Source organism: Sphingomonas sp. Leaf4 (genome assembly GCF_920939515.1).
Lineage (GTDB): Bacteria > Pseudomonadota > Alphaproteobacteria > Sphingomonadales > Sphingomonadaceae > Sphingomonas.
This window is the reverse complement of record NZ_CAKLBB010000005.1, coordinates 227,151-284,270: the sequence shown is the minus strand read 5'-3', so window position 1 is coordinate 284,270 and position 57,120 is coordinate 227,151. Positions and strand designations below refer to the sequence as shown.

Here is a 57,120-nt window from a genome sequence, read left to right as displayed (position 1 = left end):
TCCGAAACTATGCTTCTGGATGGGCTGACCGGTGGTCGAGTTCATGATCGTCGTGACTATTGGCATGACCGGCCGATACCGACGCCGATCGATTCCCGTCCACCCCCGCATCGTCGGATTTGCGACGGACCGAGGGGCGGACGCCCCCGCGCATCCAGCCCGGGGACGCGCCAGCGGCGCTGGTCGCCGTCACTTCGGGAAATGAATGCCGCAAAGTTTATTGCCGTCGGGATCACGAACATATGCCAGTTCGATCCTACCCATCGAGGGCGTTTCGCGCGGGCCGGGAGGCGCTTCGATCGACGTCCCGCCATTGGCGACCGCGACGTCGTGGAACTGCTTCACCTGTTCGGGCGAGCTGCACTGGAACGCAACGGTGCCACCGTTTGCGGCGGTGGCGGGTTCGTCGTTGATCGGCTGGGTCACGATGAAAACGGTTCCTTCCAGACCGCGGTAGATCAAGCGGGTGTGTCCGCTGCCGGCGATGTTCAGCGTCGCTTCCTGCACCCCGAGGGTGCCGAGCACGGTGTCGTAAAAGCGCTTCGACCGGTCGATGTCATTGGACCCGATCATGGTGTGAAACAGCACGCATATTCTCCTACCCGGCGCGTCGGAACCGAACGCCACCTGCGCGCCAACCGTAGCGAAAACGATGGGGGCACACACCTGGTTTCATCAGGCCGTTGCCGGACCGGGCGAAGCCCCGCACCCCGGAAAAGTTGCGCCCGGCCAGCCGTGCCGGCAAGAAACCGATATGCGCATCAGCCGCTCCGATCTTGCCGACGCGAACTGTCGCCCGACGCCGCTCACATGGTCCGGGATAATGCCCTGACCGGCACAGCGTCGTTGCGGCACGGGCGGGGCAGGTGCATTCTGCCCGGCGTACCAATCGGTCCGAAATGTACCGCCTTTCACCAGAGCCACGGCGCGCAAGGCCGGTTGGCTTGACGGGAGCGAACGCGATTTTCCACCTCTTCTTCGCCGTACCATGCCTGTTCGTCCTTGCGCGCTGGCTATGGCCCCTGGCGCTGACGCCGGGCGTGAAGGCCTGCGTGGCTGTCGTGCTGCTGATCGCATCCCAATATCATCTGTGGAGCCGCTTTTCCTCAGGCTCGGTTTTCGCGCCCGAAATGCCGCGGGCGGTGGTGATCCTGTTCAACTGGGCCTTTGGCGCAGTCCTGCTGCTGGCGGTGTTCCAGATCGCGCTCGATCTCGGAACGCTGGCGGTAATGGCGGCGCGACGCTCGACGGTGATGGTGCCCGATGGCGTGCGGTATGCGATCGCGACGATCGCCGCATTGCTGGCGGCGTGGGGCGTCTGGAATGCGATCCGCGTGCCGCCGGTCAGGGATGTCGAGATCGTCGTCCCCGGCCTGTCGAGCGAGTTCGACGGCTACCGTCTGGTCCAGTTGACCGATCTCCACATCAGCCGGCTGTTCCCCGGCGGCTGGACGCGGGCGGTGGTCGACCGGGCCAATGCGGCGGGGGCGGACCTGATCGTCGTCACCGGGGATTTCATCGATGGTTCGGTCGCGATGCGCCGTTCCGACGTCGCGCCGCTGGCCGACCTCCGGGCGCCCGACGGCGTCTATGCGATCCCGGGCAATCACGAATATTTCTTCGATTATGGCGACTGGATGCGGCACCTGACGGGGCTGGGCATGCGGATGCTGCCCAACGCGCATACCGTCCTGCGGCGGGGCGACGCGCAACTGGTCCTTGCGGGCGTGACCGACCTTTCCGCGCCAGGCGTCGGTCAGGCCGGACCCGACCTCGATACCGCGCTGGCCGGCGCACCGGCGGGCGTTCCGGTACTGTTGCTCGACCATCAACCCAAGGAAGCACGCCGGGCCGCCGCGCGCGGTGTCGCCGTCCAGCTTTCGGGACATACCCATGGCGGCATGATCCGGGGCCTCGACCGGCTGGTCGCGCCGGCCAACAACGGCTTCGTTTCGGGCCGCTATGCGGTCGGCGGCATGACGCTGTACGTGAACAACGGCACCGCGTTGTGGCCGGGCTTCGCGCTTCGGCTCGGCGTGCCGTCCGAACTCACGCGCATCACGTTACGCACGGCACGGTGACGGAAGGCAAATCGCGATTCAATCTTCGGCGAGATGGGATATATATTTTTTGGCAGACGTAAGCGCGATGGATTTCGCACCGCTCCAAATATCCTGCCCCTCGAACGCGCCGAACATTCGATCGAAGCCATAGCGATCGATCTGTCTTGCCATGGCTGCGACGACCGAAGCCGGAAGCGGCAGCATGTTGGGATAGCTCCACATGAACGACAGCCTGTCGGCGCCGGGCGCTATCTGAAGAATGTCGCCGACGAACAAACTACCGTTATCTTTTTCCCAGTGCAGCACCGCACCGCCCGGGAAATGGCCGCCCAGGCGGATCAGCCGGATGGCCGGCATCATGTCGAAGCTGTCGCCTTCCCAGAACCGAACCGCGCCATGGTTTCGCATCAGCCATCGCCGGTCGTCGGCATGGAGAAAAATGGGCGCGCCAAAGGCGTCGGACCAGTCCTGCATGGTCGTGTAGTAATGCGGATGCGACAGGGCGATCGCACGGATGCCGCCCAGCGCTTCGACAAGGGTGCGGGTCGCCGCATCGAGGTTGGCAATGCAATCCCACAGGATGTTGCCGGCGGGTGTCATGATGAGGAACGCGCGCTGCCCGATCGCGAAGCGCGGCGTCGTCACGATGCTGAAGAGGTCTGGCGCGTGCTGACGCCAACTGTTCAGATGGCGGGCGGCGATTGCCTCGCGGGTAGTCCAGCGTTGTCCGGTCGGCGGCACATATTGCCGTTCGTCGTTGCAGATCGCGCAGCCACCGGGCGGGATCGCGCCCGAGGCATAGGAGGTCCCGCAGGTCGCGCAGACATGGATCATGGCCGATGCTCCGGTCACGCTACCCGTGACGTTGGTCGAAAAGCCGGTCCGGCAAGAAGTTCAGCAACCATGCCAGTCCGACCAGATCGATTGCAACGATCCCGCTCGCTGCCAGAAACGCGGTCGGAACCCCTTGCCCGGATCGATCGGCGATCATCGCGAAGTAGATCGTGGCCACCAGCGCGGTGCCGAGCGCGCCACCGATCTGCTGTACGGTCTTGAGCGTGGCACCGGCGACGCCGGCATGGTTGCGATCGACTCCGGCAAGCGTGATCGGGCCGAGCGGCCCGCTGAGCGTACCCATGCCGATGCCGGCGACCAGCAGCGCCGCACCGATCAAGCCCGGCGGCAGCACCAGCCAGATCGCGATCGCGGTCGCCAGACAGCCGGCGGCCATCACGAGCGCCCCGATCATCGGCACGCGCTTGCCGTGGCGGGGCAGCGCCTTGCGTCCGATCTGGCTGATGCCGGCCATCACGCCCAGACCGAAGGGGACGTGAAGCAGCGCGACGTCGATCGGCGCATAGCCCAGACCGCGTTGCAGCGTCAGGCTGAGGGTCAGCAGGAAGCCGGCGGATGCCATGGCGAAGGCTGCGGTCGTCGACAGGCCGATGCAAAACCGGGGTTCGGCGAAAAGCGACGGTTCGATCAACGCCGAACCGATCGTCGCCCGTCGCCGTCGCTCATAGCGCCAGAACGCCCACCACAGCCCGACACTGGCAACGCCCAGCGCAATGGTCCACCACGGCCATCCGGCAGCACGCCCTTCGATCAGCGGTAGCAGCGCCGTTCCGAGTGCGCCGAACAGCAGCAGCGATCCCGGCACGTCGGGGCGCAGCGCATGGCCCGACCGCCCCGAAGGCAGCAGCGTCAGACCGGCGACCAGCGCCAGCATTCCGAACGGCAGGTTGATGAGGAACACGCTGCGCCACCCGAGACCAAGCGGACTCCATTCGATCAGCAACCCGCCGAGGATCGGACCGCCGATCGCCGCCAGCCCGCCGATGACGCCGAAGGCCGCCAGCCGTCCGATGCGTTCGGTGGGCGTGTAGAGCAACTGAATCAACGCCACCCCCTGCGGGGCCATGATCGCCGCCGCCGCGCCCTGCGCCAGCCGCGCGGCGGACAGGGTGCCGCCGTCCGGCGCCATGCCGCAGGCAAGCGACGCCAGCGTGAAGCCGACCACCCCGATCACGAACATCCGCGCGTAGCCGAACAGATCGCCCAGCCGCCCGCCGACGACCAGCAGCACCGCGAACGTCAGGAAATAGCCCGACACCACCCACTGCATCACCCGGTCGGACACCGCCAGTCCGGACTGGATCGCGGGCAGCGCGGTGTTGACGATCGTCGAATCGACCACGTCCATCACGAACGCCACCAGGATCGTGGCGAACGCGAAGCTGCGTTGCCGGTTGCTCAACCCGTCCGAAACCGCCGTGATGGTCACCTGATCGATCCTTGCTTGACAGGGTTGCAGGTCATGGCGATACCACGTATCAGAATGCAAGTTCTAATTGAGCCGGATCACCGGTCGTGGATTGCGGGAGAGGGATCGGATGAACACCGAAACACAGGATACGAGCGCGCGTCGCCCCGGTATCGGGCAGGGGCTGACCGTCATCATCGCGGGGTTCCTGCCGATCCTTGCCATCGTGTCGCTGTTCCCGGCGGTGCCGTCGATCATCGACCATTTTTCGACCGAGCCGACCGCCGCATGGAAAGTGCCCGCGATGGTGTCGGCTCCGGGGCTGACCATCGCGATCTTCGCGCTGTTCGCCGGAATTCTGGTCGACCGCTTCGGGCGGCGCAAGCTGTTGCTGGGGGCGACGCTACTGTTCGGCGTGTTCGGGGCGGCGCCGTTCTTTCTGGATGACCTGAACGCGATCTATGCCTCGCGGCTGCTGCTGGGTGTCGCCGAGGCGGCGATCCTGACGACGATGAACACGCTGATTGGCGATTATTGGGACGAAAAGGGCCGCCGCAACTGGCTGACGCTCCAGGGGCTGGCGGGGCCGTTCCTCGCCAGCGGGGTGATCCTCGCCAGCGGCTTCCTGACCGGGCTGCGCTGGAACGGCATCTTCCTGATCTACCTGATCGCGTTCCCGACGTTCCTTGCCGCTGCGAAATTCCTGTACGAGCCGAGCAGCGACGCGACCGCGCGCAAGATGCTCGGCATCGGGGCCGAACCGGCGCGCAGCCCGTTTCCCGCCGCATCGGTTGCGGCGATCGGCGCGGTAACGCTGTTCGCCTCCGCGCTCTATTACGTCTTCATCATCAACGGCGGCATGGCGTTCCGCGAGGTGGGCATCCAGTCGTCGCAGGACCTCGGCAAGCTGACCTTCATCCCCAGCCTGTTCGTCATGGTCGGATCGGCGATCTTCTGGGCGACCGGCCGGGCGCGGCCGGTGGTGCAGCTCGGCATCTTCCTCGCGCTGATCGGTGGCGGGCTGGCGACGATCGGGCTGGCCCCCGACTGGCGCTGGATGGTCGCCGGGCTGGTCGTGCAGCAGACCGGGGCGGGCATGGCGGTGCCGACGCTGATCGCGTGGGCGCAGACCAGGCTGCCGTTCGAGCATCGCGGACGCGGCATGGGCGTATGGACCGCCTGCTTCTTCTTCGGGCAATTCTCCAGCCCGTTCCTGGTTTCGATGTTCCGCGTCCAGACGGGCGCGATGCAGGGCGCGTTCCTCATCATGGGCGTGGCCGGGATCGTCGGCGCTGTCGTCGCGGTCCTTATCGCGGCGAAGCGGCGCGACGGCGGGTCCCCCGCCGCCGCCGCGGTCGCCTGATCCTTCCTCACCGTTCGGGACCATCATCATGACGATCAAGCGGGGCGTTAGCCTCTACAGCTATCAGAACGAAACCTTCCTCGGCACGATGACGCTGGAGGACTGCATCCGCACCAGCGTCGAGCTGGGCGCGCCGGGGATCGAGATCATCGGCGAGCAGACCTTCTGGGGCTGGCCCGAAGTGGGCGTGGCCGACGAGAAGATCGCCGAGTGGCACCAGTTGATCGCAAAATATGACGCGGTGCCGGTCGCACATGATTTCATGCTCGACTACAAGCGGTACAAGGGCCGCGACATGCCGTTCGACGAGCAGGTCGCCAGCGTGAGGAAGGACATCGACTTCGGCGCGCGGCTGGGCATGAAATACGTCCGCGCGCTCGTGTCGATCGCGCCCGAAGTGCTGGTCGCCGCTGCGCCCCATGCCGAGGAAAAGGGGATCAAGATCCTGATCGAAGTGCATGCGCCGCTGCATTTCGACCATCCGTGGATCATCCGCCACGCCGAAGCCTTCGAGAAATCGGGCAGCGACGCGCTCGGCTTCCTGCCCGACATGGGCATGTTCCTGTTCCGGTTCCCGCCGGTGTGGAAGGAACGCTTCATCCGCAACGGCGTGCCGCAGCACATCGCCGACTATATCACCAAGGCGTATGACGACCGCGTGCTCAGCGAGTACGTCATCCTCAACGTGCGCGAGATGGGCGGCACGGGGCCCGCGATCGGCATGGCCGAGACGCTGCGCCACAATGCGGCGTTCGAGCCGAAGCGGATGCTCGATTACATGCACCGCATCCACCACATCCACGGCAAATTCTATCAGATGGACACCGATCTGGTCGAACCCGGCATCCCCTATGACAAGATCGTCGCGGTGCTCAAGCAGGGCGGGTACGACGGCTATATCTGCTCGGAATATGAGGGGAACCGCTGGATCGAGGACGCGCACACCGTCGATTCGGTCGAACAGGTCCGCCGCCATCAGGAAATGCTGAAAGCCCTGATCGACGGCCCCGCCACCACCGCTCTGGCTGCCTGAAGGGAACCGACATGTTCGACAACAAGATGATCGTGGACGACAGCCTCAAGGCGACCGGGGACGGTTTCAGCATCGAGGCGCGGCTGCCCTATTATCGGGGGCTGGGGCTTTCGATGATCGAGAATGTGGCGGTGACCATCGACGGCGATGCCGTGCCGCGCGAGGACGTGACGCTCACGCTGCGCGGCCGCACCTGGACGCTCGACGAGCTGGAGAGCGAATATGGCGATCGCTGGAATTTCGGTGAGAAGGCGGTGATCGGCGCCAGGCGCGCCGGCGGACTGGCGCCGGGCGAACATCGCATCGAACTCGCAGAGACGATGCGGATCTCGTACCTGCCGTTCGTGCCGACGACGAAGGATGCGAAGCTGCTTCGGTTGTCGGCATGATGGCCCCGCCTCGCATCGATCGCCGTTCGATGCTGGCGGGTGCCGCCGGCACGGCCTTGCTCGGCATGTCCGGGATGACCGTCGCGGCGGGTCCGCGAACCGTGGCCGGCTGGCGGCCGCTGTTCGATGGAAATGGTCTGGACGGCTGGACGTTCTATCAGGACGGCATCGGGGCCCGCGATACGCTGGGCGTCGTCGCCGTTGATGACGGTGTCCTGCATTTCCACGGCCGCGACTATCGCGGACCGGAGAAGGCCGCGTTCGGCCACATCGCGACGGTCGACCGCTGGTCCAACTATCATCTGCGTCTCGACTATCGATGGGGCACCGCGCGGTTCGCGCCGCGTGCCCTGCAACGCCGCAACAGCGGCATCCTGTATCATCTCGGCCCCGAACGCGACCGGCTGTTCCCCGACGGCGTCGAGTTCCAGGTCGAGGAGGGCGACGTCGGCGACGCCCTCATGATCAACAGCCGGGCCCTGGCCGGACCGGTGCTGGGCGGAACGCCGCTGTGGCCGACCTATTTCCCCGGGTTGCCGACAACCTATGAGCCGCCGGTCGTGGCGGGCGGCATCGCCCGCCAGTGGTTCCGCCATGCCGGATCCTATGAAACGCTGGATGGCTGGAATACGCTGGACCTCTACGCTTTTGGCGATCAGGCCGCGCATCTGGTCAACGGGCGCATCGTCATGACCCTGTTCGCCATGCGCGACCGGGGCAACGCGCCGCTGACCGGCGGCCGTATCGCGCTCGAATTCGAAGCCGCCGAAATCATGTATCGGAACGTGATGATCCGGCCGCTTTCGCCGGAGGATGTCGACCGTCTGAAGGCGGGCGGCGCCTGATCGATCGACCTGGCCCCCCGATCGCTGATCGGGGGGCGGACCGTTACCGGGTCGCGCGATGGATCGCCGGATAGCGCGCGATCACCGCCATCTGCGCGATCATGCACAGGATGATCGGCGCGTAATAGAGCCAGCGCAGCCCCGACACGACCTGCGCGCCACCCTTGCCCGGCACATAGCCGATGCTGGCCAGCCCGAACGCGATCAGCGCGCCGCCCAGTGCCATGCCGATCTTGGTCGACAGGCTGATGCCCGACGACAATAGCCCTTCGTTGCGCGTGCCGGTCAATTGTTCGTGATATTCGATCGCCTCGGCCGCCATCGCGAAGATCGCGGTCATCGTGATGCTGAGCAGCACCGATCCGATCAGATAGAGCGTCAGGAACGCGGCGGTGGACCCCTCCGTCAAAGGCAGCAGCGCGAACAGGGGCAGCGCGGCGAGGAGCGCGATCAGGTTGCCGCGACGCATGCCCATTCGCTTCAGATAGGGCGGGGCGATGATCGATCCGATCAGCAGCGTTCCCGACACGGCGGGCAGCAGGATCGAGATCATCCATGGCTTGCCCAGCACGTTGATCGCGAAGAACGGCGTGACCGCCAGCACCGCGCCGAACCGGACGAAATTGAGCAGCGCGAACAGGAACACCGTGTGCCACGCCCGGTTGGCGACCATCGCGCGCACCTGGGGCAACACCGCCTGGCGATGCGGCTGGTCGGGCGCATGGACCTGTTCGGGGCAGCGCAGCAGGTTGAGCGTGGTGAGCGTGGTGAGCAGGCCGAAGAGCGTGCCGACGATCAGAAACCCCCGTGCCTGATCGCCGCCGCCCAGCGCCCCGACCAGCGGCATCGTCGCGGCGGTGGCGACGATCACCGAGATCGCGGTGCCCGCCGCGCGCAGGCTGCCAAGCGTCAGCCGCTCGTTCGACCGGTTGGTCATCATCGGCAGCAGCGCGCCATAGGGGATGTTGACGACCGAAAAGAGGATGCCGAGCGCACCGAAGGTCAGGACCGCCCACAACAACCGGATGGTTTCGCTGCCGGGAGGCATCCAGAAGGTGGCAGCGCACAACAGTCCGAAGGGGACCGCGCCCCATTTGAACCATGGCCGCGCCCGCCCGCTGCGCCCGCGCGTCCGGTCGACCGCGATGCCGATGACCGGATCGATCGCGGCGTCGGCCAGCCGCGAGACGAGCAGCAGCGTGCCGACTGCGGCGGCGGGGAGCAGCGCGACATCGGTGTAGAAGAACAGCAGGAACGCCCCCACCATGTTCCACGACAATCCGAAGCCGAAGTCGCCAAGGCCATAGGCGAGCTTCGCCAACGCGGGAAGCGGCGGCGACGCGAGCGGGAGGTCGTCCCGCACCCCTTCCGGCATGTCAGCTACCCCGCGCGATGCGGGTGGCGGCGGGGGCGGGGGCGGGCGGCGCGCCCACGACGAACGGCCATGAAATACAGGCGGCAAGAGACATGGTTCCACTCCGGGCGGCACCGCACCCGGGCGGTGCCTGGCGGGATGTGCCCGCTAGCAAACTGGGATCAGAGCGAGCCTTCCTTCAGCATCGACACCGCCGTGGCGGCGGCACGCGCGGTCAGCGCCATATAGGTCAGCGACGGGTTCTGGCAGGCCGACGATGCCATCTGCGCGCCATCGGTGACGAACAGATTGGCGACGTCGTGCGACTGGCTCCACTTGTTCAGCACGCTGGTCCGGGGATCATGGCCCATCCGCGCGCCGCCCATTTCGTGGATCGCCGATCCGCCGGGGCTGGGCTGGTCGAGCCCCATGATGACATGGCCCCCGGCGGCGGTCAGCATCGCGGCGGCCTCCGCCTTGGCCTCCGCCAGCGCGGCGCGTTCCTCCTTGCCGTGTTCGAACGCGATGCGCAGCGCGGCCAGCCCGGCCGAGTCCCTTACGGTCGGGTCGAGCGTTATGCGGTTGGTCGCACGCGGCATCGAATCGGCGAAGGCGACCAGCACCATCCGCCATGGGCCCGGTTCGCGCAGCCCGTCCTTATAGTCCGCACCGATCCCCGCATCGCGCTTGCCGCGCGTCCAAGCCGCGCGGAACGCGCCCCCCTGATAGGAGAAGCCGCGCGTGTGGCCCTCGCCGTCGATCGTGTCGAGGTTGCGGAAGCGCGGAATGACCACCCCGGTCGGGCGGTTGCCGAAATAGGTATGTTCCTCGAACCCCGGCATGATCGCGATCCCTGCGACCGTCTGCGCATGGTCCATGATATGCGTGCCCAATATCCCGCTGGAATTGGCAAGGCCGGTCGGGTTGGCCCCGGTCGCCGAACGCAGCAGCACCCCGACGCTGTTGAACGATCCGGCGTTCAGGAACACGATCCGCGCGGTGGCGCGCTTGTGCGTGTTCCCCTTGGTATCGAGGAAGCGGACACCGGTCGCGCGCCCGCTGACCGGGTCATGCTCGATCGCTTCGACCACCGCATCGGTCATCAGCGTCAGGTTGCCGGTCTTCCGTGCGGCGGGCAGCGTCGAACTCTGGGTCGAGAAATAGGCGCCATAGGAACAGCCACGCGCGCAGATCGAGCGATACTGGCACGCCGCGCGCCCCTCGTCGGGCTTGGCGACGGTCAGGTTGGCGTTGCGCCCGATGGTCAGCCGCCGTCCGGTCCAGCGTTCGCCGATCACCGTGCGGACGTGTTCCTCGACGGGGTTGAGCGCCATCGGCGGCAGGAAGCGCCCGTCGGGCAACTGCGGCAACCCTTCGGCCATGCCCGCCACGCCGACGAACTCCTCGACCTTGTCATACCATGGCGCGATGTCGGCGTAGCGGATCGGCCAGTCGGTGCCGTGTCCGTCGCGGCGGTTGGCGTCGAAATCGTAATCCGACCAGCGATAGCATTGCCGCCCCCACGACAGCGACCGCCCGCCGAGGTTGTGGCTGCGCCACCAGTTGAACTCGGTCGCGCCCTCGGTAGTGTACGGGTTCTCGCGGTCGTTGACGAAGCGGTCCTGCGTGAATTCGGTGAAGTGCCGGTTCTTGCGCTGCACCGCATAATCGGTTTCGAACAGCGCGGCATCGCCCAGCCCGCGAAAGTCGAGATCCCACGGCGCCTTGGTTTCGTTGGTATAGCCGGTGCCGTGTTCGATCATCGGCCCGCGTTCGAGCATCAGGACCTTCAGCCCCGCCTCGGTCAGTTCCTTGGCGGCCCAGCCGCCGGTGATGCCCGATCCGATCACGATCGCATCGAAGGTTGCGTCGGCCATCAACTGAACTCCACCGCGGTCCAGTCGCTCGACCATGCGCTACTGCCGGGAACAAAGGGTAGATCGGGGTCGAACCTGCCGGGGACCAGCTCATATTGCAGCTCGCGCGACGCGCCGGTCTCGGAGGTGTAATAGGCGATGAGGATAAGCGCCTTGAGCTTCTTCCACGGCGATTCGGGGGCGGCGCGATCGGTTTCGGCGAACGCCGCCCGGTCGATCGCCTCGACCGCCGCCATGCGCCGCGCAGGGCCTTCGCGCAGGAAGTCGCCGCGGGCATTCGCGTCGAGCTGCCATTCCAGCCAGTCGAGATAGTCGAGCGTGCCGTCGCGGCGCAAATGGCGGGTGACGGTCACGGGCAATGCCGCGCCGGCTGCGGGGGCGCGGGTGCCGTCGAGGCCGTGCGCGAGCGCGAGGATCACGAAATCCTGCGCGCCGACGTCCCCGGCACCGGGGGTCATGGTGCGCGGGATCACCGCCTGTGCGGCCTCGCGCAACATGATGCGTTGGCGATCGCTGACCGTTTCGTCGGTATCGGTCATCCGCACCACGGCGACGGGCAACCCCACCACCAGCGCGAACAATGCGGCACCGCCCAGCGTGTCGCGCCGGGTCCAGCCTGTATCGGCCATGACGCTCCTCATCCTCATCCCTGCCGTCGTCGCGGCTTATTAGAACGACTGTTCTGATATAGCCTGACTGAGCCCACGGCAAGGGGAAAGAAAGCGGTGTCGTCGCGGGTCAGGCGGGCAGGGGCCGGGCCTTGGGCCTGGTCGACAGATAGGCCGCCAGCATGTCCGACAGGTCGCTTTTCAGCTCGTTCCAGTCGCCTTCGCCCGCAGCATCCAGCGACGATCCGAAGCCGAGGTAGCGCGCGATCGAGGCATAGAGGATGCGGAACCCGGCGTCGGCCGCATGGCGCGGATCGCCATGGCGGATCTCGTCCGCGCAGGTCAGCAGCGCGTCGATCACCGCCTCGCTGGTGCGGACATAACTGCGCTTGCCGATCGCGGCGATGACGGGATCGCCGCTGGCGCGCAGCATCAGCGGGCGCATCCGGTCGGCATAGCGGCGCAGCACCTCGGCAACCGACTGGACCAGGTCATGCACCACATCGATCAGCCCGCCACCGCGCGCCTGCGCCGCCGCGATCGCTTCGAGCATGTCGGTGTCGACCCGTTCCAGCACGCGCAACTGCACGACGTGGACCAGATCCTCCTTGCTGTCGAACCGGCAATAGATCGATCCGATCGATACCTTTCCGTGCTTGGCCACCTCGTTCAGCGTGAATTCGTCCGACCCGCGCTGGGTCATCAATTCCTCGGCGGTGGTCAGCATTCGTTCGAAGCTGGCCTTGCTGCGGCCCTGCTGTGGCACGCGCGCCTTGGCCATGATCGTTTCAATATCCATCGGCACCCCATTGACAGCCCCCGGAACGGAGGCATATCAGAATAGCAGTTCTAATTTTAGTTTAGGCCACTCGGCAACGAGCGGCAACCGCGTACCGGGACAACCGGCCGCGAAAAGGGAGAGGTCGAATGCGTTTCTCGGTGTTCCTCAATGCACGTTCGATGGCGCCGGAGCAGGACCGCGCGCTGATCCATGGGCTGACCGGCCATGCCGCTCGCGCCGCCGCGCTCGGCTTCGACGGGCTCTTCCTGCCCGATCATCACTTCAACGGCTACATGCCGATCGCCAGTGACAGCTATATGTTCGCGGCCTATCTGGCGGCGAAGCATCCGCACATGCATTTCGGCTTTTCGGTCACGTCGGTGCCGCTGCATCACCCGGTCCGGTTCGTCGAGCGGATCAACATTCTCGACCAGTTAACCGACGGCAAGCTGCTCGTCGGCGTCGGGTCGGGCACCACCCCTGAGGAAATGATCGGCTTCGGCGTCGATTACCGCGATGCCGGGCAGATTTCGGAACGCAACCTCGCGCTCGCCGAACAGCTCTGGGCCAAGACGGTCGACGATCCGGCGGTCGAGATCGACAACGGCCCGCACCAGGGCCGCGTCCTGCAACGCATCGCGCCCGCCGCCTATAGCGAGGGGCATGCGCGGCTGATGCCGGTCGCCATGAAGGAATCGAGCGCGCGCCGCGCCGCCGAGAATGCGTGGCCCGCGTTCATCCCCGCCTTCACCCCGCCGCAGATCGGCGGGACCGAACCGATGAAGCACGTCGCCAAATTCTTCGGCATCTATCGCGCGATGCTGGAGGAAGCGGGGCACAGCGCGGAAAAGATCGCGCGCGCGCTCGACTGGACGACGCACACCTATCAACTGGTCCATGTCGCCGACAGCGACGAACAGGCCCGCGACGAGATGATGACGATCCTGCGCGCCTATCAGGACGCGATCGAGCGCGAGGCGGCGTTCAACGCCCGGGCGGAATCGAACGACGCCAACAAGAAGACCGACCGCACGCCCAACGCGCTGACCGACGACTGGATCGGAACATGGTGCCTGTACGGATCGCCCGAGACGGTGGTCGAGCATCTCAGGCCCTATGCCGACCTCGGCATCGGCAACATCCTGTGCGGCACCACCACCGGCCCGCTGACCGACGAGCGGCTGCGGCTGGGCGACCAGACGCTGCGGCTGTTGTCCGAGAAGGTCATGCCCGCGTTCCGGAAGGGTTGAGCGATGGCCCGCCATATCATCGGGATCGGCGGCACGTTCCGCCCCCGCTCCTCCAGCGAGATGCTGGTGCGCGCGGTGCTGGCCGACTGCGCGGCGCTGGGGGCGCGGACGACCATGTTCGACGGTCCGGCGCTCGCCGCCCTGCCGCACTTTAACCCCGAACGCCCCGAGCGGACAGCGGAGCAGGCGGCGTTCGTCGCCGCGCTGCGCGATGCCGACGCGCTGGTGATCGGCACGCCCGGCTATCACGGCGGGGTGTCGGGGGTGGTCAAGAACGCGATCGATCTGCTGGAGGATCTGCGCGGTGACGAACGGGTGTATTTCGACGGGATGCCGGTCGGACTGATCGTGTCGGCGGCGGGATGGCAGGCGGGCGGCGTCACGCTCGCCGCGCTGCGCGGCATCGTCCACGCGATGCGCGGCTGGCCGACGCCGGCGGGCATCGCGATCAATTCGATCGCCCAGAAACCGTTCGGCGGCGACGGTGCGATCGCCGATCCGGGCATCGCCGGACAGATTGCGACGATGGCGCGACAGATCATGGCGTTCCGGCTGGAGCCGGTCGCATGAGCGACCTGACGCTGAACGAGGCGGCGAGCCTCACCGCCGGGGCGACGATGTGGCGCACGGTCGCGATCCCGCATGCTGGCGTCCCCTCGCTGCACCTGAGCGACGGGCCGATGGGCATCGCCAGCGGCCGGGTCGACGAACGCGACGTCGCGCGGCTGTCGCCCTGCGCCACGGCGCTGGGTGCCAGCTTCGACCCTGCGCTGATCGAACGAATGGGTGCGCTGGTGGGTGGCGAGGCGGTGCGCTGCGGCGTCGATATGGTGCTGGCCCCCAACGTCAACCTGGCGCGCAGCCCGCTCGCCGGGCGGGCGTTCGAATATTATTCGGAAGATCCGCTGCTCACCGGCCTCGCCGGGGCGGCATGGACGCGCGGATTGCAGTCGACCGGCACCGGCGCCTGCGTCAAGCATCTGGTGTGCAACGACAGCGAAACCGACCGCGACCGGATGAACGCGGTCGTCGACGAACGGACGCTGCGCGAAATCTACCTGCTGCCGTTCGAACTGTGCGCAGCAGCAGGCGCGGGGGCGATGCTGACCGCCTATAACCGGGTCAACGGGACATGGTGCGCCGAACACGATCATGTCTCGACGATCGTGAAGCAGGAATGGGGGTTCGACGGTCCGTTCATCAGCGACTGGTTCGGCACCCATTCGACGGCGGGCAGCCTGAACGGCGGGCTCGACCTCGAAATGCCGGGGCCGGCGCGGTTCGTCGGTGCCCATGCGGTCGGCGCGGTCGAGCGGGGCGAGGTTCCGGGCGACCGGGTCGCCGATGCGGCCGCGCGCGTCACCCGCGCCGCGCGCCGCTGGTCGGGTGCCAAGACCCCGCGTACCGAGGACGCCGACGCGCTGCTGGTCGAGGCGGCGGCGGCGGGCATGGTGCTGTTGCGCAACGATGGCGACCTGCTGCCGCTGGTCCCCGGTCGCCACGCCCGTATCGCGGTGATCGGCCCCAATGCCGCCTCTCCCTGCTATCAGGGCGGCACCTTCGCCAAGATCGCGCTGTCGCCCGACGCGATCCGCCCGATCGAGGCGATCGTCGCCCGCTATGGCGACCGGGCGGACATCGTCTACGAACCCGGCGTCGATCCGCAGCCGCGCCTGCCGTCGATGCCGGTCGCGCCGCTCCGGGGCAACGGGCGCGGCATGACTGTCGATTATTTCGCCGACAGCGACCTGACCGGCACACCGGTCTTCAGCGAGGTGCGCGATACCAACTCGCTGGTCTGGTTCGTGGGCGTCCATGACGAAGGGGTGTTCGATCGCCCCGCCGCCGTGCGCGCCAGCGGCTGGTTCACCGCCGACGCCGATGGCGCGCACCGCTTCTACGTCGGGGCGACCGGCGCGGTACGGTTGCGGATCGATGGCAAGGAGGTTTTCGACCGGACCGAGCGGATGGCCGCGTCGGACGTCATGGGATCGCTGAAACGCGGCGATGCCGACAGTGTCGAGGTCGCGCTGACCACCGGGCAGCGGGTGCTGGTCGAGGTCGAGTTCCGCTATGACGGCGCGCGCGTTCACGGGCTGTGGTACGGGGTGCGCGGTCCCGACAGCGCGGCGGCGATGCTTGCCCGCGCGGTCGATACCGCGCGCTCGGCCGACGCGGTCGTGCTGATGGTCGGCGAAACCTCCGATTCCAGCGTCGAGAGCAAGGACCGCGCCGACACCGCGCTCGTCGCCGAACAGGTCGCGCTGATCGACGCGGTCTGCGCTGCCAACCCGAATGTCGCGATCATCGCCAACATCGGACATGCCTTCGACGCCCGCTGGGGCGAACAGGCGGCGGCGCTGGTGTCGGCATGGTATCCGGGCGAAGGGTTCGGCCCGGCGCTGGCGGGGGTGCTGGCGGGCGATGTCGAGCCGGGCGGGCGGCTGCCGCTGACGCTGGCGCGCGACGAGCGCGACTATCCCGCGCTCGCGCTGCAACCCGATGTCGCGGGCGACCTGGCCTATGACGACGGGGTGTTGGTCGGCTATCGCGGATTCGCCGCGCGCGGTATCGCGCCGCTGCATGCCTTCGGATCGGGGCGGGGCTATACCCGGTTCGACTGGGTCGATGCGACGGTCGAGGGCGATAGCGTGCTGGTGACGATCCGCAACGCCGGCGACCGCATGGGCAGCGAGGTCGTGCAGCTTTATCGCCATGCCCCCGAATTCGCGCTGGTCGGCTTCACCAAGGCGACGCTCGCCCCCGGGGAGACGGCGGTGGTGCGGGTGACGCCCGAACCACGGCTGCTGCGCGTCTGGCAGGGCGGGGAATGGGGCAGCATCGGCGACAGCCTGCGCCTGTCGGCAGGGTCGGCCAGCGACCGTTTGATCTTCGAGGTGGAGGCAAGGGCATGAATCGGATGATCGTAGCGGGATTGGCCGGGGTGGCGGTGATGACGACCGCCGTCGCCGCGCGGCCCACGGCGTCGGAAACGGAACGCAACCGGGCGATCGTTACCGCCTTTGCCGAGCAATTCTATGCCAGGCGTGACGTGAAGGGCGCGTTCGATCGATTCGTGGCGCCCGATTATATCCAGCATAATCCCGGCATCGCCGACGGGCGCGACGCCGCCGTCGCCGCGCTGGCCGACAAGTTCGCCACGCCCGGCGCGCGCTTCGACGTGAAACGCATTCTGGTCGACGGCGATCTGGCGATGATCCACCTGCATGGGCGGACCGATCCGGCCAGCAGGGGCGGGGCGGTCGCCGATATTTACCGGTTGAAGGACGGCAGGATCGTCGAACATTGGGACGTGATCCAGCCGATCCCGGCGACGGCGCGCAATCCGCACCCGATGTTCTGACCCACCGCTGAAATAAGTGGTCGCTGCCGCGCAAGACCGCTTGACTTACTCGTCAAATAGAATAGCAATTCTAGTTCTAAACGAGGGGCGAATACGCCCCCGCTATCATGGAGAGGGGATCGCATGACGACGTTCCGCCGCATCGCCGCCACGGCGCTTGCCACTACCGCCAGCTGGGTCACAGTCCCGGCACTGGCACAGACCGCCGAACCGGTCGGGGCCACCCCGCCGACCAGCGCCAACGACACCACCACCGGCCAGCAGAACGACGACCAACTGGGCGACATCATCGTCACCGCGACCAAGATGGTGACCCGGTTGCAGGAAACGCCGATCGCGATCCGCGTGGTCAGCGGCGCGGATCTGACCAAGGCGGCGGTTACCGACGTCAGCGGGCTCCAGCGGCTCGCCCCCGATCTCGGCATCACCCCCGACTCGGTATTCACCAAGATCGCGATCCGCGGCGTGTCGAGCCAGGACATTTCGGAAAGCGCCGATCCGGCGCTGACCGTGTCGATCGATGGCGAATATGTGAACCGCCCGGTCGCGCTCAACGCCAACTTCTTCGATCTCGAACGGATCGAGGTGTTGCGCGGGCCGCAGGGCACGCTGTTCGGCCGCAATTCGACCGCAGGTGCGCTCAACATCGTCGCGGCCAAGCCGGTGCTCGGCAGTTTTGAAGGCTCGGCGACCGCTGGCTATGGCAATTACAACGCGATCTATGCGACCGGCGCGGTCAACGTGCCGCTGGGGCAGGATGTTGCGATCCGCATCGCCGGGCTGCACAACGAACATGACGGCTATGTCGACAATGGCGCGCTGGCGGGCCGGGGCGACGATGCCAACGTCGACGCGGTGCGCGGCAGCATCCTGTTCGCACCGGGCGCGCTCGAAGTGTATCTGGCGGGCGAATATGTCGACGTGAACCAGACCGGCCCGGTGCAATACGGGTTGCTGGTCAACAACGCGACGCCGGGGCTGACCGAACTGCCGGCATCGGTCGCGTCGCCCGTGACCTATCCGACGCTGGCGCAACGGGTGGTGCCGGGCTTCGTCGACCTGCCGGCGGGGTTCGATCCCGCCAGCTTCCCGATCGGCCGGCGCGGCAACTTCAAGAGCCAGCAATATGCGGTGCGCGGCCGGGTCGCCTATGATTTCGGCGGCGCGACGCTCAGCTACATCGGTGGCTATCGCCACGTCGACAACCAGGTCATCCTGCCGCAGAACGGGTTCCTGCCCGAACAGTTCACCTTCTACAACGATCGCTACGACACCCGTACCCACAGCCACGAAGTACGGCTGAACGGCGGCGCACAGGGCAGCTTCGTCTGGCAGGTCGGCGGGTTCTATTTCCATGAGAACCAGATCATCGCGCGCGGCCTGTATCTGCCGCTGGCCAGTGCCTTCGCCAACTTCTTCTACCGCCCCTATGTGAAGTCGGAATCCAAGTCGGCGTTCGCGCAGGCGACCTATTGGGTGGTGCCCGACACGCTCAGCTTCACCGGCGGCGTGCGCTATACCGACGACCAGAAGGACGCCCAGTACATCAACTACGGCTTCTTCCGGACCCAGAACATGGTCCGCCCGCCCGCCGACGGCAGCGGCGCCGGCTCGGTGATCCGTTTCCCGACCTATGCCGAGGACAAGGTGACGTGGACCGCGGGCGTCGAATACAAACCGGCGCGCGACAATCTGCTCTATGCCAAGGTCAGCACCGGCTTCAAGAGCGGCGGGTTCGATCTGGTCGGCGCGTTCAATGCGGAAAGCCTGACGGCGTATGAGGTCGGGTCGAAGAACCGGTTCCTCAACAACACGCTCGAATTCAACGTCTCGGCCTTCTATTATGATTATCAGGACCAGCAGGTGCAGGTCTATATCGATACCACGGTCGGCGCGCGGACGTTCAATGCGGGCAAGAGCCGAGTGTGGGGGATCGAGACCGACACCACGATCAAGCTGTCGCCCAACGACCGGATCGGCCTGATCGTCAACTATATCGATGCCCGGCTGCAGAATTTCGCGGGCATCCCGGCACCGACGCTGGCCAACCCGCCCGCCAACGTACCGCGCCTGACCCTCGATCTTGCGGGCAATGCGCCGCCGCAGGCCCCGAAGTGGACGATCGGCATCAACTACAACAAGTCGATCGACCTCGGCAGCGGCTATGAACTGGTCGCCAACGGGTTCAGCCGGTTCAAGTCGGAATATTACCTCACCGCATTCAACTATCGCGGCGACCGGGTGCAGGCGTTCACGACCACCGACCTCAGCCTCGAACTGAAGCTGCCCGGCGATACGCTGAGCCTCCAGGGCTATGTCCGCAACGTCGAGAACAATCGCGTCAAGACCTATGCCGGCTTCACCGGCGGCGGGATCAACATCTACAACTGGAACTTCGGCCAGCCGCGCACCTACGGCGTGCAGGGCACGTTCCGGTTCTGACCCTCCCCCTCGGGGTCGGCGCGTGTCGCCGGCCCCGTTCTTCTCTTTCCTAACCCAGCCATGGAGGGCGTGATGGCCCGAGTTACCGAAATCCGCTTCGTCGGCTATGGCGTCGCCGATCTGGCCGCCGAACGCGCCTTCTACCGCGACGACTGGAAACTGGTCGAGGCGGGCGAGGTGGACGGCATGGTCCATTTCGCCGCCGAGGGGCATGACGAGGCATGCGTCGTCCGGCTGCGGCAGGACGACGCCAACCGCGTCGACGTGATCGCGCTGGCCGCCGACAGCGATGCCGATGTCGATGCGCTGCACGACAAGGTGGTCGCCGCCGGATGCCGCATCATCTTCGCCCCGCGGGGCCTGACCACCTTCGGCGGGGGCTATGGTTTCCGCTTCTTCTCGCCCGACGGACTGCCGTTCGAGATTTCGGCCGGGGTCGAACGGCGCACCCCGCGCCAGTTGACCCGCTGGGAAGGCATTCCGCAGAAGATCAGCCATATCGTGCTGCATTCGCCCGACCACCGCGCGATGGTGGCGTTCTTCACCGACGTGCTGGGGTTCCGCGTGTCGGACTGGCTGGGCGATTTCATGTGCTTCCTGCGCTGCAATACGGCGCATCACCGGCTGGCGATCCTCCCCGGACCGCCGTGCCTCAACCATGTCGCCTATGACATGCTGACGCTCGACGACATGATGGCGGGCATCCGGCGGCTGAAGAAGGCCGGGACCGACATTCGCTGGGGACCGGGGCGGCATACGGCGGGCAACAACACCTTCAGCTATTTCACCACGCCCAACGGCTTCGCCGTTGAATATACCTCCGAACTCGAACATGTCGATTTCGAGCAGCATCAGCATCAGGTGCATGTGCCGGGGCCGGGCACGATGGACCAGTGGGGCATCGGCGTCGGCGGTCCGCAGACCATGCCGCATCCCAAGCCCGACGCGGGCCTGTTCCAGCCGGTGGCGGTGTAACGGCGATGGCGCTGTACGAACCGTTTCCCAACTATATATGGAACCTGTCGGTCGCGATCGCGATGGAGAGCGGCGCGCAGCTCGGTGAGATCATCGACATGTGCCAGCCGCTCAGCGACGCGGCGGCGACCGGCGCGGACGCCGGCACGCCGCAGTTCATGGCGGCGTGGGCGGCGATGGGGGCCAAGCTGATCGCCCTCGCCGCCGAGGACGAGGGCAGGGGCCGCGCCTTCTCGGCGTCGAACAAGCTGGAGCGCGCCAGCCTTTATCTGTTCACCGCCGAGCGGATGCAGGGGCATGGCGCACCGGGCCGCACGGAAACCTATGCCAAGGCGCGCGAGGCGTTCGACCGGTCGACCATGCTGGGCCGGCTGAACCGCGAACGGGTCGAGATTCCGCTGGCGACCGGCACGATGCCCGCGCTCTATACCCGCGCCCCGGGTGTCGGGCCGCATCCGGTGGTGGTGTTCTGCAACGGCCTCGATAGCTGCAAGGAGCTGCTCTACTGGACGCGGCTGCCGCACGAACTGGCACGGCGGGGCATCTCGACGCTGTGCGTCGACCAGCCCGGCTCGGGCGAGGCGCTGCGGTTGCAGGACCTGCCCGTCGATCCGCACAGCGAACACTGGGCGGGCAAGGCGGTCGACTGGCTGGAGGGTCAGGCCGATGTCGATCCCGAGCGTATCGGCATGACCGGCATTTCGCTGGGCGGTCATTTCGCGCCCCGCGCCGTCGCCTATGAACCGCGCTTCGCCAGCGGCGCGGTATGGGGCGCCAATCACAACTGGCGCGAGGTGCAGGACAGGCGCATGGCGCGCGAGGGCGAGAACCCGGTCCCGCACTATTGGAAGCACGTCCACTGGGCGTTCGGCGCGAGCGACCAGGACGACTTCCTTAGCCGCTCGGACGCGATGAACCTCAACGGCCATATGGACCGCATCCGCGTGCCGTTCCTCGTGACGCACGGGGCCAACGACCGCCAGATCGGCGTCGCCTATGCCGATGATCTCTATGACCAACTGGTCAATTCGCCGCGCCGCGAGAAGGTGATCTTCACGCCACGCGAAGGCGGGGTCGAGCATGTCGGGGCGGACAACATGGCCTATGGTCGCGACCTGCTGGCCGACTGGTTCGCCGAGACGCTGGGGGGGGCGACCGCATGACCCGACGCATCCTCGACCTGTCGATCGCGATCGACCCGGCGGTCGTCACCGACCCGCCGTTCATGCGCCCGACGATTACCCGCCAGACCCATGCCGAGACGGTGGCCGAGGCGGCGATGTTCTTCCCCGGCATCACCGCCAATGCGATGGCGGGCGGGCAGGGGTTCGCCGCATCGGAGACGCTGACGCTCTCGACCCACAACGGCACGCACCTCGATGCGCCATGGCATTATCACCCGACGCAGGACGAAGCCTTGGGCGACGGCGGCAAACCTGCGCTGACCATCGACGAGGTGCCGCTCGACTGGTGCCTGCAACCCGGCGTGAAGCTCGACTTCCGGCACCTGCCCGACGGCCATGTCGTGACGGCGGCGCAGGTCGAGGCCGAACTGGCGCGGATCGGCCACGACCTGCGCCCGCTCGACATCGTGCTGGTCAACACCGCCGCGGGCGCGGCGCTGGGGCAACCCGATTTTCTGGGGCGCGGCTGCGGCATGGGCTATGAAGCGACCATGTACCTGACGTCGCGCGGGGTGCGGGTCACCGGCACCGATGCGTGGAGCTGGGATGCGCCGTTCGGCCACACCGCCGCGCGCGTTGCCGAAACCGGCGACTATTCGCTGGTCTGGGAAGGGCACAAGGCGGGCCGCGACATTGGTTATTGCCACATGGAGAAGCTGACCAACCTCGACCAGCTCCCCGCGACCGGGTTCATCGTGTCGTGCCTGCCGGTCAAGGTGAAGCGCGGGTCGGCGGGCTGGTGCCGCGCGGTCGCGATCCTCGGGGACGCGGCATGAGGCTCGCGACCCGCGCCAGCGGCAACCGCGACGGGGCGCTGGTCGTCGTGTCGGGCGACGGCAGCCGCTATCTGCCGACGGACGGTACGCTGCAATCGGCGCTCGACCAGTGGAGCCGCTGCGAACCCATGTTGCGCGCGCTGGCCGACCGGCTCGATGCCGGGCAGGGTGAGGCGCTCGATCCCGCCACGCTGCTCGCCCCGCTGCCGCGCGCGTGGCAGTGGCTCGACGGTTCGGCGTTCCCGACCCACGGCGAACTGATGCAGCAGGCGTTCCGGCTCCCGCCGATCGAAACCGACAAGCCGCTGATGTATCAGGGCATGTCGCACCGCTTCCTGTCGGGACGCGAGGACGTGCCGTTCCCGAGCGAGGCGGACGGCATCGATTTCGAAGGCGAGTTCGCGGTCGTCACCGGCGACGTGCCGATGGGATGCACCCCCGCCGACGCGCTCGGCCACATCCGCCTCGTCCTGCTGCTCAACGACTGGTCGCTGCGCGCGATCGCACCCGTCGAGATGAAGACGGGCTTCGGTTGGGTCCAGGCCAAGCCCGCCTGTTCGGTTGCCCCTTTTGCGGTGACGCCCGACGCTCTGGGCGGGGCATGGGTCGACGGCCGCGTCTGCCTGTCGCTGACCGTCGAGGTCAACGGACGGTGGTTCGGCAGCCCGGCCGGCGATGCGATGGCCTATGGCTTCCACGACCTGATCGCCCATGCCGCCCGCACCCGCGATCTGCCCGCGGGCACGATCATCGGATCGGGCACCGTGTCCAACCCGAACCATGGCGAGGTCGGCTCGACCTGCCTGTCCGAACGCCGCGCGATCGAGATGATCGACCATGGGGCGCCGCAGACCCCGTTCCTCCGGTTCGGCGACCGCGTGACCATGCACGCGGGCGATATTTTCGGCACGATCGATCAACGGGTGGTGCAGCGATGAGCCACGCCTTCCTCTCGTCGCCCGAAGAGATCATCGACGAGGCGCGCAACGGGCGGATGTTCATCCTGGTGGATGACGAGGACCGCGAGAACGAGGGCGACCTCGTCATCCCGGCGCAGATGGCGACGCCCAATGCGATCAACTTCATGGCGCGGCACGGGCGCGGCCTCATCTGCCTCGCGATGAACAAGGCGCGGGTCGAGCAACTCGGCCTCGACCTGATGGCGCGCAACAACGGCACGCGGCACGAAACCGCCTTCACCGTCTCGATCGAGGCGCGCGAGGGGGTGACGACCGGCATCTCGGCGGCCGATCGTGCGCGGACCATCGCGGTGGCGATCGATGCCGCCAAGGAAGCGTCGGAGATCGTGACGCCGGGGCATGTGTTCCCGCTGGTCGCGCGCGAAGGCGGGGTGCTGGTGCGCGCCGGCCATACCGAGGCGGCGGTCGACGTGTCGCGCCTCGCCGGGCTCAATCCCTCGGGCGTGATCTGCGAGATCATGAACGAGGACGGGACGATGGCGCGGATGGACGACCTCGTCGCCTTCGCGCAGTTGCATGCGCTCAAGATCGGGACGATCCGCGACCTGATCGCCTATCGCCGTCGCCACGACCATCTGGTCGAGAAGCGCGCGGAAACGGTGTTCGAGAGCGAGTGGGGCGGCGAGTGGCGCGCGATGTCGTTCTGGAACAAGGCGACGGGCAGCGAGCAAGTCGCGCTGGTCAAGGGGCGGATCGATCCGAGCAAGCCGACGCTGGTGCGGATGCACGCGCTGTCGCCGTTCGCCGACCTGTTCGGCGAAGGGGGCGAGCGCGGCGGCCTGCTGCGCCGATCGATGCGGATCATCGCCGAGGAAGGCGCGGGCGTGGTGGTGGTCATCAACCGTCCGCGTCCCGACGGCCTAACGCTGGCGATCCATGCCCGCAGCGGCGCGCCGGTGCCTGACATGGAGGAACTGCGCGACTACGGCGTCGGCGCGATGATCCTGAACGAACTAGGCGTCGAGGACATGGTCCTGCTCACCAACACCCACCACACGCTGGTCGGCCTCGATGGCTATGGCCTGCGCGTCGTCGGCGAACGGCCGCTGCGGGAAACCGCGTAGCGAATATCAACCTGCCGCCACCGGGACGGATGATGCCGGGGCGGCCACCATGGGAGTGGATGATGCGGACGAAGGATCAACCCGGCATGCGCCGGTTCGAGGATGCACGCTGCGCGGTGATGGCGGTCAGCGCACTGACCGCACTCGTCGGATCGTTCTGGATGGCGGGCATCCTGTTCTGAAAACGGGTGACGATGCGCTGGCGCTGCCTTGATCGGCTCCGTCGATCGCACGGCCATGCCATTGGCGGCACAGCGTTTCCCCGGTTGCAACCTTGCGTATCGCACCGAATCCTGTACGGAACGACACACAAAATAGCGGGCAGGTGCCCGCCAGGCATACGGGCGCGGTGCGCGCCACGGGGCCGTAGAATGGGAAGGGTCCTATGTCTGCGGTCTATCAATTATCGTCCTGTATCGAATGGCAGTTCGCGGAAGCGGGCGATCTTGCCGCGCGGCTGCGCGCCGCAAGGGACGCCGGGTTCGATCTCGCCGAATTCCACCTGTGGCGCGACAAGCCGATCGAGGCGATGGCCGCCGCGCTCGGCGAAACGGGCATGCGGCTGACCAGCCTGTGCGTCGATCCGCGCCGCTCGATCGTCGATCCGGCCGAACGTGACGCGATGATCGCCGCCGTGCGCGAGACGATCGAGGCGACGGCCATCCTCGGCAAGCCCGACCTGATCGTCGCGTCGGGCTTCCGCGTCGAGGGGATGAGCGAGGAAGCGCATTTCGCCAATGCCGTCGCCGCGCTGCGCGCCGCGGCCGATGCGGCAGAGGCGGCGGGCGTTCAACTGCTCCTCGAACCGCTCAACACCCGGCTGTTCGCGACCATGTATCTGGTCAGCACCAGCCTCGGCCTCGATCTGGTCGAAGCGGTGAACAGCCCCAACCTGCGCCTGCTCTACGATGTCTGGCACAGCGCGGTGATGGGCGAGGACATGGGCGCGGTGCTCGCCGATCGCATCCATCTCGTCGGCCATGTCCAGGTGGCCGACATGCCCGACCGCAACGAACCGGGCACCGGCACGCTCGACTGGCCCGCGATCACGCAGACGCTGCGCGCGTTGGGATATGACGGGGCGATCGGGCTCGAATATTTTCCGACGATGCCGATGGAACAGTCGCTGGCCCAGTCCCGGCGGATGCTCGCCGATTGACGCCAACGCGGCCCGTCCAGATCCCCGGCGCGAACGACCGCGCCCACCAATTGCGGAATCCATCCATGCACAGCGATCAATTCGCGATCAGCCTCGACCTGGTCAATCGCCATTACCAGGAACCCAATCGCAACCGCTACGAAAGCAGGTATTTCTGGGAAGAACTCTATCCCCTGATCGGCGCGGCGGGGTTTCGTTCGATCGAGATTCCCTACGAACCGGTATGGCAGTTCGGCGGACGCAGCGGGGTTCCGATGAACCGCTACTGCGTCAACACCAAATACCAGAATGCCGAGAAGTATCGCGCGGCGCTGGCGAAGGGTGACATCGATCGGGTCACGGGCCTGACGTTCGATTCCAACCTGTTCATGCGCAACGCCAACCTCGATTTCTATTTCGGCGCCACCGGTCATTTCGCGGGAGAAGCGCTGGGCCATGCCGCCGATCTGAACGCCGGGTATCTCGCGATCAGCCCGTCGCCCTATTACGGGCGCATCGCCCACTATCATCCCGACCTTGAGGACAAGGCAGCGGCGTTCGCCGACCGGATGGCCGACCTGCTCGGCGGCCTTGCGGCAAAGGCGGAGGCGGCGGGCGTCGCGCTGGTGCTGCGCAACGAATATTGGAGCGTGTTCCGCGGCGAACGCATCCTGGCGTTGCTCGACCGGTTGCCCGACAGCGTGAAGCTCGACGTCGATACCGCGACCCTGACGATCGCGGGGATCGATCCGGCGGCGTTCATCACCGCGCAGCGCGACCGGATCGGCTGCGTCCACCTGACCGACACGAGCTTCGTCGACACCGCGGACACGTGGAAGACGCCCAACCCGGAATTCCCCGAACATCGCGCGACGCAGCTATTCCGCGATCCGGGCACCGGCGCCATCGACCTCGCGGCGATCGTCGGGTTGCTGGACCGGACGGGCTATACCGGGCCGATCATCTGCAGCGCCCGCCAGACGCGCGACCCGTTCCGGGCGTTGCTGCGCACGCGCGCGCTGCTGAACCAGTTACAGAATTAAGCCGGACGGAGTCTCCGCGATGCCCAATATCCGCTACGCCAACATGTGCCACTGGAAGAGCATTCCCTATCGCAAGATCGATAATTTCCGGGAATTCTACTATGAGGACAATACGAACACCGCCTATTATTCGGACTGGGATACGATCCTGAAATATCAGGCGGCACTCGGCTTCGACGGGATCGAGATCGCGCCATGGGATCTGGCCGACATCCTGCCGCTGTTCGGATCGCCCGAGAAGTTCACGGCGTTCGCGAAGGAACGCGGGGTCGAGGTGATCGGCATGTTCCACGGGGCACACGCCTCGCACCAGGCCGATCATTTCGACGAAGCGGTTCGTTCGGGCCGCGAGGCGGTCGACACGATCGTCCGGTTTGGCGGCAGCTACATGAATACCTGTCCCACGCAGAACTATTACGGTTCGGGTCCGCTGAGCCGCGACGAAGTGCAGCAATGCGCCAGGGTGATGAACGAGATCGGCCGCTACGCCACCGATCACGGGGTAAAAATCGGGCTGCACAACGAGTTCTTCTGCGCGATCAACCTGCCCAACCATCGCGAGTTGATCGAATCGACCGATCCGCGCTACGTCCATTACTGTCTCGACACCGCGCAGGTGGCGATCATGGGCGAGGATCTGCTGACCTTCTACAACGACTATCACGACCGCATCAGCACCCTCCATCTGAAGGACACCGCATCACAGCGGCAGCCCGACAGCGTCCGCTATGCGCAGGACCCGGAGATCACCGATGACGGAACGCGCTGGTTCTGGGAACCGGGGCTCGGCACGCTCGACCTCGAAGGGCTGTACCGGTTGCTGAAGGAGCATCGGTTCACAGGCTGGATGTCGATCGAATATGACGGATCGCCGGACCTGCTCGCGTCGATGGCGCTGACGCGCTACCACCTCGATACCGTGCTGCGCCCCATCTACGACTGAACATTCGGGAGGATTACCCCCGCCGGTGGTGGCGATCCTCCCCCGGTCCGCCGCCGCGCGCGGGCGGCGGCCGGTCTATCCGCGATCGCTGCCCATCGATCGGAAAACGCGCGGCGACATCCCGGCATGACGGGTGAAGAAGCGCGTGAAATAGGCGGGATCGGCAAATCCGGCGGCATAGCCGACCTCGGCGACCGACAGGTTGGTATAGAGCAGCGCGCGCTTGACCTCGAGCACGGCGCGCTGGTCGAGCATCGCCGCCGGCGACAGGCCGGCGATCTGCGCGCAGGCGGTGCGCAGCCTGCTTTCGCTGACGCCAAGCGCGGCGGCATGGACCGCGATCTGTTCCCGCAGGCGAAAGCGTTCGTCGATCCGCGCGCGGAACCGGGCGACCAGCGCGCTCTGCTGGCCCGGAATGCCCGCCGCATCGGCCGCGATCGGCCCGCCCGCGCGCCACAGCTCGACCAGCATGCCGAGCAGCGCCGCATCGACGGCGGCACCATGGCCGGGTGCCGCCCACCCCAATTCGCGCATCAGCGCGGCGACGTTTGCCTGAACCGCGCGGAATGCCGCGCCGTCGAGCGGGATCGCGCGGGCGGACCCGAACAGCGCCGTGACGCCCGGATAGCGGGTGTCGAGCAAGGCCAGATGCCGAACCGACAGGGTGACGACCGATCCGACCGAATCACGCTGCCATGCAAAGCCGTGGACGACCCCCGACGGGACCAGCAGAACCGCCGGGGCCGTCACCGTCATCCGGTCGTCCTCCGCGCGCATCTCGCCCCCGCCCTGTTCGACGACGAACAACTGGACGAGATCGGCATGAGCGTGCGGCAGGATCGTCCATTCGCTCGGCCGTGAGCGATCGTCGAGCCGTTCGGCATGGACGAAGCCATCATCCACCGCCCGGTGTGGTTCGCCGTAGAGATAGAAGCTGGGAACCGAAGCGCCGGTCATGCCGCAGGTGTACGCAAGTAGGACCGGATCGTCCAACTTTTCGCGCGGCATATCCATCGTCCTCCACGCACCAACGCGACATGATGCTCCCCGGAACGGCAGACATGCCGACGGGAGAGGACAGGATGCGACAGCGCACACAGGTCGCGATCATCGGCGCGGGGCCAGCGGGGATGTTCCTTGCCCATCTGCTGCATGCCGAAGGGATCAACGCCATCGTCATCGAACGCCGCGACCGCGACTATGTCGAGGGGCGGGTGCGCGCCGGCGTTCTCGAACAGGGCACCGTCGACCTGATGCGGCGCCTTGGCCTGTCGGCGCGGCTGGAGCGCGAGGGGCTGGTCCATGGTGGCACCAACGTGTCGCTCGACGGGCGCATGTTCCGCATCGACATGGCGGCGCTGACCGGCGGTGCCACCGTCACCGTCTATGGCCAGCAGGAGGTCATGCGCGACCTGTTCGACGCCGCCGGAGCGCGCGGGCTGGACATTCGCTGGAATGCGAAGAACGTGACGCTCGCCGGCCTCGACAGCGACCGGCCGGTCGTGACGTGGCGTGAGGATGGCGGGACACAGCATCTCGACTGCGATTTCGTCGTCGGCTGCGACGGCTATCATGGCGTCGCCCGCCAGGCGATCCCCGCCCATGTGTTGCGCACGTTCGAACGTATCTATCCGTTCGGCTGGCTGGGGGTGCTGGCCGATGTGCCGCCCGCCGAGCATGAACTGGTCTATGCCAATCACGAACGCGGCTTCGCGCTCGCCTCGATGCGATCGCCGACGCGCAGCCGCTATTATATCCAGTGCGGGCTGGACGAGGATGTCGCCGACTGGTCCGACGATCGCTTCTGGGACGAACTCTGCCTGCGCCTTGGGCCGGAGACGGCGGCGAAGGTGACGCGGGGGGCCTCGTTCGAAAAGTCGATCGCGCCGCTGCGGTCGTTCGTCGCCGAACCGATGCGCTGGGGCCGGCTGTTCCTGGCGGGCGACGCGGCGCATATCGTGCCGCCAACGGGTGCCAAGGGCATGAACCTCGCCGTGTCCGACGTGACGATGCTGGGCGAGGCGCTGGCCGAACGCTACCGCGAGCGCAGCGATGCCGGCATCGACGGCTATTCGGCGCGCGCGCTGGCGCGGGTGTGGAAGGCCGAGCGTTTCTCGTGGTGGTTCACCTCGGTCACGCATCGGTTCCCGACCATGGATGGCTTCGACCGGCGCATCCAGATGGCCGAACTGGACTATCTGCGCGGCTCGCCCGCCGCGCAGCGTACCCTTGCCGAGAATTACGTCGGCCTACCGCTGGAGGCGGCATGAAGCGCAAGATCTATGATACCCCGGCGGCGGCGCTCGACGGGCTGTTGTTCGACGGGATGACGATCATGTCGGGCGGGTTCGGCCTGTCGGGCAACCCTGAGAGCCTGATCCCCGAAATCCGCAGCAACGGCGTGCAGCGGCTGACGGTCATCTCGAACAATGCCGGGGCCGATGGGTTCGGCCTGTGGATGCTGCTGGAAAGCCGGCAGGTCGCGAAGATGATCGCAAGCTATGTCGGTGAGAACAAGCTGTTCGAGCAGCAATATCTCTCGGGCGAACTGGAACTGGAATTGAACCCGCAAGGGACGCTCGCCGAACGCATCCGCGCGGGCGGGGCGGGCATTCCCGCCTTTTACACCAAAACCGGCGTCGGCACGGTCGTCGCCGAGGGCAAGCCGGTCGAGACGTTCGAGGGCGAGGACTATGTCCGCGAGACATGGCTGCGCGCCGACCTGTCGATCGTGAAGGCATGGAAGGCCGATCCGGCGGGCAACCTGATGTTCCGCAAGACCGCGCGCAACTTCAACCCGACCATGGCGACTGCCGGCAGGGTGACGGTGGTGGAAGTCGAGGAAATCGTGCCCGAAGGCAGCTTCGACCCCGACTGCATCCACACGCCGGGCATCTATGTCGACCGTATCGTCAAAAGCACGATCAACGAGAAGCGCATAGAGAAGCTGACGGTGCGCGAACGGGAGGACGGATGATGGGCTGGACCCGCGACGAGATGGCCGCCCGCGCCGCGCGCGAATTGCAGGACGGGTTCTACGTCAATCTCGGCATCGGCATCCCCACGCTGGTCGCCAACCATGTGCCGCCGGGTATCGAGGTGACGCTCCAGTCGGAAAACGGCATGCTCGGCATCGGCCCGTTCCCCTATGCGGGGGAGGCCGACCCCGACCTCATCAACGCCGGCAAGCAGACGATCACCGCGCTGCCGACCTCCAGCTTCTTCTCCAGCGCCGACAGCTTCGCGATGATCCGCGGCGGGCATATCGACATGGCGATCCTCGGCGCGATGGAAGTGTCGGCGGCGGGCGATCTCGCCAACTGGACAATTCCGGGCAAGATGGTGAAGGGCATGGGCGGGGCGATGGACCTCGTCGCCGGCGTGCGGCGCGTCGTCGTGGTGATGGACCATGTGTCGAAGCATGGCGACCCGAAGATCCTGCCCGCCTGCACGCTGCCGCTGACCGGCAGGGCCTGCGTCGATCTCATCATCACCGACCTTGCCGTCATCGCCTGCGACAAGCCCGGCCTGCGGCTGATCGAATGCGCGCCCGGCGTCACGGCCGACGACGTGCGCGCCAGAACCGGCGCGGACCTCGCCGCATGACCTACAGGCGTGACGATGCCGGGGCGCCGCCGTCGCTGTTCCCCGAGTACGGCTCGACCCGCACCCGCGCGCCGCTGCACCCGCCGTTGCGGGTGCCGCAGACCCGGACCGAGACGACCGGCCCGGCGGGCTGGGACCGGCTGATGGGGCCGGCACTCGTCGATCTGACCACGCAGCACGGCGGCGTGGCGCAGGGGCAGCGGATCATCGTCGCCGGCCGCGTGCTCGATGAGGATGGCCGCGCCGTGCCGGACACGGTGATGGAAATCTGGCAGGCCAATGCCGCCGGGCGCTACATCCATGCGAAGGACCAGTGGGACGCGCCGCACGACCCCAATTTCACCGGCGCGGGTCGCGTCGTGACCGATGCGGAAGGATGCTATCGCTTCGTCACCATCCGGCCGGGGGCCTATCCATGGGGCAATCACCATAATGCGTGGCGGCCGGCGCATATCCATCTGTCGCTGCTGGGGCCGGCGTTCGCGACGCGGCTGGTGACGCAGCTCTATTTCCCCGACGATCCGCTGATCGAGATCGATCCGATCGCGAACGCCGTGCCGATGCCCTATCGCCAGCGGCTGGTCGCGCGGTTCAACATGGGCGTGACCGAGCCGAACCGGGCGCTCGGCTATCGCTTCGACGTGGTATTGAAGGGCCGCGAACAGACGCCGTTCGAGGAGGACGACCATGACCATTGACGTCGCCGACCGCCGTCCCGCACCGCGCGCCGACAATCAGGATCCGGCGCTGTTCGGCCAGACCCCCAGCCAGACGGTCGGCCCCTTCTTCCATTACGGCCTGCCGTGGAAGGGCGGCGCCGATCTGGTGGGCAAGTCGGACATGGGTGCGCGCCCCGACCTGTTTCCCGAGGCGCACTATGTGCTGAACCTGTCCTCCCCCACCGGTACGCCGGCGGGCGAAGCGATCGACCTCACCGGCCGCGTGGTCGATGGCGAGGGCGCGCCGGTGCCGGACGCGATGCTCGAAATCTGGCAGGCCGATGCCGCCGGTCGCTATCATGGCGAGCCAGACGCCGATCCGCATTTCGTCGGCTTCGGCCGTGCCGCGACCGCCGCAGACGGCAGCTATCGGTTCCGCACGATCCTGCCCGGCGCGATCGGCCCCGGCCATGCGCCGCATGTCGCGGTGTCGATCTTTGCGCGCGGGCTCATCAGGCGGCTGGCGACGCGGCTGTATTTCGCCGGATCGGAAGCGGGGGACACGATCCTGTCGCTGGTGCCGGCGGAGCGCCGCCACACGCTGATCGCCACGGCAACAGGCGACGGCGTCTGGACGCTCGATTTCGTATTGCAGGGGCCGCGCGAAACAGTGTTCTTCGACCTGTGAGCGACCTACTGCGCCTCCGCCCCGCCGCGACGGCGGCCATGATCGCGGTGTTCGACGATGCCGCGACCATCGCCCATGGCTGCGCCTTCGAAACCGCGCTGGCGCGGGCGCAGGCGGCGCACGGCGTGATCGCCCCCGAACTGGCCGATGCGATCGTGGCCGGCGTCGATCCGGCGCGGATCGATGCGGCGGAACTGGCCGGGGAAGCGGCGCTGGCCGGCACGCTCGCGATACCGCTCGTCGCGCGGCTGCGGGCGATGGTCGGCGGGGCGGCGGCAATGGCGCTGCACCACGGCGCGACCAGCCAGGATGTCGCCGATACCGTACTGATGATTCAGGTCCGCGCGGCACATCGCCTGCTGGCGAAGGACGGCCAGCGGGTGCGCGATGCGCTGGCGAGGGTGGCGCGTGTCCATGCCGAACGGCCGGCGATCGGGCGGACGCTGTTGCAGGATGCGATGCCGGTCGCCTTCGGGCTGCGACTGGCGCAGGCGGCGCGGGGGATCGACGATGCGCTGGCGATGCTCGACGCGGCGGTCGGGACCCATGCGGTCGTGCAACTGGGCGGTGCGGCGGGGACACGCGCCGGACTGGATGGCAGGGGTGCTGCGATCGCGGCGCAGGTCGCCGATGCCCTCGGGCTTGGCGTTGCCGCCCCATGGCACGCGCGCCGCACCGGCGTGGCGGCGATCGGCGCGGCGCTGGGCATCCTGATCGGCGCGCTCGGCAAGCTGGCGCGCGACGTCGCGCTGCTGGCGCAGAACGGCATCGGCGAGGCGCGCGAGCCGCTGGTCGCCGGACGCGGCGGATCGTCGGTGATGGCCCACAAACGCAACCCGACCGGCTGTCAGGTCGCGCTGTCGGCGGCGATCCGCGCGCCGGGACTGGTCGCGTCGCTGCTGGCCGGGCTGCCACAGGAAGCGGAACGGGGCATCGGCGGCTGGCAGGCCGAGGGGCCGGTGCTCGCCGACCTGTTCCTGCTCGCGTCGGGCAGCGCCGCTGCGCTGGCGGTCGTCGCCGAAGGGCTGGAGATCGACGAAGCCGCCATCGCGCGCAACCTCGCCACGGCGGCGGTCGGCGATGACATCGGCGAGAGCGCGGCGATCATCGCCGATCTGCTGGCGGACGGGAAGGACTGACGCGATGGCCATGACGATTTGGGGTGGCGTGCGGCTGCACTGGCGGCTGGAGGGGGCGGCCGACCGGCCGGTGCTGGTGCTGCTCAACTCGATCGGCACCGACCTGTCGCTGTGGGACCGCACCGTCCCGTTACTGCTCCCCGCCTTCCGCCTGCTGCGCATCGACACGCGCGGGGCGGGCGGGTCGGATGCGCCGGACGGCGATTACAGCCTGTCGATGCTGGCCGACGATGTCGTCGGCGTCATGGACGATGCCGGGATCGCACGGGCGGCGGTGGCGGGCGTGTCGCTGGGGGGCATGGTCGCCATGCAACTGGCGCTCGATCATGCCGACCGGGTGTCGGCGCTGGCGCTGATCTGTACCTCGGCGACGATGGACCCCGCCGCGTGGCAGACGCGGATCGACACGGTGCGCGCGCAGGGCACCGCCGCCATCGCCGCCATGGCGGTGGGGCGGTTCCTGTCGTCCGGTTTCGCGGCGCGCCACCCCGGGATCGCCGAAACCCTGCGCGACGGCATCGTGCGACAGGCCGATGCCGGCTATGCCGGGGCGGGCGCGGCGATCCGCGATATGGCGCTGGCCGGGCGGATCGCCGCGATCGCCGTGCCGACGCTGGTCGTGACCGCGATGCTCGACGTCTCGACCCCCTATGCCGGGCATGGCGAGCATCTCCTGACCATCCCCGGCGCGCGACACGTCGGTATCGAAGGCGCGCATCTGCCGCCGATCGAGGCACCGGCGGCGCTGGCGAGCGCGCTGCGCGGCTTCCTCGACGGTGACGACGCGGTGAATGCGGCGGCCGACACGTTGTTCGACGCCGGCCTGCTTAACCGTCGCCGGGTGCTGGGCGATGCGTGGGTCGATGCCAGCCTCGCGAAGCGCACCCCGTTCACCGCCGATTTCCAGGCGATGATTACGCGCATCGCATGGGGCGAGATCTGGGGCCGCCCCGGCCTCGACGACCGGACCCGCCGCCTCCTCGTCCTCGCCATCACCTGTGCGCTCGGCCGGTGGGAGGAATTCGCGCTGCACGTCCGCGCCGGGCTTCGCGAGGGCGGCTTCACCACCGACGAGCTCAAGGAAGTGCTGATGCAGACCGCGATCTATGCCGGGGTGCCCGCCGCGAACACCGGTTTCGCCGAAGCGCAAAAGATCATCGCCATGCTCGAACAGGACGCCTGATGCCCGACGCCTATCTCTGCGACGCGATCCGCACGCCCATCGGCCGGTTGAATGGCGCGCTGTCGGGCGTCCGCGCCGATGATCTGGCGGCGATCCCGCTGCGCGCACTGGTCGAGCGCAACGCCTCGGTCGACTGGGAAGCGGTCGACGACGTGCTGCTCGGCTGCGCCAATCAGGCGGGCGAGGACAATCGCAACGTCGCGCGCATGGCGGTGCTGCTCTCCGGCCTGCCCGACATGGTTCCCGGCGGCACGATCAACCGGCTGTGCGGATCGGGGCTGAACGCGGTCGGCAACGCGGCGCAGGCGATCCGCTGTGGCGACGCCGGCCTCGTCATCGCCGGCGGCGTCGAGAGCATGACCCGTGCGCCCTATGTGATGGGCAAGGCCGGCACCGCCTTCGACCGCGCACAGCAGGTCGAGGACACGACGCTCGGCTGGCGGTTCGTCAACCCGGCGATGAAAGCGGCCTATGGCGTCGATACGATGCCGCAGACGGCGGAAAATGTTGCCGACCAGTGGCAGGTAAGCCGCGAGGATCAGGACCGTTTCGCACTGGCCAGCCAGCAAAAGGCCGCTGCGGCCATCGCCGGCGGACGGATGGCCGTCGAGATCGTGCCGGTCACGATCCCGCAACGCAAAGGCGATCCGATCGTCTTCGCGCGGGACGAACATCCCCGCGCGACCAGCCTCGACGCGCTGGCAAGGCTCAGGCCGGTCGTCCGGCCCGATGGTACGGTGACGGCCGGGAACGCATCGGGCCTGAACGACGGAGCAGCGGCAATGCTGATCGCGTCCGGGGCCGCCGCCGCTCGCCACGGCCTGATCCCGCGCGCGCGCATCCTGGGGATGGCTTCGGCTGGAATCGCGCCCCGGATCATGGGGGCAGGACCGATCGAGGCGGCGCGCAAGCTGTGCCGGATCACCGGCGTGCGTCTCGACCAGCTCGACGTCATCGAACTCAACGAAGCCTTCGCCGCGCAGGCGATCGCGACCTTGCGCGACCTGAACATCGCCACCGACGATCCGCGGGTGAACCGCAACGGCGGTGCGATCGCGCTTGGGCATCCGCTCGGCATGTCCGGCGCGCGCATCGCGATGACGGCGGCGGAGGAACTGCATCGTACCGGCGGTCGCTACGCCATGGCGTTCATGTGCATCGGCGTCGGACAGGGCATCGCCCTGATGCTGGAGCGCTGCTGAGATCGGTGCGACCGGTGTCGTCGCCGGCCTGACCATCACGCGGCCATGCAGCGATGGCGGAAGCGGTGGGATTCGAACCCACGGAACGGTTGCCCGCTCGCCGGTTTTCAAGACCGGTTCCTTAAACCACTCGGACACGCTTCCAGATCGCAGCGCTGCCTAGAACCGGTGCGGCGCATCGCGCAAGCCCCGTCGCAAACAAGAGGGGTTCATCCGCCCCGCCGCCTGTGCCAAGACTGCGCCATGGCGGGAGACCGGGTAATGCGTATCTTCAGGACGGGGTTTGCCGCGCTTCTTGCCCTTACGGCCGGTGCATCGGCATCGGCACAGGACGAAAGCGGGTTTCAGGCATATCTTCAGGGCGTGGCGGTCCGCGCGCGGGCCGACGGTGTGCGCCAGGCGACGATCGATTCGGTGCTGCCGACGCTCACCTACAATCCGCGCGTCGTCGAACTCGACCGGCAACAGCCGGGCACGTCGTCGACCAGCGCGGTTCCGCGCTTCGCGCCCTACAAGGCGCGCCATGTCGATACCGCGCGGATCACGCGCGGGCGCACCGCCTATCGCGCGCAGCGCGGCCGGCTGGCGGCGATCGAGCGCGAAACTGGGGTTCCCGAGGAGATCATGGTCGCGATCTGGGGCCATGAAACGAATTACGGCAGCTATACCGGCGACTTCGATCTGCCGCGCAGCCTTGCGACGCTCGCCTACGAAGGCCGCCGCCGCGCGCTGTTCGAGCCGGAATTCATCGCGACGCTCAAGATGATCGATCGCGGCGTGCCGCGCGACCGGTTGAAGGGGAGCTGGGCCGGGGCCTTCGGCTATCCGCAGTTCCTGCCGTCGATCTACCTGCGCCTGGCCCGCGACGGCGATGGCGACGGTATCGCCAACATCTGGTCGAACGAGGCCGACACGCTGGCCTCGATCGCGAACTATTTCCTCAACGCCGGCTGGCGTTCCGGTCAGCCATGGGGGTTCGCGGTCGCGGTGCCTTCGGGCTTCGACCGGGGGGTCCTGACGCCACGCTCGCTCTCGCCGCGCTGCCCGCGCGTGTTCGAACGGCACAGCCAATGGCGGACGCTCGGCGAATGGCGCTCGCTCGGCGTCACGCCGCAGGATGGTCGGCGCTACGACGACGCGGTGCAGGCGACGCTGATCGAACCCGATGGCCCCGGCGCCACCGCCTATCTGCTGACCGGCAACTACCGCGTGATCCTCGACTATAACTGCTCCAATTTCTACGCGCTGTCGGTCGGGTTGCTGGCCGATGAGGTCGCGCGGTGATGGTGCCGCTGATGATCGTCGCGCTCGCGGCCGGGGCGCAGGACGCGCCACCGGTCCACGAAGCACGGCTCGACGACATCGGCCGGGCCGGGCGGACCGACGGGAGCGGCGTGTTCGTCGTCCATCGCTCGCTCGCCCCCGACAGCTTCGTCGAAGTGACCGCGCTCGACACCGGGCGGATCATCCTCGCGGCTGTGAAGGCCGGCGCGCCGCTCCCGCCCGATCGCGTCGCCGATCTGTCGGGCGCCGCCGCCGCCGCGCTGGGGCTGCCGGAGGTTGCGCTGGTCGCGGTCCGCATCCGCCCGGTTACGCCCACGCCGCAGGATCAGACGGTGCTGCGCGCCGGCGGCGTGGTCGCTAGGCTCGATGCGCCGCAGCCGCTGCTGGTGGCACTGCGCCGCCGCCTGCCGACGCCCGTCCGCCCGTCGCGCGAGATGCTGCGCGCGAGCGTCTCGCCCCCCGCCCGCACGCCCAAGCCGTTCCGCCCCGCGGCACCTGTCGCCGTTGCCCCGGCAACCGGCCAGTGGTTCGTGCAGGTCGCCGCGCTGTCCGATGGTCCGCGCGCCGAACAACTGGCAAATTCGGTCGGCGGCGTTGTGCGACGCACGGGCACGCTGTACCGGGTCCAGGCCGGCCCGTTCGCCACCCGCGCCGCCGCCGATACCGCCCGTGCCTCGCTGGTCCGGCGCGGCTTCGGCGACGCGCGGACGATCGCCCCAAACTAACGTCCAAACGGAAGCGTATCCCACCATGCGTACAATCGCCCTGTCGAGCATCGTCGCCCTTGCCGTCGCCACCCCGGGCATCGCCGCTGCCCCGACGTTCGAGACGCCGGCCCCGGTCGCGTTCATGACCGACCTGTCGTCGGGCGCGACGCTCTTCGCCAAGGATGCCGATCGGCGGATGCCGCCGGCATCGATGGCCAAGATGATGACCGCCTATGTCGCGTTCGACCTCATCAAGAAGGGCGATCTGAAACTCAGCGACACCGCGCTCGTCTCGCCCGAAACGTGGCGCAAATGGCACGGCCCGCAGGCCGGCTCGACGATGTTTCTGTCGGTGAACGAGAACGTCAGCGTCGAGAACCTGCTCTACGGCATCGTCGTCCTGTCGGGGAACGACGCCTGCGTCGTGCTCGCCGAAAAGATCGCCGGGTCGGAGGAAGCCTTCACCAACCTGATGAACCAGCGCGCCAAGGAACTGGGCCTCACCAACAGTCACTTCGGCACCTCGAACGGCTGGCCCGACGAAGGCCGCACCTATGTCACCGCGCGCGATCTGGCGAAGCTCGCCTCCGCCACGATCCAGAACCATCCGCAGCTCTACAAGCAATTCTATTCCAAGGAAAACTTCACCTGGGGCAAGACGCTGGGCAGCGGCAGCGCCATTACCCAGGCGAACCGCGACCCGCTGCTCGGCAAGGTGCGCGGCGCCGACGGCCTCAAGACCGGCCATACCGAGGAAGCGGGCTATGGCTTCACCGGTTCCGCCGAACAGGACGGCCGCCGCCTCGTGATGGTGCTCGCCGGGCTGACCAGCTTCAACCAGCGCGCCAGCGAATCGGTCAAGTTCATGAACTGGGGCTTCGGCGCATGGCGCGCGCGCCCGATCGTCGCGGCAGGCAAGCGGGTCGAGACCGCCGATGTGCAGATGGGAAACGTCAACCAGGTCGGGCTCGTCGCGCCGCGCGCGCTGACCGTCACCATGCCGGCGGGCACCAACAGCCCGATGACCGCCAAGGTCGTCTACAACGGCCCGATCAAGGCCCCGATCGCCAAGGGCCAGCATATCGCCGACCTCGTCATCACCTCGCCCGATACCGGTGAACAGCGCATGCCGCTGGTCGCCGAGAGCGCCGTCGCCGAGGCCGGCTTCTTCGGCCGCGTCTGGGCAGGGCTGACCGGCCTGTTCGCTTGAGCGCGGGGCGCTTCCTGACGCTGGAGGGCGGGGAGGGGGTCGGCAAGTCGACCCAGGCCCGCGCCCTCGTCGCCGCGTTGGAAGCACGCGGGCTCCACGCCGTGCTGACCCGCGAACCGGGCGGCAGCGAGGGCGCGGAGGCGATCCGCGCCCTGTTGATGCAGGGCGATGTCCGCCGCTGGAGCGCGCATGCCGAGGCGCTGCTGTTCGCCGCCGCCCGCGCCGATCATGTCGAAAAGGTCATCCGCCCGCTGGTCGATGCCGGAAGCTGGGTCGTGTGCGACCGCTTCCTCGACAGCACCCGCGCCTATCAGGGGGCGCAGGGGATCGACGATGCGGCGATCCTCGCGCTCCACGCCTTCGGCTCGCGCGGCCTGCTGCCCGATCGCACGCTGCTGCTGACCCTGCCAGAGGGGCAGGGCGACGCCCGCGCCAGGGCGCGCGACGGCGACGATGCCGATCGCTTCGCCGCGCGCGACAGCGATTTCCACCGCTCGGTCGTCGCCACCTTCGATCGCATCGCCGCCAGCGAATCCGACCGCGTCCGGCGGATCGATGCCGGCGGCGCGCCCGAAACCGTGACCGCGCGGCTGATGGAAGCGCTCGCCGACCTGCTGCCATGACCCTGCGCGGCAACGCCGCCGCCCGCGCGGCCTTCGCCGCCGCGACCGCCAGCGGCGCGCTCCACCACGCATGGCTGCTGACCGGCCCCGAGGGCGTCGGCAAGGCCAGTTTCGCGCGCCAGACCGCGATCGACCTGCTCGCCGCCCGTGAGGGACGCGAGCGGACGGAAGCGATAATCGCCGCCGGCGCGCACCATGGTTATCGCGAACTGGTCCGCTTGCCCAAGGACCCCGACAAGCCCGATCAGGACATCGCGCGCAGCATCGTCATCAAGCAGGTCCGCGCTCTCCAACCGCTGTTCGCCCGCTCGCTCGAACCCGGCGAACGGCGCGTGGTGGTGATCGACGCGATCGACGATCTCGAACGCGGTGCGGCCAACGCGCTGCTCAAGAACCTCGAGGAGCCGCCTCCCGGCACGGTGTTCCTGCTCGTCAGCCATGCGCCCGGCCGCCTACTCCCCACGATCCGCTCGCGCTGCCGCCAGTTGCGCTTCGACCCGCTCGAGGATCACGACGTCGGCGCGGTGATCCGCGATCACCTGCCCGACACGCCCGACGACGAAATAGCGGCGCTGGTCGCGGCGGCCGAAGGCTCGCCCGGCCGCGCTCTGCAATATGCCGGCCTGTCGATCGCCGCGCTCGACCGCGATCTGGCGGCCATCCTCGCCGATGGCGATCCCGCCAACCGCACCCGCAGCCGGCTCGCCAAGGCGCTGTCGGGCAAGACCGCGCACCCACGCTACCTCGCCTTCCTCGACCGCGCCCCCGCGCTGATCGCATCCGCCGCAAAGGACCGCACCGGCGCGGCCTTGCGGGACGCGCTCGACGCCTATGACAAGGCGCGCGCCCTCGCCGCGATGGCCCCGGCACTGTCGCTGGTGCCCGAGACGACGGTGTTCGAAATCGCCGGCCTGATCGCGCGTCTGGCCCAGCCAGCGGATCGCTGAGGTCAATCAAAACACCGACGAAATTTGCTCCCCTCCCTGACAAGGGAGGGGTCGGGGGTGGGTAGGCCGGTTGTGGAACGCTCACCCTTCCTCGCGGACCAACCCACCCCCAGCCCCTCCCTTGTCAGGGAGGGGAGCAATGCAGAATCCGTCTTGGATAAGCAGATGGCATCGACTCCCGACCATTGCCGTTTCTGGGGCAGGACCCTAGAGCGCTCGGCTATGTCCGAACCCTATTACATCACCACCGCGATCCATTATCCCAACGGCCGGCCGCACATCGGCCACGCCTATGAGATGATCGCCGCCGACGCCATCGCCCGGTTCCAGCGGCAGGCGGGGCGCGACGTGTTCTTTCAGACCGGCACCGACGAACACGGGCTGAAGATGGTCAAGACCGCGCGCGACCGCGGCGTCGAGGTCCGCGCGCTGGCCGATGAAATGTCGGGCTATTTCCATGAGATGTCGGGCAAACTCAACATCTCGTGCGACCGCTTCATCCGCACCGTCGAGCCTGAGCATTATGCCGCGTCGCAGGCGATCTGGCAGGCGATGCAGGATGCCGGCGACCTGTATCTCGACCGCTACGAGGGCTGGTATTCGGTCCGCGACGAGGCGTTCTACGAGGAAAAGGAACTGACCGACGGCGAGGGCGGGGTACGCCTGTCGCCGCAGGGCACGCCGGTCGAATGGACCGCCGAGGAGACGTGGTTCTTCCGCCTGTCGAAATACCAGCAGCCGCTGCTCGATTTCTACGCCGCCAACCCCGATTTCATCCAGCCCGAAAGCCGTCGCAACGAAGTGCTGCGCTTCGTCGAGGGGGGCCTGACCGACCTGTCGGTATCGCGCACCAGCTTCGACTGGGGCGTGCCGGTGCCCGACAGCCCCGGCCATGTCATGTACGTCTGGGTTGATGCGCTGACCAACTATCTGACCGGCGCGGGCTACCCGGACGCAACCAACAAATATTGGCCCGCCGCGCTGCACCTGATCGGCAAGGACATCGTCCGCTTTCACGCGGTCTATTGGCCCGCGTTCCTCATGTCTGCCAAACTGCCCTTGCCGCACAAGGTGTTCGGCCACGGCTTCCTGCTCAACCGAGGCGAAAAGATGTCGAAGTCGACCGGCAACGTCGTCGATCCGATGCAGCTCGCCGAACTCTACGGCGTCGACGCGCTGCGCTATTTTCTGTTGCGCGACATCAGCTTCGGCCATGACGGCACCTTCTCCGACGAGGCGATCGTCGCGCGCGCCAACAGCGATCTGTCGAACAGCTTCGGCAACCTTGCCCAGCGCACGCTGTCGTTCATCGCCAAGAACCTCGGCGGCGAACTGCCCGCCGACGGGCGCGGCGATCCCGCCGACGCCGAACTGCTGGGCGTCATCGCCGAGGCGAACGCCGCCTTCGCCCGCGCGTTCGACGATCTCGCGCTGTCACAGGCGCTGGAGGCATGGATGCGCGGCGTGTTCGCCTGCAACCAGTATATCGACGTGCAGGCTCCGTGGGCGCTGCGCAAGACCGATCCCGACCGGATGCACGCCGTCCTCGGCACATTGGTCCGCGCGATCCGCGATCTTACCGTGGCGATCTATCCGGTCGTACCCGCATCGGCCGCGAAGCTGCTCGCGCAACTGGGGCAGGGGGAAACGCCGCACGCGCTGCTCGGCGACCATGGCTGGTACGCGGCTGCACAAGCGGAGGGCTTTCGCATCGCCCCGCCGACCCCCATCTTTCCCCGACTGACGATCGAGGAAACCCCCGCCGCATGAAACTGGCCGACAGCCACTGCCACCTGAACTACAAGGGCGTCGCGGAACAGCAGGGCGAGGTCCTCGCCCGCGCCCGCGCCGCCGGGGTCGCCTCGATGCTCAACATCGCGACCCGCGAGAGCGAGTGGGACGCGGTGGTCGGCACCGCCGAGCGCGAGGCCGATGTCTGGGCTACGGTCGGCATCCACCCGCACGAGGCCGACCAGCATCCGCATATCGACACCGCCAAACTGGTCGAACGCGCCGCGCACCCCCGCATCGTCGGCATCGGCGAAAGCGGCCTCGACTATTATTACGACCATAGCGACCGCGCCGCCCAGCAATCGAGCTTCCGCGCCCACCTCGCCGCCTGCCGCGAAACCGGGCTGCCGATCGTCGTCCACACCCGCGATGCCGAGGCCGACACCGCCGACATCCTGCGCGACGAGCTGGGGAAGGGGGCCTTTCCCGGCGTCCTCCACTGTTTCACCGGGTCGGCCGAGCTTGCCCGCACCGCGATCGATCTCGGCTTATACATCTCGATCTCGGGCATCGTGACCTTCAAGAGCGCGCAGGATCTACAGGCGGTTGCGCGGTCGCTGCCGATCGAGCGGCTGCTGATCGAAACCGACGCGCCGTTCCTCGCCCCCGTCCCGCATCGCGGCAAGCCGGGCCAACCGGCATTTGTCGCCGACACCTGCCGGTTTCTGGCCGACCTGCGCGGCGAGGATGCCGATACGCTCGCCGAGACGACCTACGAGAATTTTCACCGCCTGTTCGCGAAAACCCGCGCGTGAAGCTGCGCATCCTCGGATCGGGAACGTCCTCGGGGGTGCCGCGCATCGGCAACGACTGGGGCGCCTGCGACCCGACCAACCCGCGCAACCGCCGGACCCGCGTCTCGGCGCTGATCGAGGCGGACGGCACCCGCATCCTGATCGACACCGGCCCCGACATGCGCGAGCAGTTGCTGGCGGCCGACGTCGCCGATGTCGATGCGGTGCTGTGGACCCACGACCATGCCGATCACTGTCACGGCATCGACGATCTGCGGCAGTTGTTCCACAATCGCGGCGAACCGGTCCGGGGCTATGCCCGCGCCGACACGCTCGAAAGCCTGAAGGCGCGGTTCAACTATGCGTTCGCGGGCAGGGCGGGCTATCGCCCGACGATCGCCGGCGCATTGCTGCCCGACGAGCTGACCGTCGGGCCGATCCGGGTGCGCTGTACCGATCAACCGCACGGATCGATCCTGTCCGCCGGGCTACGCTTCGATACCGGCGGCCATTCGATCGGATATGCCACCGATTTCAGCGCGGTAACCGACGATATGCGCAGCCTGTATGAAGGCGTTGACGTCCTCGTCGTCGACGCCTTGCGAGTCAAACCGCACCCGACGCATCCGTCGCTGGCCGAGGCGATCGACTTTGCAAAAGCCGTGCGGGCAGGGCGGTCGATCCTGATCCACATGGATCATTCGATGGACTATGCAACGCTCGCCACGACACTGCCGGCGGGGATCGAGCCAGGGTACGACGGGCTGGAAGTCGCGCTGTGACCGATGATCGCACGCTCTGGCTGATCTTCGGTCTGGCGATGCTGGTCCTGCCGCTGGCCTCGCTGATCGCCAGGCGTCCGTCGATCGGCGATGTGCTGCGCGCCGTCATCGGCTGGATCGTCATCGCCGGCATCGTCTATGTCGTGATCGCTCAGCGCGACCGCATCGCCACGGCCTTCGCCGGCCTCAACGAACGCATCGGCGGCGCCGAACAGACCGTCGACGGCGACACCGTCCGCATCCGCGCCTCGGCCGATGGCCATTACTGGGCAACGGTCCGGCTGAACGGTGTCGAACGCCGCATGCTGATCGACAGCGGCGCGACGATCACCGCGATCTCCGACGACACGGCACGCGCCGCCGGCATCGAACCGCGTCGAAGCCCGCCGGTACTGCTCAACACCGCCAACGGCGCGATCCGCGCCGAACGCGGTGTCGCCGAAACCGTTCGGCTCGGCGGCCTCGAAACGCGCGACCTCGGCGTGGTGATCTCGCCGACGTTCGGCCGCTTCGACGTGATCGGCATGAACTTCCTGTCACGCCTCGATGGCTGGCGGGTGGAACGAGGCACGTTGATCCTTGAGGGAAGTTCGAAGTTGAATATCGGCAACTCGACGTTTTCGAACCAAAGCCAATAATTTTACATAATGTTGATTATCGGACTAGCGCAATGACGGATGTAACGGCACGGATCGTCGCAATCATGGCCCGCTTACGCGACCCGGTGAACGGCTGCGAATGGGACCGCGCGCAAAGCTTCGCGACGATCGCACCCTATACGATCGAGGAAGCCTATGAAGTTGCCGACGCGATCGCCCGCGGCGATACCGACGATCTGAAGGACGAACTCGGCGACCTGCTCCTCCAGGTCGTCTTCCACAGCCGCATCGCCGAGGAAGCCGGCCTGTTCGACCTCAGCAACGTCGTCACCGCGATCAGCGAAAAAATGGAACGCCGCCACCCGCATATCTTCGGCAACGCCGCCACCGGCGGCCAACCGATGTGGGAACAGATCAAGGCCACCGAACGCGCCGCGAAAGCCGGGCCGGCCGGCGCGCTGGCAGGCGTGGCGCTGGGACTGCCGGCGCTCAGCCGGGCGGAGAAGTTGCAGAAGCGGGCGGCACGGGTCGGCTTCGACTGGCCCGACGCGGCGGGGCCGCGCGCCAAGATCGACGAGGAATTGCGCGAGGTGGAGACGGCCGTGCCGGACGATCGCGCCGGGGAGGTCGGGGATCTGTTGTTCTCGGTGGTCAACTGGGCGCGGCATCTGGGGATCGATGCCGAGGCGGCGTTACGCACCGCCAACGCCAAGTTCGAGCAGCGCTTTGCAGCGATGGAAGCCAGCGATCCGTACTTTGCCGAACGATCGCTGGAACAACAGGAAGCTGCGTGGGTCCAGGCAAAACAACAGCTTGGATCCCTGCCCTGACACCCGGTTTCAACCGATCCGCCGAAAACGCCTGCTGGAGTCGGATGGCTCTGGAACGATAGGTAGCATTCCAAAACCTGTTCAGCGACTCCCGGCGGGTCGTTTTCGGAGTCTGGTGGACTCCCCGGCCCCGCCCTATCGGGTCAGGAACCGGTCATAGTCCGCCGGGGCCATGCGCACGTCGTACAGCGCCCGCTCCCCGTCGATCCAGTGATCGACGACTTCACCATGCGCGTGGAGCCATGCGGCACTCGCGCCATCTTCCGGCGCCAGCGCGATGCGGAAGCGGCGATGCCCCTGCGTCAATCGATCGCCGACTGTGCGGACAAGGCGATCGACCCCCTCCCCGGTCAGCGCCGAGAGCGCAACGACATCATCGCGATGCGCCGCCTCCCCCACCATTTCGATTCGAGTATCCTCGTCGAGCAGATCGAGCTTGTTCCATGCCTCGATACGCGGGGTGGTTTCATCTACGCCGATCTCACGCAATACCGCCTCGACGTCCGCCGCCTGTGCGTCGGTATCAGGGTGGGCGACGTCGCGGACATGGATCAGCAGGTCGGCCGACACGACTTCTTCCAGCGTCGCCTTGAACGCCGCGACCAACTGGGTCGGCAGGTCGGACACGAAGCCCACCGTGTCGGACAGGATCGCCTTGTCGATGCCCGGCAACGATATTTGCCGCAGCGTGGGATCAAGCGTGGCGAACAGCAGATTCTCCGCCATCACCCCTGCCCCGGTCAGCCGATTGAACAACGTCGATTTACCCGCATTGGTATAGCCGACCAGCGCCACTACCGGCCATGGCGCACGCTGGCGCCGATCGCGGTGCAGCGTCCGCGTCCGCGACACGCCGTCGAGTTCGCGCCGCAGCCGCGCCATCCGGTCGCGGATCAGGCGACGATCGGCCTCGATCTGGGTTTCGCCCGGACCGCCGAGAAAGCCGAAGCCACCACGCTGCCGTTCAAGGTGGGTCCAGCTCCGCACCAGTCGACCGGCCTGATAGTCGAGGTGGGCCAGTTCGACCTGTAGCCGGCCCTCCGCCGTACGCGCACGCTCGCCGAAGATTTCGAGGATCAGCCCGGTACGGTCGATGACCTTGCAGCCAAGCCCGGTTTCGAGATTGCGCTGCTGCACCGGCGTCAGCGCCGCATCGAACACGGCAAGCTGGATGTCCTCATCCCGCACGATCGCGGCGAGTTGATCGACCTGCCCGCTGCCGATCAGCGTAGCGGGCTTGGGCGCGCGGACGCGGAAAGGCACGCGGTGCCGAACCTCGACACCGATGGCCAGCGCCAGACCGGCGGTTTCCTCCAGCCGGGCATCGGCATCGCGGGCCGATCCGCCCATGTCGGGCAGCACGACGATCGCGCTGGCGCCCCGAGTGAATTCCTGTGCGTCGCGATCGAAACCGGTGCTCAAGCCTCGTCCGCTCCCAACGCCTGTTCCTCTGCCAGATTCAACGGATTGGCCGGTTGAATCGTCGATACCGCATGCTTGTATACCAACTGCGACATGCCGTCGCGCTGGAGCAGCATGCAGAACAGGTCGAACGCCGCGATCTGCCCCTGCAACATCACCCCATTGACGAGGAACATCGTGACATTCTCACGCGCCTTGCGAACGGCATTCAGGAAAATTTCCTGCAACGGCGCGTTCTTCGACGAATGTTCGGCCGCCGCTTCGATCACCGACGCAAGATCGGCGGGACCCGATGGCATGATCGTCGAGATGGCATGCTTGTAGATGAGCTGCGACTGGCCGTCGCGACGCAGCAGCACCGAGAAATTGTCGAACCACGTTACAATGCCCTGGAGCTTCACGCCCTTGACGAGAAACATCGTGACCGGTGTCTTCGACCGGCGCAATGAATTGAGAAACAGGTCTTGAAGCGACCCCTGCCTGTCGGCCATGGCTTGCCCTTGTTCTTGGCGGAACTCTTATTCCGCATAGCGCCGGTATCCGACGCCGGATTGCCGCACCCCTTTGGTGCGGAATTGTAAAATAGGATGCCGGACATACGGCGGCAATGTCCAGCAATACGCTATTCGTCGCCGCGCGTTTCGGTGATCCCCAGCAGCTTGAGCTTGCGGTGCAATGCCGATCGCTCCATGCCGATGAAGGTCGCGGTGCGCGAGATATTGCCCGAGAAGCGCCGGATTTGCACCCGCAGATACTCGCGCTCGAACGATTCGCGCGCCTCGCGCAGCGGCGATCCCATGATCGCGCTGTTGCTCGCCCCGCCCGTACCATCCCCGGCAGACCCCAAGACCTCGGGTGGCAACAGGTCGATGTCGATGCGGGCGATGCGATTGCCCGGTGCCAGAATGACCGTCCGCTCGACGACATTGCGCAACTGGCGGACGTTGCCCGGCCATTCGTAGCTTTGCAGCGCGATCATCGCATCGGCCGCGACCTCGGGCGTCGAGACGCGGCGTTCGGCGGCATAATGCGCGACGAAATGCTCGACCAGCGGCGGAATATCCTCACGGCGTTCGGCCAGCGACGGAATCTGCACCGGCACCACGTTCAGCCGGTAGTAGAGATCCTCGCGGAAATTACCGTCGACGATCTCCTGTTGCAGATCGCGCCCGGTCGCCGAGACGACGCGGACGTCGACTTTCACCACCCGTGTGCCGCCGACACGGGAAAAGCTCTGATCGGTCAGGACGCGCAGGATGCGCGCCTGCGTCGCGATCGGCATGTCGGCGATCTCGTCGAGGAACAGGGTGCCGCCGTGCGCCTGTTCAAGCAGGCCGGGGCGGACGAGATTGCCGGCTTCCTCGACGCCGAACAGTTCCTCGTCGACGCGCTCGGGCGTCATCCGCGCCGCGCTGACGACCACGAACGGCGCCTGTGCGCGCTGGCTCCAGCCATGGAGCAGCCGGGCGGCGACTTCCTTGCCGACCCCCGCCCCACCGGTGATGAGCACGCGGCTGCCGGTGCCGGCGACCCGCTTCAACGTCGCGCGCACCGCGTTGATCGCGGTCGAGCTGCCGGTCAGGTCGTCCTCACGCCCCGCCGAGGCACGCAGCGAGGCGACCTCGCGCCGCAGCCGTTCGGTTTCGGTCGCACGCTGGACAAGGAACAGCAACCGCTCGGCCTCGAACGGCTTTTCGATGAAGTCCACCGCACCACGGCGGATCGCCGACACCGCCGTATCGATATTGCCATGCCCCGAAATGACCAGCACCGGCAGCGACGGATCGCGCGCCTTCAACTCGTCGAGCAGTTCCAGCCCGTCGAGCCGCGACCCCTGAAGCCAGACGTCGAGCAGCACCAAGGACGGCCGCCGGGCGGCGACCGCTTCCAGCGCGGCGTCGCTGTCGGCGGCGCTGCGCGTGTCATAGCCTTCGTCCTCCAGCACACCGGCGACGAGTTCGCGAATATCGGCTTCGTCGTCGACGACGAGAATGTCGAGTTTCATGACGTAAATCCGGTCCGGGTAAGCATGGGGTGGCGCGTCGTAACCTCCTGCACATTGTCGTCCGCCACCCCGTCGTCGTTCGCCAGCGCGGCGAGCATCACGGGGTCGAGGATGATGGAAACGATCGTCCCTCCTCCGGGACGGTCGGCGAACGATATGGTTCCGAAATGTTCTTCGACGATCTTGCGGACGATAGCCAGCCCCAGCCCGGTGCCGCCCTTGCGCGTCGTCATATAGGGTTCGACGATCCGGTCGCGCTCGGCGGGCAGGCCGATGCCGTTGTCGCTGGTGTCGATCCGCAGATGGCCGTTCGCCATCACCCGAATATCGATCGCGATGCGGCCACGCGGCGCATTTTCTCCGCGTACGGCAACGGCTTCGGTCGCATTCTTGACGATGTTGGTCATCGCCTGCGCCATTTGCCGCCGATCGCACACAAGGGTGGCCGGGCCGTCGTTTTCCAGCACGAAGTCGATTTCGGGATGGGCGACCTCGTGGAGGAACAGGCTTTGCCGCGCGAGTTCGGTGATCGATTCGCTGCGAAACACCGGTTTGGGCATCCGCGCGAACGACGAAAATTCATCGACCATCCGCCGCAGGTCGCCGACCTGCCGGACGATCGTCTCGGTCAGGCGGGCGAAGGTGCCGTCGTCGGCGGTCAGCTTCGATCCATAGCGGCGCTGGAGCCGCTCGGCAGCAAGCTGGATCGGGGTCAGCGGGTTCTTGATCTCGTGCGCGATCCGCCGCGCCACGTCGGACCATGCCGCGCGGCGCTGGTCGAGCAATTGCTGGGTGATGTCGTCGAAGGTCAGGATATGCTGGCCGTCGTCGCGGGTAATGTGGACCGCGAGCGTCTTGGCCTCGCCCGCCGCCGCCAGTTGAATGGTCGCGTCCTGCTTGTCGCCCGCCAGCAACTGGTCAAGTTCGGGCGCGACCTCGCGCAGCGACCGGCCGGCGAGCGGAGCCGGACCGGTCTTGAGCAGCGCCGTCGCCGAGCTGTTGGCCAGTCGGATCGTACCATCGCGCCCGACCGACACCACACCGGCGCTGACACCCGACATCACCGCCTCGATCAAAGCGCGGCGGCTGTCGATCTGGGCATTGGCCGCGACCAGCTCGCCGGTCTGTTCCTGCAACCGTTCGGTCATGCTGTTGAACGCGCTGGCGAGCGTGGCGATCTCGTCCTTCTTGCGCTTGCCGGGTTCGGCCACCCGCGCGGTCAGATCGCCGTCGGCGATGCGCCGCGCCGCGCCGACCAGTGCGCCGACCGGGCGGACCAGCCGGTCGGCGACCGCCAGCGCAACGAACACCGCCAGCCCGACGATCAGCAACGACACGACGAACAGCGCGACATAGAGCCGCAACTGGACGACGCGCGACCGATCAAGCAACGCATTGTAATCCGACAGGATCGCCCGGGTACGATCACGCCGGTCGGTATAGGTCTTGAGGTCGAGATCGCGCCCCGAATAGAGCAGATAGGGTGTGTTGGGGATTCGCGTCACTGACTGGACCATGCCGTCACGTTCGCGAACGTCGCTGCGTTTGCCCTTGCCCAGCGCTGTCACCGATCGTGGATCGATGCTCCAGCGCAGCGGCCCCTCGTAAATCGAGGCGGAGGCGAGCGAGACAGGGCGGCCGTCCGCCGGAATTTCGAACAGCACCGAATCGGTCAACCCCCGCGCGCTGATGCTCTGCTGATAGATGATCCCGAACATCGGATCGGACGGCTTGTAGCGATTGACGAACAGCATCCGTTGGATGTCGGACGCGACCGCGACATTCTGCGCATCGACCGAATTCAGGAAATCATTGTAGGACGACTGGGCAACCGACTGCGCATTTTCGAAAATGCCGCGCGCGCGCTCGGACGACCAGAATTCGGCGACGACCTGAAACCCGAACGACGCGCCGACCGTCACCAGCAGCAACGGCACGCTGGCGAGGATCGAGAACAGCGCGACCAGCCGGACGTGCAGCGTACCGGTGCCGCCGATTTCGGAGCGTGCCGCGCGACGCATCGCGACCCGGCGCCCGGCAAGGACCAGCAGCGCCATCGCGGGGATAAGGTTGGCGACCAGCAACCCCGCCATCTGTTCGGGTGGCGGCAGGCTCTTGCGGGCGTCCTGCGTGCCGTCGATCAGGAAATAGCTGCCGATGCCGATCGCCAGCGCCACGGCCAGCACGATCAGCTCGATCGCCGGGAACCAGCGCGCCGAACTGCGTGGGGCGCGATCCGCTTCCATCAACGCTGCAACCATAGTTGCCGTTTTACAACATTCGCGCGGCAACGCACGTCAAATCGCTTACGTGCGTTATCGTTCGTTCTGATAGGGGCGCAGTGCCGGATCGATGCCCAGATCGTCGAGCCGCTTGCGCAGCGTGTTGCGGTTCAGCCCCATCGCCTTGGCCGCGCGCAACTGGTTGTTACCGTGGCGGTCGAGCATCGCTTCGATCAGCGGGCGTTCGACATCGGCGATCAGCCGGTCGTAGAGCGTGCCGTTTTCCAGCGTCACCGGCTCCTCGCGCGCGATGCGGCGCAGCCAGCCGCGTACCGCTTCGTGCAGGTCGATGTCGACGGCGGGGGGACGCAGGCCACCCTCGCCCAGCGCGCCGCGCAGTTCGCCGGCCTCGATCGTCGTGTCACGGCCGAGCACCGCCAGCCGCCGCATCAGATTTTCGAGTTCGCGCACGTTGCCGGGCCAGTCATGCGCCTCGAGCAGCGCCAGCGCCTCGGCCGACAGCGTTTTGCGGGGTAGCCCTTCCTGCCCGGCGCGGTCGAGGAAATGGCGGGCCAAGAGCGCCACGTCCTGCCGTCGTTCGCGTAAGGGTGGGAGCGCGATCGGCACGACGTTCAGCCGGTAGAACAGGTCCTCGCGGAACTGGCCCGACTGGACCTGCGCCGCCAGCGTCTTGTTGGTCGCCGCGACGATGCGCACGTCGGCACGGATCACCCGCGCGCCGCCGACGCTGGTGAACTCGCCCGATTGCAGCACGCGCAGCAGCCGGGTCTGCGCGTCCATCGGCATGTCGCCGATCTCGTCGAGGAACAGCGTGCCGCCCGCCGCCTGTTCGAACTTGCCGGCCGATCGTTGTGCCGCACCGGTGAAGGCGCCGCGTTCATGGCCGAACAGTTCGGCCTCGATCAGTTCGCGCGGGATCGCGGCCATGTTGAGCGCGATGAACGGCGCACGCGCACGGCGACCGAGATCGTGGATCGCCCGGGCGACCAGTTCCTTGCCGGTCCCCGATTCCCCCGTCACCAGCACGGTCAGGTCGGTGGCGACGACGCGGGCGATCACGCGGTACACGTCCTGCATCGCAGCGGACCGGCCGATCAGCGGCAGGGATGCGTCGATCGAATCGACGGGTGCCTCGTCGGGGCCACGCCGCCGCCGGGCGAGCGCGCCGCGCACCGCCAGCGCCAGCGTGTCGAGGTCGAACGGCTTGGGCAGATAGTCGAACGCTCCCGCCTCGGTCGCGCGGACCGCCGTGGTCAGCGTGTTCTGCGCCGACAGCACGATGACCGGCAGGTCGGGCATTTCGGCGGCGAGCGCAGTCGCATGTTCGAGGCCATCGCCATCGGGCAGCACCACGTCGGTTACGAGCACGTCGGGCGCCTCGGCCCGCAACTGCGCCCGCAACTGCCCGAGGGTCGCGACCGACTGGACCATATGCCCCTCGCGGCGGAGCGCCTGCGCCACCACCGTGCGGATCGCGGCATCGTCGTCGCACAACAGGATACGCGCCGGTTGGGTCATGCGCGCGGCAACCGGATGCGGAATATGGTCCATTCGGGATCGCCTTCGCGGGCATAGCCCACGGTTCCGCCCATCTCCGCCATCAGTTTCTCCACCATCGGCAGGCCGAACCCCCTGCCCTCGCGCTTGCCCGATACGAACGGTTCGAACAGATGCCCGGCGATGTCGCTCGGCGCGCCGGGGCCGTTGTCGCCGACGCTCAGCTCGATCGGCACCGCCCGCCGTGCGCCACCGCCGACGCCGTGCGACATGCCGTGGCGATAGGCGGTGCCGACCACGATCCGTGGATCGGGCGTGTCCGCCAATGCCTCGGCGGCGTTCTTAAGCAGATTGACCAGCACCTGGACAAAGGCATCGCGATCGATCCGCACCGGCGGCAGCGACGGGTCGAACCGCTCCTCGATCACGATGCCGCGCGCGAAGCCGGCGGTGGCGAGCTGCACCGCATGGGCGATCACCGGATAGATGTTCTGCACGGTCAGCTCGCGCGGGCGGGCGTCGGTGAAATCCTCCATCCGGTCGATCAGCGCGGCGATCCGATCGACCTCGGTGATGATGAGGTCGGTCAGGACGCCACGGTCGTCGACCTCGTCGGCCAGCAACTGCGCCGCGCCGCGAATGCCCGACAGCGGGTTCTTGATCTCATGGCCGAGCATTGCCGCCGCTCCGGCCGCCGCCCGTGCCCCGGCGGCACGCGGCGCGGCGGGCATGGCGCGCAGGCCATAGAGCATGACGATCCGCCACGGCGATCCGTGCCCGGCCGGTGTTTCGTGGAAATCGGCGCGCAGCCTGCCCCCACGCCGCAACCGCAACTCGCATTCGTAGCTGGCAAAACCATGTCCGTCGCGCTGATCGCCATAGCCCGGCGGCAGCGTGATGATCTGCGACAGCGACAACCCGCGCATCGAGCGATCGGAGAGGTTCAGCAGCAGTTCGGCGGCGCTGTTGGCGTGGGCGACGCAGCCCGCCTCGTCCAGCACGATCGTCGCGACGGGCAGCGCCGCGAACAGATCGGCGAACGGCGGCGCGCCCTCGGCGGCGCTCAGGCCGCCGCGCGCGAGCACCACGGCGCATAGAAATCGGCGAGCATGGCAAGGACGGTGCGGGCGTCCGGTTGCTGGTTCACCTTGTTGCGGAACTCGGCCGATCCGTGCAGCCCCTTGGTGTACCAGCCGATGTGCTTGCGCATCATGTTGACGCCGGTTTCCTCGCCATAATGGTCGAGCATCATGTGATAATGCTCGACGATCAGGTGATATTGCTCCTCGATCGACGGATCGGCTGGTTCGGCCCCGCCCGACAGCGCGGCCATGACCTGCGCCAGCAGCCACGGCCGGCCATAGGCACCGCGCCCAATCATCACCCCGTCCGCGCCGGACTGCGCCAGCGCGGTGCGGGCGTCGTCGACCGAGCAGATGTCGCCGTTGACGATCACCGGCACCTTGACCGCGTCCTTCACGCTGGCGACGAACGCCCAGTCGGCGGTGTCACGGTACATCTGGTTGCGGGTGCGGCCATGGACCGTGACCATCCGCGCGCCGAGATCCTCGGCGATGCGCGCCAGTTCGGGGGCGTTGAGGCTTGCATGGTCCCAGCCCATCCGCATCTTGACGGTGACGGGAACGTCGACCGCCTTCACCACCGCCGCGATCAGATCGGCGGCGAGCGGCAGGTCGCGCATCAGCGCCGATCCGGCATCGCCGTTCGTCACCTTGCGCACCGGGCAGCCCATGTTGATGTCGATGATCGCCGCGCCCTTGTCCTCGGCCAGCTTCGCCGCCTCGCCCATCTCGAACGGCGTGCAGCCGACGAGCTGCATCGACACCGGCTCTTCCGCCGGGTCCCACATCGCCTTCTGGATCGACTGGCGCGTCTCGCGGATCGCCGCCTGGCTGGCGATCATTTCGGTGACGTTGAGGCCCGATCCATGCCGCCGCACCATCTTGCGGAACGGCAGGTCGGTGACACCGGTCATCGGCGCGAGGATCACCGGCGTGTCGATCACGACATCACCGATATGGATGGGAGCGAGGGTCATGGGAACTGCCTGAAAATCGGGCAGGCTTTACCCCAAACCATGGGCAAGGGCAAGGCTGGCGGCGGGCGGCGGCTTGGGCTAGGCGGCTGCGATGCAGACCGGACCTACCGTCGCCCTCATCGTCGCTGCCGGACAGGGCAGTCGATCGGGCAGCAGCACCCCGAAACAATATAGCGCCATCGGTGGCCGGGCGATGATCGCCCATGCCCATGCCGCACTGGCGGCGCATCCGGCGATCGACGAGGTCGTCGTGGTCATCGGCGAGGGCCAGCAGGCGATGCTGGCGGCGGTCATCGGCGAGGTGCGCCACGTCATCGGCGGCGCGACCCGGCGGGAAAGCGTCGCCGCCGGGCTGGCGGCGATCGGCGATGCGGCGCGGGTGCTGGTCCATGACGCCGCCCGGCCGTTCGTTCCGGGCGCGGTGATCGACCGGCTGCTCGCCGCGCTCGACCATCTGCCCGGCGCGATACCGGTGCTGCCGGTCGCCGATACGCTGGCGCAGGCGGGCGAGGTGCTGGGCGACGTCGTGCCGCGCGCCGGGCTGGTGCGGGTACAGACGCCGCAGGCGTTCGACGTCGCTGCGCTTCGCGACGCGCATGCCGCATGGGACGCGGGCGTGGAGGCGACCGACGATGCGCAGATGCTGCGCGCGATCGGGCTGGACGTCGCGACCGTCGAAGGAGACATCATGCTCGACAAGATCACCTATCCCGCCGACTTCGCGGCGGCCGAGGCGCGGATCGCGCCCACGCTCGTATCGCGCAGCGCCACCGGCTACGACGTTCACCGGCTGGAAGCGGGCGAGGAATTGTGGCTGGGCGGGGTGCTGATCCCGCACGATCGCGGACTGTCGGGGCATAGCGATGCCGATGTCGCGCTGCATGCGATCACCGATGCGTTGCTCGGCACGATCGGCGCGGGCGATATTGGCACCCATTTCCCGCCGAGCGATGCGCGGTGGCGCGGGGCGGCGTCGGACCAGTTCCTCGCCCATGCCGCGTCGCTGGTTCGGGCGGAGGGCGGCGTCCTCGACTTCGTCGACCTGACGCTGATCTGCGAAGCGCCCAAGATCGGCCCGCACCGCGCGGCGATGCGGGCGCGGATCGCGGCCATCCTCGGCCTCACCGAGAAGCAGGTCAGCATCAAGGCGACGACGAGCGAGCGGCTGGGCTTCACCGGCCGCAAAGAGGGTATCGCCGCACAGGCGATCGCGACCGTGCGGGTGCCGGCATGAGGCGCATCGCCGCCGCCATCGCCCTGTTCGCGACGACCGGTGCGGCGCAGGCGCAGACCTCCGCTGCCTGCGTCACCCCGGCCGAGGCCGAGGCACTGGTACTGTTCGTCGCGCCCGACCTGATCCGTCAGGCCGGAACCCGTTGTGCGACCGCGCTGCCGGCCACCGCCCTGATCCGCCGGACGAGCGGACCGTTCCTCGCCCGCTACGAAGCGGAAACCGAAGGTGCCTGGACCCAAGCCAAGGCGGCGCTGTCGCGCCTCACCGCGCCACAGGCGATCCAGTTGCTCGATTCCAGTTTCGCCGCGCCGATCGTGTCGTCGATCATCGCACCGATGGTCGTCGGCAACATCGATCCGGCTGACTGTCCCCGGATCGAACGCGCGGCGACGCTCGTCCAGTCGCTTCCCCCGCGCAACGTCGCCGGGCTCATCGTGCTGTTCGCGCAGATCGATGCCGACAGCCCCCGTCCCCAGATGCGGTTGCCGCTATGCGGCACGCGCCCCCGGAACTGAGACATTATGGATACCATTCTTCCCGCCGAACTGGTTGCCGCCGCCCGCCGCGTGGTGACGGCCAATCGCGCCGTCGGTCGTCGCGTGACGCTGGCGGAGAGCTGCACCGGCGGCCTCGTCGCCGCCGCGATCACCGAAATTCCGGGATCGTCGGAAATCTTCGACACCGGCTTCGTCACCTATTCGAACGAGGCCAAGACCGCGCAGGTGCGGGTCAGCTCGGACGTGCTCGAAACCTTTGGCGCGGTGTCGGTCGCGACCGCGTGGAGCATGGCGCAAGGTGCGCTGGAAGCGTCCGATGCCGATGTCGCGGTCGCGATCACCGGGGTTGCCGGGCCGGGCGGCGGATCGGAAAAGAAGCCGGTCGGCACCGTCGTGTTCGCGCGGGCCGAAAAGGGTGGCGATCCGGCGAAGGTCGTCGCCGAC

54 protein-coding genes, 1 tRNA gene and 1 pseudogene (2 of these 56 running past the window's edge) are annotated in these 57,120 nt (G+C 67.5%); 39 read left to right on the top strand and 17 right to left on the bottom strand.

Going from position 1 to position 57,120, the window contains the following annotated elements; all coding sequences use genetic code 11:
* Nucleotides 1-45, bottom strand: the start of a protein-coding gene (locus LRA89_RS09615) for a hypothetical protein (protein ID WP_056494999.1). 135 nt of this gene lie to the left of the window's left edge; only the first 45 of its 180 coding nucleotides appear in the window; its start codon is at nucleotides 43-45; the stop codon falls past the left edge of the window.
* A gap of 144 nt (nucleotides 46-189) precedes the next feature.
* Nucleotides 190-588, bottom strand: coding sequence for a VOC family protein (locus LRA89_RS09610; RefSeq protein WP_230769968.1), 399 nt, complete (start codon nucleotides 586-588; stop codon nucleotides 190-192).
* A 356-nt stretch (nucleotides 589-944) separates the two neighbouring features.
* Here LRA89_RS09610 and LRA89_RS09605 point away from each other — a divergent pair, with 356 nt between their 5' ends.
* Entirely contained in the window at nucleotides 945-2,081 is a 1,137-nt protein-coding gene (locus LRA89_RS09605; protein WP_230769967.1) for a metallophosphoesterase, read from the top strand.
* Between the two features lie 18 nt (nucleotides 2,082-2,099).
* Here LRA89_RS09605 and LRA89_RS09600 read toward each other — a convergent pair whose 3' ends face one another.
* Nucleotides 2,100-2,804 (bottom strand): MBL fold metallo-hydrolase, encoded by a 705-nt coding sequence (locus LRA89_RS09600; protein WP_230769966.1) that lies wholly within the window; start codon nucleotides 2,802-2,804, stop codon nucleotides 2,100-2,102.
* A 112-nt stretch (nucleotides 2,805-2,916) separates the two neighbouring features.
* Complete coding sequence (locus tag LRA89_RS09595; protein ID WP_230769965.1) at nucleotides 2,917-4,347, bottom strand: MFS transporter; 1,431 nt, start codon at nucleotides 4,345-4,347, stop codon at nucleotides 2,917-2,919.
* A gap of 109 nt (nucleotides 4,348-4,456) precedes the next feature.
* Here LRA89_RS09595 and LRA89_RS09590 point away from each other — a divergent pair, with 109 nt between their 5' ends.
* From LRA89_RS09590 to LRA89_RS09575, 4 genes are read left to right on the top strand one after another with little or no spacing between them, the layout of a single operon-like run.
* Nucleotides 4,457-5,689, top strand: a complete 1,233-nt coding sequence (locus LRA89_RS09590) for an MFS transporter (protein WP_230769964.1) — start codon at nucleotides 4,457-4,459, stop codon at nucleotides 5,687-5,689.
* A 22-nt stretch (nucleotides 5,690-5,711) separates the two neighbouring features.
* Nucleotides 5,712-6,722, top strand: coding sequence for a sugar phosphate isomerase/epimerase family protein (locus LRA89_RS09585; protein WP_230770021.1), 1,011 nt, complete (start codon nucleotides 5,712-5,714; stop codon nucleotides 6,720-6,722).
* Nucleotides 6,723-6,733: 11 nt separating this feature from the next.
* Nucleotides 6,734-7,111, top strand: coding sequence for a C-glycoside deglycosidase beta subunit domain-containing protein (locus LRA89_RS09580; protein WP_230769963.1), 378 nt, complete (start codon nucleotides 6,734-6,736; stop codon nucleotides 7,109-7,111).
* Nucleotides 7,112-7,140: 29 nt separating this feature from the next.
* Complete coding sequence (locus LRA89_RS09575; RefSeq protein ID WP_230769962.1) at nucleotides 7,141-7,956, top strand: 3-keto-disaccharide hydrolase; 816 nt, start codon at nucleotides 7,141-7,143, stop codon at nucleotides 7,954-7,956.
* Between the two features lie 43 nt (nucleotides 7,957-7,999).
* On the opposite strand, the gene LRA89_RS09570 is transcribed toward LRA89_RS09575, so the two are convergent.
* The 4 genes from LRA89_RS09570 to LRA89_RS09555 all read right to left on the bottom strand — a co-directional run bounded on the left by LRA89_RS09570 (nucleotide 8,000) and on the right by LRA89_RS09555 (nucleotide 12,594).
* Entirely contained in the window at nucleotides 8,000-9,319 is a 1,320-nt protein-coding gene (locus LRA89_RS09570) for an MFS transporter (protein ID WP_230769961.1), read from the bottom strand.
* A gap of 173 nt (nucleotides 9,320-9,492) precedes the next feature.
* Nucleotides 9,493-11,187 (bottom strand): GMC oxidoreductase, encoded by a 1,695-nt coding sequence (locus LRA89_RS09565; RefSeq protein WP_230769960.1) that lies wholly within the window; start codon nucleotides 11,185-11,187, stop codon nucleotides 9,493-9,495.
* The gene (locus LRA89_RS09560; RefSeq protein WP_230769959.1) at nucleotides 11,187-11,816 is read right to left on the bottom strand and encodes a gluconate 2-dehydrogenase subunit 3 family protein; all 630 of its coding nucleotides are present in this window, start codon (nucleotides 11,814-11,816) and stop codon (nucleotides 11,187-11,189) included. The genes LRA89_RS09565 and LRA89_RS09560 overlap by 1 nt, the downstream gene beginning before the upstream one ends.
* A 109-nt stretch (nucleotides 11,817-11,925) precedes the next feature.
* Nucleotides 11,926-12,594, bottom strand: coding sequence for a TetR/AcrR family transcriptional regulator (locus LRA89_RS09555; RefSeq protein ID WP_230769958.1), 669 nt, complete (start codon nucleotides 12,592-12,594; stop codon nucleotides 11,926-11,928).
* 128 nt (nucleotides 12,595-12,722) lie between these two features.
* Here LRA89_RS09555 and LRA89_RS09550 point away from each other — a divergent pair, with 128 nt between their 5' ends.
* The 13 genes from LRA89_RS09550 to LRA89_RS09490 all read left to right on the top strand — a co-directional run bounded on the left by LRA89_RS09550 (nucleotide 12,723) and on the right by LRA89_RS09490 (nucleotide 27,735).
* Complete coding sequence (locus tag LRA89_RS09550) at nucleotides 12,723-13,826, top strand: LLM class flavin-dependent oxidoreductase (protein ID WP_055756171.1); 1,104 nt, start codon at nucleotides 12,723-12,725, stop codon at nucleotides 13,824-13,826.
* A 3-nt stretch (nucleotides 13,827-13,829) separates the two neighbouring features.
* A complete protein-coding gene (locus LRA89_RS09545) occupies nucleotides 13,830-14,396 on the top strand; it encodes an NADPH-dependent FMN reductase (protein WP_230769957.1) in 567 nt (188 codons plus the stop codon).
* Nucleotides 14,393-16,741 carry a glycoside hydrolase family 3 C-terminal domain-containing protein gene (locus LRA89_RS09540; RefSeq protein WP_230769956.1) on the top strand — a complete coding sequence of 783 codons (2,349 nt, stop codon included), beginning with the start codon at nucleotides 14,393-14,395 and terminating at the stop codon, nucleotides 16,739-16,741. The genes LRA89_RS09545 and LRA89_RS09540 overlap by 4 nt, the downstream gene beginning before the upstream one ends.
* Complete coding sequence (locus LRA89_RS09535; protein WP_055756177.1) at nucleotides 16,738-17,190, top strand: nuclear transport factor 2 family protein; 453 nt, start codon at nucleotides 16,738-16,740, stop codon at nucleotides 17,188-17,190. Before LRA89_RS09540 ends, LRA89_RS09535 begins: the two co-directional genes overlap by 4 nt.
* A gap of 123 nt (nucleotides 17,191-17,313) precedes the next feature.
* Nucleotides 17,314-19,632: a TonB-dependent receptor gene (locus LRA89_RS09530; RefSeq protein WP_055756179.1), complete on the top strand. Its 2,319-nt coding sequence runs from the start codon at nucleotides 17,314-17,316 to the stop codon at nucleotides 19,630-19,632.
* A gap of 72 nt (nucleotides 19,633-19,704) precedes the next feature.
* Nucleotides 19,705-20,607 carry a VOC family protein gene (locus tag LRA89_RS09525; protein WP_230769955.1) on the top strand — a complete coding sequence of 301 codons (903 nt, stop codon included), beginning with the start codon at nucleotides 19,705-19,707 and terminating at the stop codon, nucleotides 20,605-20,607.
* A 5-nt stretch (nucleotides 20,608-20,612) separates the two neighbouring features.
* Complete coding sequence (locus LRA89_RS09520) at nucleotides 20,613-21,770, top strand: alpha/beta hydrolase family protein (RefSeq protein ID WP_230769954.1); 1,158 nt, start codon at nucleotides 20,613-20,615, stop codon at nucleotides 21,768-21,770.
* The gene (locus tag LRA89_RS09515; RefSeq protein ID WP_230769953.1) at nucleotides 21,767-22,567 is read left to right on the top strand and encodes a cyclase family protein; all 801 of its coding nucleotides are present in this window, start codon (nucleotides 21,767-21,769) and stop codon (nucleotides 22,565-22,567) included. Before LRA89_RS09520 ends, LRA89_RS09515 begins: the two co-directional genes overlap by 4 nt.
* Nucleotides 22,564-23,505: a fumarylacetoacetate hydrolase family protein gene (locus LRA89_RS09510; RefSeq protein ID WP_230769952.1), complete on the top strand. Its 942-nt coding sequence runs from the start codon at nucleotides 22,564-22,566 to the stop codon at nucleotides 23,503-23,505. Before LRA89_RS09515 ends, LRA89_RS09510 begins: the two co-directional genes overlap by 4 nt.
* Entirely contained in the window at nucleotides 23,502-24,611 is a 1,110-nt protein-coding gene (ribB, locus tag LRA89_RS09505; RefSeq protein WP_230769951.1) for a 3,4-dihydroxy-2-butanone-4-phosphate synthase, read from the top strand. Before LRA89_RS09510 ends, ribB begins: the two co-directional genes overlap by 4 nt.
* Before the next feature lie 385 nt (nucleotides 24,612-24,996).
* Nucleotides 24,997-25,770, top strand: a complete 774-nt coding sequence (locus LRA89_RS09500) for a sugar phosphate isomerase/epimerase family protein (protein WP_230769950.1) — start codon at nucleotides 24,997-24,999, stop codon at nucleotides 25,768-25,770.
* Nucleotides 25,771-25,835: 65 nt separating this feature from the next.
* On the top strand, nucleotides 25,836-26,792 hold the full coding sequence (locus LRA89_RS09495; protein WP_230769949.1) for a sugar phosphate isomerase/epimerase family protein: 957 nt from the start codon (nucleotides 25,836-25,838) through the stop codon (nucleotides 26,790-26,792).
* A gap of 19 nt (nucleotides 26,793-26,811) precedes the next feature.
* Nucleotides 26,812-27,735, top strand: coding sequence for a sugar phosphate isomerase/epimerase family protein (locus LRA89_RS09490; protein WP_055756193.1), 924 nt, complete (start codon nucleotides 26,812-26,814; stop codon nucleotides 27,733-27,735).
* 75 nt (nucleotides 27,736-27,810) lie between these two features.
* Here the strand turns inward: LRA89_RS09490 and LRA89_RS09485 are convergent, their stop codons facing one another.
* Complete coding sequence (locus tag LRA89_RS09485) at nucleotides 27,811-28,692, bottom strand: helix-turn-helix domain-containing protein (protein ID WP_230769948.1); 882 nt, start codon at nucleotides 28,690-28,692, stop codon at nucleotides 27,811-27,813.
* Nucleotides 28,693-28,817: 125 nt separating this feature from the next.
* Here LRA89_RS09485 and pobA point away from each other — a divergent pair, with 125 nt between their 5' ends.
* From pobA to pcaF, 8 genes are read left to right on the top strand one after another with little or no spacing between them, the layout of a single operon-like run.
* On the top strand, nucleotides 28,818-30,005 hold the full coding sequence (gene pobA / locus LRA89_RS09480; protein WP_230769947.1) for a 4-hydroxybenzoate 3-monooxygenase: 1,188 nt from the start codon (nucleotides 28,818-28,820) through the stop codon (nucleotides 30,003-30,005).
* The gene (locus LRA89_RS09475; protein ID WP_230769946.1) at nucleotides 30,002-30,712 is read left to right on the top strand and encodes a CoA transferase subunit A; all 711 of its coding nucleotides are present in this window, start codon (nucleotides 30,002-30,004) and stop codon (nucleotides 30,710-30,712) included. Before pobA ends, LRA89_RS09475 begins: the two co-directional genes overlap by 4 nt.
* Nucleotides 30,712-31,341: a 3-oxoacid CoA-transferase subunit B gene (locus LRA89_RS09470; RefSeq protein WP_230770020.1), complete on the top strand. Its 630-nt coding sequence runs from the start codon at nucleotides 30,712-30,714 to the stop codon at nucleotides 31,339-31,341. Before LRA89_RS09475 ends, LRA89_RS09470 begins: the two co-directional genes overlap by 1 nt.
* Nucleotides 31,338-32,039 carry a protocatechuate 3,4-dioxygenase subunit beta gene (gene pcaH / locus LRA89_RS09465; protein ID WP_230769945.1) on the top strand — a complete coding sequence of 234 codons (702 nt, stop codon included), beginning with the start codon at nucleotides 31,338-31,340 and terminating at the stop codon, nucleotides 32,037-32,039. The genes LRA89_RS09470 and pcaH overlap by 4 nt, the downstream gene beginning before the upstream one ends.
* A complete protein-coding gene (pcaG, locus tag LRA89_RS09460; protein WP_230769944.1) occupies nucleotides 32,029-32,688 on the top strand; it encodes a protocatechuate 3,4-dioxygenase subunit alpha in 660 nt (219 codons plus the stop codon). The genes pcaH and pcaG overlap by 11 nt, the downstream gene beginning before the upstream one ends.
* Nucleotides 32,685-33,827 (top strand): lyase family protein, encoded by a 1,143-nt coding sequence (locus tag LRA89_RS09455; RefSeq protein WP_230769943.1) that lies wholly within the window; start codon nucleotides 32,685-32,687, stop codon nucleotides 33,825-33,827. Before pcaG ends, LRA89_RS09455 begins: the two co-directional genes overlap by 4 nt.
* A 4-nt stretch (nucleotides 33,828-33,831) precedes the next feature.
* Nucleotides 33,832-35,010, top strand: a complete 1,179-nt coding sequence (pcaDC, locus tag LRA89_RS09450; RefSeq protein ID WP_230769942.1) for a bifunctional 3-oxoadipate enol-lactonase/4-carboxymuconolactone decarboxylase PcaDC — start codon at nucleotides 33,832-33,834, stop codon at nucleotides 35,008-35,010.
* The gene (gene pcaF, locus LRA89_RS09445; RefSeq protein ID WP_230769941.1) at nucleotides 35,010-36,212 is read left to right on the top strand and encodes a 3-oxoadipyl-CoA thiolase; all 1,203 of its coding nucleotides are present in this window, start codon (nucleotides 35,010-35,012) and stop codon (nucleotides 36,210-36,212) included. Before pcaDC ends, pcaF begins: the two co-directional genes overlap by 1 nt.
* 54 nt (nucleotides 36,213-36,266) lie before the next feature.
* Here pcaF and LRA89_RS09440 read toward each other — a convergent pair.
* Nucleotides 36,267-36,356 (bottom strand) — tRNA-Ser (locus LRA89_RS09440).
* 117 nt (nucleotides 36,357-36,473) lie between these two features.
* Between LRA89_RS09440 and LRA89_RS09435 the strand changes: the two genes are divergently transcribed.
* The 10 genes from LRA89_RS09435 (at nucleotide 36,474) to mazG (ending at nucleotide 45,719) form a co-directional block, all read left to right on the top strand.
* Nucleotides 36,474-37,496, top strand: a complete 1,023-nt coding sequence (locus tag LRA89_RS09435; protein WP_230769940.1) for a lytic murein transglycosylase — start codon at nucleotides 36,474-36,476, stop codon at nucleotides 37,494-37,496.
* 11 nt (nucleotides 37,497-37,507) lie between these two features.
* Nucleotides 37,508-38,221, top strand: a complete 714-nt coding sequence (locus LRA89_RS09430) for an SPOR domain-containing protein (RefSeq protein WP_230769939.1) — start codon at nucleotides 37,508-37,510, stop codon at nucleotides 38,219-38,221.
* Between the two features lie 25 nt (nucleotides 38,222-38,246).
* Nucleotides 38,247-39,413, top strand: coding sequence for a D-alanyl-D-alanine carboxypeptidase family protein (locus LRA89_RS09425; protein WP_230769938.1), 1,167 nt, complete (start codon nucleotides 38,247-38,249; stop codon nucleotides 39,411-39,413).
* Nucleotides 39,410-40,036: a dTMP kinase gene (gene tmk / locus LRA89_RS09420; protein WP_230769937.1), complete on the top strand. Its 627-nt coding sequence runs from the start codon at nucleotides 39,410-39,412 to the stop codon at nucleotides 40,034-40,036. Before LRA89_RS09425 ends, tmk begins: the two co-directional genes overlap by 4 nt.
* Nucleotides 40,033-40,983, top strand: a complete 951-nt coding sequence (locus LRA89_RS09415; protein WP_230769936.1) for an AAA family ATPase — start codon at nucleotides 40,033-40,035, stop codon at nucleotides 40,981-40,983. Before tmk ends, LRA89_RS09415 begins: the two co-directional genes overlap by 4 nt.
* A 222-nt stretch (nucleotides 40,984-41,205) precedes the next feature.
* Complete coding sequence (metG, locus tag LRA89_RS09410; RefSeq protein WP_230770019.1) at nucleotides 41,206-42,753, top strand: methionine--tRNA ligase; 1,548 nt, start codon at nucleotides 41,206-41,208, stop codon at nucleotides 42,751-42,753.
* Nucleotides 42,750-43,529 carry a TatD family hydrolase gene (locus tag LRA89_RS09405; protein WP_230769935.1) on the top strand — a complete coding sequence of 260 codons (780 nt, stop codon included), beginning with the start codon at nucleotides 42,750-42,752 and terminating at the stop codon, nucleotides 43,527-43,529. The genes metG and LRA89_RS09405 overlap by 4 nt, the downstream gene beginning before the upstream one ends.
* Nucleotides 43,526-44,290 carry an MBL fold metallo-hydrolase gene (locus LRA89_RS09400; protein WP_230769934.1) on the top strand — a complete coding sequence of 255 codons (765 nt, stop codon included), beginning with the start codon at nucleotides 43,526-43,528 and terminating at the stop codon, nucleotides 44,288-44,290. Before LRA89_RS09405 ends, LRA89_RS09400 begins: the two co-directional genes overlap by 4 nt.
* Nucleotides 44,287-44,928: a retropepsin-like aspartic protease family protein gene (locus LRA89_RS09395; protein WP_230769933.1), complete on the top strand. Its 642-nt coding sequence runs from the start codon at nucleotides 44,287-44,289 to the stop codon at nucleotides 44,926-44,928. The genes LRA89_RS09400 and LRA89_RS09395 overlap by 4 nt, the downstream gene beginning before the upstream one ends.
* 32 nt (nucleotides 44,929-44,960) lie before the next feature.
* A complete protein-coding gene (mazG, locus tag LRA89_RS09390; RefSeq protein ID WP_230769932.1) occupies nucleotides 44,961-45,719 on the top strand; it encodes a nucleoside triphosphate pyrophosphohydrolase in 759 nt (252 codons plus the stop codon).
* Nucleotides 45,720-45,854: 135 nt separating this feature from the next.
* Here the strand turns inward: mazG and hflX are convergent, their stop codons facing one another.
* The 7 genes and pseudogenes from hflX to dusB form a co-directional block, all read right to left on the bottom strand.
* A complete protein-coding gene (hflX, locus tag LRA89_RS09385) occupies nucleotides 45,855-47,141 on the bottom strand; it encodes a GTPase HflX (protein WP_230769931.1) in 1,287 nt (428 codons plus the stop codon).
* Nucleotides 47,138-47,641: pseudogene (gene hfq, locus LRA89_RS09380) on the bottom strand (RNA chaperone Hfq); the annotation flags it as partial. The gene hflX and the pseudogene hfq, both read right to left, overlap by 4 nt.
* A 122-nt stretch (nucleotides 47,642-47,763) precedes the next feature.
* Nucleotides 47,764-49,146, bottom strand: coding sequence for a nitrogen assimilation response regulator NtrX (ntrX, locus tag LRA89_RS09375; protein ID WP_055756229.1), 1,383 nt, complete (start codon nucleotides 49,144-49,146; stop codon nucleotides 47,764-47,766).
* Nucleotides 49,143-51,407, bottom strand: coding sequence for a sensor histidine kinase NtrY-like (locus LRA89_RS09370; protein WP_230769930.1), 2,265 nt, complete (start codon nucleotides 51,405-51,407; stop codon nucleotides 49,143-49,145). The genes ntrX and LRA89_RS09370 overlap by 4 nt, the downstream gene beginning before the upstream one ends.
* A 54-nt stretch (nucleotides 51,408-51,461) precedes the next feature.
* Complete coding sequence (gene ntrC, locus LRA89_RS09365; protein ID WP_230770018.1) at nucleotides 51,462-52,907, bottom strand: nitrogen regulation protein NR(I); 1,446 nt, start codon at nucleotides 52,905-52,907, stop codon at nucleotides 51,462-51,464.
* Nucleotides 52,904-53,974, bottom strand: a complete 1,071-nt coding sequence (locus tag LRA89_RS09360) for a two-component system sensor histidine kinase NtrB (RefSeq protein WP_056494883.1) — start codon at nucleotides 53,972-53,974, stop codon at nucleotides 52,904-52,906. The genes ntrC and LRA89_RS09360 overlap by 4 nt, the downstream gene beginning before the upstream one ends.
* Entirely contained in the window at nucleotides 53,950-54,945 is a 996-nt protein-coding gene (gene dusB / locus LRA89_RS09355; RefSeq protein ID WP_056494880.1) for a tRNA dihydrouridine synthase DusB, read from the bottom strand. Before dusB ends, LRA89_RS09360 begins: the two co-directional genes overlap by 25 nt.
* 91 nt (nucleotides 54,946-55,036) lie before the next feature.
* On the opposite strand from dusB, the gene LRA89_RS09350 reads away from it, so the two are divergent.
* The 3 genes in view from LRA89_RS09350 to LRA89_RS09340 are tightly spaced (at most 6 nt apart) and all read left to right on the top strand, a layout consistent with a single transcriptional unit that may run on beyond the window.
* Nucleotides 55,037-56,179, top strand: coding sequence for a bifunctional 2-C-methyl-D-erythritol 4-phosphate cytidylyltransferase/2-C-methyl-D-erythritol 2,4-cyclodiphosphate synthase (locus tag LRA89_RS09350; protein ID WP_230769929.1), 1,143 nt, complete (start codon nucleotides 55,037-55,039; stop codon nucleotides 56,177-56,179).
* Entirely contained in the window at nucleotides 56,176-56,694 is a 519-nt protein-coding gene (locus LRA89_RS09345) for a hypothetical protein (protein ID WP_230769928.1), read from the top strand. The genes LRA89_RS09350 and LRA89_RS09345 overlap by 4 nt, the downstream gene beginning before the upstream one ends.
* Before the next feature lie 6 nt (nucleotides 56,695-56,700).
* Nucleotides 56,701-57,120, top strand: the 5' portion of a protein-coding gene (locus LRA89_RS09340; protein ID WP_230769927.1) for a CinA family protein. Its footprint extends 120 nt past the window's final position; 420 of the gene's 540 nt are visible here — the first part of the coding sequence; the start codon lies at nucleotides 56,701-56,703; its stop codon lies off the right edge, out of view.

Bases quoted from the DNA above. Each gene is read 5' to 3' on its own strand.
- LRA89_RS09345 (WP_230769928.1), top strand. From the start codon at position 56,176: ATGAGGCGCATCGCCGCCGCCATCGCCCTGTTCGCGACGACCGGTGCG.
- LRA89_RS09415 (WP_230769936.1), top strand. From the start codon at position 40,033: ATGACCCTGCGCGGCAACGCCGCCGCCCGCGCGGCCTTCGCCGCCGCG.
- LRA89_RS09555 (WP_230769958.1), bottom strand. From the start codon at position 12,594: ATGGATATTGAAACGATCATGGCCAAGGCGCGCGTGCCACAGCAGGGC.
- ribB (WP_230769951.1), top strand. From the start codon at position 23,502: ATGAGCCACGCCTTCCTCTCGTCGCCCGAAGAGATCATCGACGAGGCG.
- LRA89_RS09590 (WP_230769964.1), top strand. From the start codon at position 4,457: ATGAACACCGAAACACAGGATACGAGCGCGCGTCGCCCCGGTATCGGG.
- LRA89_RS09575 (WP_230769962.1), top strand. From the start codon at position 7,141: ATGCTGGCGGGTGCCGCCGGCACGGCCTTGCTCGGCATGTCCGGGATG.
- LRA89_RS09425 (WP_230769938.1), top strand. From the start codon at position 38,247: ATGCGTACAATCGCCCTGTCGAGCATCGTCGCCCTTGCCGTCGCCACC.
- LRA89_RS09540 (WP_230769956.1), top strand. From the start codon at position 14,393: ATGAGCGACCTGACGCTGAACGAGGCGGCGAGCCTCACCGCCGGGGCG.
- LRA89_RS09530 (WP_055756179.1), top strand. From the start codon at position 17,314: ATGACGACGTTCCGCCGCATCGCCGCCACGGCGCTTGCCACTACCGCC.
- LRA89_RS09545 (WP_230769957.1), top strand. From the start codon at position 13,830: ATGGCCCGCCATATCATCGGGATCGGCGGCACGTTCCGCCCCCGCTCC.
- metG (WP_230770019.1), top strand. From the start codon at position 41,206: ATGTCCGAACCCTATTACATCACCACCGCGATCCATTATCCCAACGGC.
- pcaH (WP_230769945.1), top strand. From the start codon at position 31,338: ATGACCTACAGGCGTGACGATGCCGGGGCGCCGCCGTCGCTGTTCCCC.
- LRA89_RS09430 (WP_230769939.1), top strand. From the start codon at position 37,508: ATGATCGTCGCGCTCGCGGCCGGGGCGCAGGACGCGCCACCGGTCCAC.
- dusB (WP_056494880.1), bottom strand. From the start codon at position 54,945: ATGACCCTCGCTCCCATCCATATCGGTGATGTCGTGATCGACACGCCG.
- LRA89_RS09485 (WP_230769948.1), bottom strand. From the start codon at position 28,692: ATGACCGGCGCTTCGGTTCCCAGCTTCTATCTCTACGGCGAACCACAC.
- LRA89_RS09580 (WP_230769963.1), top strand. From the start codon at position 6,734: ATGTTCGACAACAAGATGATCGTGGACGACAGCCTCAAGGCGACCGGG.
- pcaF (WP_230769941.1), top strand. From the start codon at position 35,010: ATGCCCGACGCCTATCTCTGCGACGCGATCCGCACGCCCATCGGCCGG.
- LRA89_RS09535 (WP_055756177.1), top strand. From the start codon at position 16,738: ATGAATCGGATGATCGTAGCGGGATTGGCCGGGGTGGCGGTGATGACG.
- LRA89_RS09510 (WP_230769952.1), top strand. From the start codon at position 22,564: ATGAGGCTCGCGACCCGCGCCAGCGGCAACCGCGACGGGGCGCTGGTC.
- pcaG (WP_230769944.1), top strand. From the start codon at position 32,029: ATGACCATTGACGTCGCCGACCGCCGTCCCGCACCGCGCGCCGACAAT.
- LRA89_RS09475 (WP_230769946.1), top strand. From the start codon at position 30,002: ATGAAGCGCAAGATCTATGATACCCCGGCGGCGGCGCTCGACGGGCTG.
- LRA89_RS09560 (WP_230769959.1), bottom strand. From the start codon at position 11,816: ATGGCCGATACAGGCTGGACCCGGCGCGACACGCTGGGCGGTGCCGCA.
- LRA89_RS09520 (WP_230769954.1), top strand. From the start codon at position 20,613: ATGGCGCTGTACGAACCGTTTCCCAACTATATATGGAACCTGTCGGTC.
- LRA89_RS09435 (WP_230769940.1), top strand. From the start codon at position 36,474: ATGCGTATCTTCAGGACGGGGTTTGCCGCGCTTCTTGCCCTTACGGCC.
- LRA89_RS09500 (WP_230769950.1), top strand. From the start codon at position 24,997: ATGTCTGCGGTCTATCAATTATCGTCCTGTATCGAATGGCAGTTCGCG.
- LRA89_RS09550 (WP_055756171.1), top strand. From the start codon at position 12,723: ATGCGTTTCTCGGTGTTCCTCAATGCACGTTCGATGGCGCCGGAGCAG.
- ntrC (WP_230770018.1), bottom strand. From the start codon at position 52,907: ATGACCCAACCGGCGCGTATCCTGTTGTGCGACGACGATGCCGCGATC.
- LRA89_RS09525 (WP_230769955.1), top strand. From the start codon at position 19,705: ATGGCCCGAGTTACCGAAATCCGCTTCGTCGGCTATGGCGTCGCCGAT.
- LRA89_RS09350 (WP_230769929.1), top strand. From the start codon at position 55,037: ATGCAGACCGGACCTACCGTCGCCCTCATCGTCGCTGCCGGACAGGGC.
- pcaDC (WP_230769942.1), top strand. From the start codon at position 33,832: ATGGCCATGACGATTTGGGGTGGCGTGCGGCTGCACTGGCGGCTGGAG.
- mazG (WP_230769932.1), top strand. From the start codon at position 44,961: ATGACGGATGTAACGGCACGGATCGTCGCAATCATGGCCCGCTTACGC.
- pobA (WP_230769947.1), top strand. From the start codon at position 28,818: ATGCGACAGCGCACACAGGTCGCGATCATCGGCGCGGGGCCAGCGGGG.
- LRA89_RS09515 (WP_230769953.1), top strand. From the start codon at position 21,767: ATGACCCGACGCATCCTCGACCTGTCGATCGCGATCGACCCGGCGGTC.
- ntrX (WP_055756229.1), bottom strand. From the start codon at position 49,146: ATGAAACTCGACATTCTCGTCGTCGACGACGAAGCCGATATTCGCGAA.
- LRA89_RS09565 (WP_230769960.1), bottom strand. From the start codon at position 11,187: ATGGCCGACGCAACCTTCGATGCGATCGTGATCGGATCGGGCATCACC.
- LRA89_RS09370 (WP_230769930.1), bottom strand. From the start codon at position 51,407: ATGGTTGCAGCGTTGATGGAAGCGGATCGCGCCCCACGCAGTTCGGCG.
- LRA89_RS09470 (WP_230770020.1), top strand. From the start codon at position 30,712: ATGGGCTGGACCCGCGACGAGATGGCCGCCCGCGCCGCGCGCGAATTG.
- LRA89_RS09490 (WP_055756193.1), top strand. From the start codon at position 26,812: ATGCCCAATATCCGCTACGCCAACATGTGCCACTGGAAGAGCATTCCC.
- LRA89_RS09495 (WP_230769949.1), top strand. From the start codon at position 25,836: ATGCACAGCGATCAATTCGCGATCAGCCTCGACCTGGTCAATCGCCAT.
- LRA89_RS09405 (WP_230769935.1), top strand. From the start codon at position 42,750: ATGAAACTGGCCGACAGCCACTGCCACCTGAACTACAAGGGCGTCGCG.